Origin of the sequence: Persicirhabdus sediminis, from assembly GCF_016595495.1 — a bacterium.
Classification (GTDB): Bacteria; Verrucomicrobiota; Verrucomicrobiia; order Verrucomicrobiales; family Akkermansiaceae; genus Persicirhabdus; species Persicirhabdus sediminis.
In genome coordinates, this window is the sequence record NZ_JAENIM010000047.1 from 17,945 (window position 1) to 75,615 (window position 57,671).

The 57,671-nt window shown below is 49.0% G+C and carries 58 protein-coding genes, 2 tRNA genes and 1 other RNA gene (1 of these 61 cut by a window edge); 13 read left to right on the forward strand and 48 right to left on the reverse strand.

Annotation, left to right across the window (positions count from 1 at the left end; all coding sequences use genetic code 11):
* Positions 1–730: 730 nt before the first annotated feature.
* From JIN82_RS15930 to JIN82_RS15940, 3 genes are all read right to left on the reverse strand, one after another.
* On the reverse strand, positions 731–2,419 hold the full coding sequence (locus JIN82_RS15930) for a hypothetical protein (RefSeq protein ID WP_234042111.1): 1,689 nt from the start codon (positions 2,417–2,419) through the stop codon (positions 731–733).
* 118 nt (positions 2,420–2,537) lie between these two features.
* Positions 2,538–3,308 carry a hypothetical protein gene (locus JIN82_RS15935; RefSeq protein WP_200312669.1) on the reverse strand — a complete coding sequence of 257 codons (771 nt, stop codon included), beginning with the start codon at positions 3,306–3,308 and terminating at the stop codon, positions 2,538–2,540.
* A gap of 71 nt (positions 3,309–3,379) precedes the next feature.
* Entirely contained in the window at positions 3,380–3,919 is a 540-nt protein-coding gene (locus JIN82_RS15940) for a gamma-glutamylcyclotransferase family protein (protein ID WP_234042112.1), read from the reverse strand.
* A 23-nt stretch (positions 3,920–3,942) separates the two neighbouring features.
* Between JIN82_RS15940 and JIN82_RS15945 the strand changes: the two genes are divergently transcribed.
* Together JIN82_RS15945 and JIN82_RS15950 are read left to right on the forward strand one after the other, a co-directional pair.
* The gene (locus JIN82_RS15945; RefSeq protein WP_200312671.1) at positions 3,943–4,095 is read left to right on the forward strand and encodes a hypothetical protein; all 153 of its coding nucleotides are present in this window, start codon (positions 3,943–3,945) and stop codon (positions 4,093–4,095) included.
* Complete coding sequence (locus JIN82_RS15950) at positions 4,082–5,050, forward strand: HNH endonuclease (RefSeq protein WP_200312672.1); 969 nt, start codon at positions 4,082–4,084, stop codon at positions 5,048–5,050. Before JIN82_RS15945 ends, JIN82_RS15950 begins: the two co-directional genes overlap by 14 nt.
* Positions 5,051–5,398: 348 nt before the next feature.
* On the opposite strand, the gene JIN82_RS15955 is transcribed toward JIN82_RS15950, so the two are convergent.
* Positions 5,399–5,475, reverse strand: a tRNA-Met gene (locus JIN82_RS15955).
* 479 nt (positions 5,476–5,954) lie between these two features.
* Between JIN82_RS15955 and JIN82_RS15965 the strand changes: the two genes are divergently transcribed.
* On the forward strand, positions 5,955–9,377 hold the full coding sequence (locus tag JIN82_RS15965) for a DEAD/DEAH box helicase (RefSeq protein WP_200312674.1): 3,423 nt from the start codon (positions 5,955–5,957) through the stop codon (positions 9,375–9,377).
* Between the two features lie 550 nt (positions 9,378–9,927).
* Here JIN82_RS15965 and JIN82_RS15970 read toward each other — a convergent pair.
* Positions 9,928–10,004: transfer RNA gene (locus JIN82_RS15970), tRNA-Met, on the reverse strand.
* A 174-nt stretch (positions 10,005–10,178) separates the two neighbouring features.
* On the opposite strand from JIN82_RS15970, the gene ssrA reads away from it, so the two are divergent.
* The 4 genes from ssrA (at position 10,179) to JIN82_RS15990 (ending at position 13,811) form a co-directional block, all read left to right on the forward strand.
* Positions 10,179–10,538, forward strand: a transfer-messenger RNA (tmRNA) gene (ssrA, locus tag JIN82_RS15975).
* Between the two features lie 656 nt (positions 10,539–11,194).
* Complete coding sequence (locus JIN82_RS15980; protein ID WP_200312675.1) at positions 11,195–11,716, forward strand: DUF3592 domain-containing protein; 522 nt, start codon at positions 11,195–11,197, stop codon at positions 11,714–11,716.
* A gap of 515 nt (positions 11,717–12,231) precedes the next feature.
* On the forward strand, positions 12,232–12,810 hold the full coding sequence (locus tag JIN82_RS15985) for a hypothetical protein (protein WP_200312676.1): 579 nt from the start codon (positions 12,232–12,234) through the stop codon (positions 12,808–12,810).
* A gap of 569 nt (positions 12,811–13,379) precedes the next feature.
* On the forward strand, positions 13,380–13,811 hold the full coding sequence (locus JIN82_RS15990) for a hypothetical protein (RefSeq protein ID WP_200312677.1): 432 nt from the start codon (positions 13,380–13,382) through the stop codon (positions 13,809–13,811).
* Between the two features lie 462 nt (positions 13,812–14,273).
* On the opposite strand, the gene atzF is transcribed toward JIN82_RS15990, so the two are convergent.
* The 36 genes from atzF to cls form a co-directional block, all read right to left on the reverse strand.
* Entirely contained in the window at positions 14,274–16,010 is a 1,737-nt protein-coding gene (atzF, locus tag JIN82_RS15995) for an allophanate hydrolase (RefSeq protein ID WP_200312678.1), read from the reverse strand.
* 3 nt (positions 16,011–16,013) lie between these two features.
* On the reverse strand, positions 16,014–19,574 hold the full coding sequence (gene uca, locus JIN82_RS16000; protein WP_200312679.1) for an urea carboxylase: 3,561 nt from the start codon (positions 19,572–19,574) through the stop codon (positions 16,014–16,016).
* Positions 19,575–19,591: 17 nt separating this feature from the next.
* Positions 19,592–20,221 carry an urea amidolyase associated protein UAAP2 gene (locus JIN82_RS16005; protein WP_200312680.1) on the reverse strand — a complete coding sequence of 210 codons (630 nt, stop codon included), beginning with the start codon at positions 20,219–20,221 and terminating at the stop codon, positions 19,592–19,594.
* Between the two features lie 22 nt (positions 20,222–20,243).
* A complete protein-coding gene (locus tag JIN82_RS16010; RefSeq protein ID WP_200312681.1) occupies positions 20,244–20,966 on the reverse strand; it encodes an urea amidolyase associated protein UAAP1 in 723 nt (240 codons plus the stop codon).
* A 4-nt stretch (positions 20,967–20,970) separates the two neighbouring features.
* Entirely contained in the window at positions 20,971–21,474 is a 504-nt protein-coding gene (gene nikR, locus JIN82_RS16015) for a nickel-responsive transcriptional regulator NikR (RefSeq protein ID WP_200312682.1), read from the reverse strand.
* Positions 21,475–21,501: 27 nt separating this feature from the next.
* On the reverse strand, positions 21,502–22,404 hold the full coding sequence (locus tag JIN82_RS16020) for an ABC transporter ATP-binding protein (protein ID WP_200312683.1): 903 nt from the start codon (positions 22,402–22,404) through the stop codon (positions 21,502–21,504).
* A 2-nt stretch (positions 22,405–22,406) separates the two neighbouring features.
* The gene (locus JIN82_RS16025; protein WP_200312684.1) at positions 22,407–23,828 is read right to left on the reverse strand and encodes an ABC transporter permease; all 1,422 of its coding nucleotides are present in this window, start codon (positions 23,826–23,828) and stop codon (positions 22,407–22,409) included.
* Positions 23,829–23,858: 30 nt separating this feature from the next.
* Positions 23,859–24,833, reverse strand: a complete 975-nt coding sequence (locus JIN82_RS16030; protein ID WP_200312685.1) for an ABC transporter substrate-binding protein — start codon at positions 24,831–24,833, stop codon at positions 23,859–23,861.
* A 312-nt stretch (positions 24,834–25,145) separates the two neighbouring features.
* Positions 25,146–25,571, reverse strand: coding sequence for an NYN domain-containing protein (locus JIN82_RS16035; RefSeq protein ID WP_200312686.1), 426 nt, complete (start codon positions 25,569–25,571; stop codon positions 25,146–25,148).
* 159 nt (positions 25,572–25,730) lie between these two features.
* Positions 25,731–26,036: a hypothetical protein gene (locus JIN82_RS16040; protein ID WP_200312687.1), complete on the reverse strand. Its 306-nt coding sequence runs from the start codon at positions 26,034–26,036 to the stop codon at positions 25,731–25,733.
* Positions 26,037–26,105: 69 nt separating this feature from the next.
* The gene (locus JIN82_RS16045; protein ID WP_200312688.1) at positions 26,106–27,650 is read right to left on the reverse strand and encodes a pyridoxal-phosphate dependent enzyme; all 1,545 of its coding nucleotides are present in this window, start codon (positions 27,648–27,650) and stop codon (positions 26,106–26,108) included.
* Positions 27,651–27,759: 109 nt separating this feature from the next.
* Positions 27,760–29,295 (reverse strand): preprotein translocase subunit SecY, encoded by a 1,536-nt coding sequence (secY, locus tag JIN82_RS16050; RefSeq protein WP_200312689.1) that lies wholly within the window; start codon positions 29,293–29,295, stop codon positions 27,760–27,762.
* A gap of 205 nt (positions 29,296–29,500) precedes the next feature.
* On the reverse strand, positions 29,501–29,941 hold the full coding sequence (rplO, locus tag JIN82_RS16055) for a 50S ribosomal protein L15 (RefSeq protein WP_200312690.1): 441 nt from the start codon (positions 29,939–29,941) through the stop codon (positions 29,501–29,503).
* 32 nt (positions 29,942–29,973) lie between these two features.
* Positions 29,974–30,681 carry a 30S ribosomal protein S5 gene (gene rpsE, locus JIN82_RS16060; RefSeq protein ID WP_200312691.1) on the reverse strand — a complete coding sequence of 236 codons (708 nt, stop codon included), beginning with the start codon at positions 30,679–30,681 and terminating at the stop codon, positions 29,974–29,976.
* Positions 30,682–30,692: 11 nt separating this feature from the next.
* Complete coding sequence (gene rplR, locus JIN82_RS16065; protein ID WP_234042113.1) at positions 30,693–31,049, reverse strand: 50S ribosomal protein L18; 357 nt, start codon at positions 31,047–31,049, stop codon at positions 30,693–30,695.
* Between the two features lie 28 nt (positions 31,050–31,077).
* A complete protein-coding gene (gene rplF, locus JIN82_RS16070; protein ID WP_200312692.1) occupies positions 31,078–31,617 on the reverse strand; it encodes a 50S ribosomal protein L6 in 540 nt (179 codons plus the stop codon).
* Between the two features lie 23 nt (positions 31,618–31,640).
* Positions 31,641–32,042 carry a 30S ribosomal protein S8 gene (rpsH, locus tag JIN82_RS16075; protein ID WP_200312693.1) on the reverse strand — a complete coding sequence of 134 codons (402 nt, stop codon included), beginning with the start codon at positions 32,040–32,042 and terminating at the stop codon, positions 31,641–31,643.
* A gap of 31 nt (positions 32,043–32,073) precedes the next feature.
* Positions 32,074–32,646 (reverse strand): 50S ribosomal protein L5, encoded by a 573-nt coding sequence (gene rplE / locus JIN82_RS16080; RefSeq protein WP_200312694.1) that lies wholly within the window; start codon positions 32,644–32,646, stop codon positions 32,074–32,076.
* Positions 32,647–32,745: 99 nt separating this feature from the next.
* The gene (gene rplX, locus JIN82_RS16085) at positions 32,746–32,976 is read right to left on the reverse strand and encodes a 50S ribosomal protein L24 (RefSeq protein WP_200312695.1); all 231 of its coding nucleotides are present in this window, start codon (positions 32,974–32,976) and stop codon (positions 32,746–32,748) included.
* A gap of 35 nt (positions 32,977–33,011) precedes the next feature.
* On the reverse strand, positions 33,012–33,377 hold the full coding sequence (rplN, locus tag JIN82_RS16090) for a 50S ribosomal protein L14 (RefSeq protein ID WP_200312696.1): 366 nt from the start codon (positions 33,375–33,377) through the stop codon (positions 33,012–33,014).
* Positions 33,378–33,398: 21 nt separating this feature from the next.
* A complete protein-coding gene (gene rpsQ / locus JIN82_RS16095; RefSeq protein WP_200312697.1) occupies positions 33,399–33,659 on the reverse strand; it encodes a 30S ribosomal protein S17 in 261 nt (86 codons plus the stop codon).
* Positions 33,660–33,690: 31 nt separating this feature from the next.
* Positions 33,691–33,891 (reverse strand): 50S ribosomal protein L29, encoded by a 201-nt coding sequence (rpmC, locus tag JIN82_RS16100; protein ID WP_200312698.1) that lies wholly within the window; start codon positions 33,889–33,891, stop codon positions 33,691–33,693.
* 43 nt (positions 33,892–33,934) lie between these two features.
* Positions 33,935–34,354 (reverse strand): 50S ribosomal protein L16, encoded by a 420-nt coding sequence (gene rplP / locus JIN82_RS16105; RefSeq protein ID WP_200312699.1) that lies wholly within the window; start codon positions 34,352–34,354, stop codon positions 33,935–33,937.
* Positions 34,355–34,397: 43 nt separating this feature from the next.
* Complete coding sequence (gene rpsC / locus JIN82_RS16110; protein WP_200312700.1) at positions 34,398–35,099, reverse strand: 30S ribosomal protein S3; 702 nt, start codon at positions 35,097–35,099, stop codon at positions 34,398–34,400.
* A gap of 21 nt (positions 35,100–35,120) precedes the next feature.
* Positions 35,121–35,522, reverse strand: a complete 402-nt coding sequence (gene rplV, locus JIN82_RS16115; RefSeq protein ID WP_200312882.1) for a 50S ribosomal protein L22 — start codon at positions 35,520–35,522, stop codon at positions 35,121–35,123.
* Between the two features lie 25 nt (positions 35,523–35,547).
* Positions 35,548–36,288: a hypothetical protein gene (locus tag JIN82_RS16120; RefSeq protein WP_234042114.1), complete on the reverse strand. Its 741-nt coding sequence runs from the start codon at positions 36,286–36,288 to the stop codon at positions 35,548–35,550.
* A gap of 25 nt (positions 36,289–36,313) precedes the next feature.
* Positions 36,314–36,583 (reverse strand): 30S ribosomal protein S19, encoded by a 270-nt coding sequence (gene rpsS / locus JIN82_RS16125; RefSeq protein ID WP_200312702.1) that lies wholly within the window; start codon positions 36,581–36,583, stop codon positions 36,314–36,316.
* 32 nt (positions 36,584–36,615) lie between these two features.
* Positions 36,616–37,452: a 50S ribosomal protein L2 gene (gene rplB, locus JIN82_RS16130; RefSeq protein ID WP_200312703.1), complete on the reverse strand. Its 837-nt coding sequence runs from the start codon at positions 37,450–37,452 to the stop codon at positions 36,616–36,618.
* A 105-nt stretch (positions 37,453–37,557) separates the two neighbouring features.
* Positions 37,558–37,842: a 50S ribosomal protein L23 gene (gene rplW / locus JIN82_RS16135; RefSeq protein ID WP_200312704.1), complete on the reverse strand. Its 285-nt coding sequence runs from the start codon at positions 37,840–37,842 to the stop codon at positions 37,558–37,560.
* A 20-nt stretch (positions 37,843–37,862) separates the two neighbouring features.
* A complete protein-coding gene (rplD, locus tag JIN82_RS16140; RefSeq protein WP_200312705.1) occupies positions 37,863–38,468 on the reverse strand; it encodes a 50S ribosomal protein L4 in 606 nt (201 codons plus the stop codon).
* A gap of 20 nt (positions 38,469–38,488) precedes the next feature.
* Entirely contained in the window at positions 38,489–39,145 is a 657-nt protein-coding gene (gene rplC, locus JIN82_RS16145; protein ID WP_200312706.1) for a 50S ribosomal protein L3, read from the reverse strand.
* Between the two features lie 20 nt (positions 39,146–39,165).
* Positions 39,166–39,474, reverse strand: coding sequence for a 30S ribosomal protein S10 (rpsJ, locus tag JIN82_RS16150; RefSeq protein ID WP_200312707.1), 309 nt, complete (start codon positions 39,472–39,474; stop codon positions 39,166–39,168).
* Between the two features lie 33 nt (positions 39,475–39,507).
* On the reverse strand, positions 39,508–41,652 hold the full coding sequence (fusA, locus tag JIN82_RS16155) for an elongation factor G (RefSeq protein WP_200312708.1): 2,145 nt from the start codon (positions 41,650–41,652) through the stop codon (positions 39,508–39,510).
* A 41-nt stretch (positions 41,653–41,693) separates the two neighbouring features.
* A complete protein-coding gene (rpsG, locus tag JIN82_RS16160) occupies positions 41,694–42,167 on the reverse strand; it encodes a 30S ribosomal protein S7 (protein ID WP_200312709.1) in 474 nt (157 codons plus the stop codon).
* A 38-nt stretch (positions 42,168–42,205) separates the two neighbouring features.
* The gene (gene rpsL, locus JIN82_RS16165; RefSeq protein ID WP_200312710.1) at positions 42,206–42,583 is read right to left on the reverse strand and encodes a 30S ribosomal protein S12; all 378 of its coding nucleotides are present in this window, start codon (positions 42,581–42,583) and stop codon (positions 42,206–42,208) included.
* Positions 42,584–42,842: 259 nt separating this feature from the next.
* Positions 42,843–44,303 carry a cardiolipin synthase gene (gene cls, locus JIN82_RS16170; RefSeq protein ID WP_200312711.1) on the reverse strand — a complete coding sequence of 487 codons (1,461 nt, stop codon included), beginning with the start codon at positions 44,301–44,303 and terminating at the stop codon, positions 42,843–42,845.
* Between the two features lie 343 nt (positions 44,304–44,646).
* On the opposite strand from cls, the gene JIN82_RS16175 reads away from it, so the two are divergent.
* Positions 44,647–45,870, forward strand: a complete 1,224-nt coding sequence (locus JIN82_RS16175) for a M29 family metallopeptidase (protein WP_200312883.1) — start codon at positions 44,647–44,649, stop codon at positions 45,868–45,870.
* Between the two features lie 148 nt (positions 45,871–46,018).
* The gene (locus JIN82_RS16180; RefSeq protein WP_200312712.1) at positions 46,019–46,771 is read left to right on the forward strand and encodes a putative 4-mercaptohistidine N1-methyltransferase; all 753 of its coding nucleotides are present in this window, start codon (positions 46,019–46,021) and stop codon (positions 46,769–46,771) included.
* Positions 46,772–46,837: 66 nt separating this feature from the next.
* Here JIN82_RS16180 and JIN82_RS16185 read toward each other — a convergent pair whose 3' ends face one another.
* From JIN82_RS16185 to lpxB, 7 genes are all read right to left on the reverse strand, one after another.
* A complete protein-coding gene (locus tag JIN82_RS16185; protein WP_200312713.1) occupies positions 46,838–48,016 on the reverse strand; it encodes a PEP-CTERM sorting domain-containing protein in 1,179 nt (392 codons plus the stop codon).
* Positions 48,017–48,205: 189 nt separating this feature from the next.
* Positions 48,206–48,559 (reverse strand): RidA family protein, encoded by a 354-nt coding sequence (locus JIN82_RS16190; RefSeq protein ID WP_200312714.1) that lies wholly within the window; start codon positions 48,557–48,559, stop codon positions 48,206–48,208.
* Between the two features lie 44 nt (positions 48,560–48,603).
* Positions 48,604–49,401, reverse strand: coding sequence for a hypothetical protein (locus JIN82_RS16195; protein ID WP_200312715.1), 798 nt, complete (start codon positions 49,399–49,401; stop codon positions 48,604–48,606).
* Between the two features lie 111 nt (positions 49,402–49,512).
* Positions 49,513–50,532 carry a Gfo/Idh/MocA family protein gene (locus JIN82_RS16200; RefSeq protein ID WP_234042115.1) on the reverse strand — a complete coding sequence of 340 codons (1,020 nt, stop codon included), beginning with the start codon at positions 50,530–50,532 and terminating at the stop codon, positions 49,513–49,515.
* A gap of 115 nt (positions 50,533–50,647) precedes the next feature.
* A complete protein-coding gene (locus tag JIN82_RS16205) occupies positions 50,648–53,215 on the reverse strand; it encodes a mechanosensitive ion channel family protein (RefSeq protein WP_234042116.1) in 2,568 nt (855 codons plus the stop codon).
* A 141-nt stretch (positions 53,216–53,356) separates the two neighbouring features.
* Positions 53,357–54,217, reverse strand: a complete 861-nt coding sequence (locus JIN82_RS16210) for a hypothetical protein (RefSeq protein ID WP_200312718.1) — start codon at positions 54,215–54,217, stop codon at positions 53,357–53,359.
* A 15-nt stretch (positions 54,218–54,232) separates the two neighbouring features.
* Positions 54,233–55,360, reverse strand: coding sequence for a lipid-A-disaccharide synthase (lpxB, locus tag JIN82_RS16215; protein WP_200312719.1), 1,128 nt, complete (start codon positions 55,358–55,360; stop codon positions 54,233–54,235).
* A gap of 137 nt (positions 55,361–55,497) precedes the next feature.
* Here lpxB and JIN82_RS16220 point away from each other — a divergent pair, with 137 nt between their 5' ends.
* From JIN82_RS16220 to JIN82_RS16235, 4 genes are all read left to right on the forward strand, one after another.
* Complete coding sequence (locus JIN82_RS16220; protein ID WP_200312720.1) at positions 55,498–55,962, forward strand: c-type cytochrome; 465 nt, start codon at positions 55,498–55,500, stop codon at positions 55,960–55,962.
* Between the two features lie 44 nt (positions 55,963–56,006).
* The gene (locus JIN82_RS17630) at positions 56,007–56,870 is read left to right on the forward strand and encodes a tetratricopeptide repeat protein (protein WP_200312721.1); all 864 of its coding nucleotides are present in this window, start codon (positions 56,007–56,009) and stop codon (positions 56,868–56,870) included.
* A gap of 74 nt (positions 56,871–56,944) precedes the next feature.
* Entirely contained in the window at positions 56,945–57,520 is a 576-nt protein-coding gene (locus JIN82_RS16230) for a hypothetical protein (RefSeq protein WP_200312722.1), read from the forward strand.
* Positions 57,517–57,671 carry the beginning of a cytochrome c biogenesis ResB family protein gene (locus tag JIN82_RS16235; RefSeq protein WP_200312723.1) on the forward strand. The gene runs 994 nt beyond the window's last position, so 155 of the gene's 1,149 nt are visible here — the first part of the coding sequence; it begins with the start codon at positions 57,517–57,519; its stop codon lies off the right edge, out of view. The genes JIN82_RS16230 and JIN82_RS16235 overlap by 4 nt, the downstream gene beginning before the upstream one ends.

The following is a 57,671-nucleotide window of genomic DNA, read 5'->3' on the forward strand; positions in this document are numbered from 1 at the left end:
CAAATAAGATTCCCCGCAGGGGAAATGGATTCCCAGCTGGCTGAAAACACCCCAGAAAAACCCACTTTCCATTCACCCAAAATCCACGCAAACCCTTATAGCTACAATAAAGAGCCTAAACATTAGCTACAAAATGCCGTGCATTATTTGCAGGCCAGCCAGACGAATCATAGTCCGATAAAAGTATCAGTATCATTTACACAATTGGTTCAGAACATGGTTTCCACCTGCTAGCCCGGAGGGCTTATGGATTTTAACCGCGGGTCAGCGAGCCCAGCGAGCGCAACCCGTGGATAGCCCGTAACAAATAAGATTCCCCGCAGGGGAAATGGATTCCCAGCTGGCTGAAAACGCCCCAGAAAAACCCACATTCAGTTCCCCCAAAATCCGCCCAAACCCTCATAGCTACAATAAAGAGCCTAAACATCAGCCACAAAATGCCGTGCATTATTTGTAGGCCATGAACCCCACACAGAAAATGCCGAAGGCATAAAACAGCCCAGCCTATGGTAAGGCAGCACCGAAGGTGCAACGCAACCATAGGTTTCATCCACACACATCCATCGCTCTGAAAGAGCGACACAGCCCGGCACGCTACAACTCAGTTAGAAAAATCCGCATGGCCAGCCTGAAAACTGAAAACTGAAAACTGAAAACTGAAAACTGAAAACTGAAAACTGAAAACTGAAAACTGAAAACTGAAAACTGAAAACTGAAAACTAACAACTTCTCACCTCCTCCCCCAAACCTTCAAAAACTCCAAGGGCTTCTTCAAATTCACATAATACCCCGCGGGGTCCCCCATCAGATAATAATCTCGATACCAAACATCTGGCGTATCTAGCGGCTCCCCCCAATGGTCCCCCTCAGCTAACCAATCCAACTGGCGTAGCTGACCACTCATCCACGACTCCGCCTCAGGCGAACAAACCACCCGCGTCACCGCCTGCACATGGCCCGCTACATCCGCCGTCAGCTGGCCAAATAATGTAAGCTCCTCACTCTGTAGCCTACACATGCTGGTTTTCACCACTCCAGCATTAGCTAACAAACTCGCCTGCAATCGATCAAACTGGTGCAGCGGCCGACCTGGCTGAGTGGCTAATTTCACCTTACCCGACTGAATCGCCGCGCGCGCGCGAAACGACCGCAACTGGCGCAAGTTGCCAGCTAACTGGAACCCGCCAGTCAATCCATCCACATCACACTGGAAAAAATCTCCCGCGCCACCACCGAGCTGGCTGGCAGCGCTAATAATTTCAGCCAATTCATTAGGAAAATCCCCATCAGTCACCCAGCTAACATCCTGCTGGGGAATCACCGCATTCACCACCACGACACCTCCAGCAAATGGACTCAAGCGAACATTCGCCTGCATCTTCAGCCAAGCGTCAGCGCCACTTTCATAGTCGATTTGTAAATGCCTACCTTTCCAGCTAGCTGGAATTTCTATGCTATCAGCACTCTCTAGCAGCTGAGCTCCGTGCACACTTATCTCTGAAAATTTCACCCGCACGTCCTGCTCACCAGCGCCAAGAACCACGCCTAACGACACACCATCAAGCGCCACTAACTCATCATCGCGCCAACTCAGCTTCCCGCCACCACCACGCACTTTGATCTCACACGGCCAAGACTTTTTCACATCAACCGCTGCTCTCTTTGGTTGCACACGAGCCGGCACCACCACCGCAGGGCCAGTCGTTGCGCCTGAGCTTGCTGCTCCCTGCGCCGTTTTTCCAGCTGGCTCCATCTGTTTTTCCAATCCAGCTACAGCCGTGTGATCTTGCCCAGTTCCCCCACCAGCTGAACCAGCTGGCGTAGCTTCCGCAGCCACGTCATCGCCCTCAGCCAGACTAACACCTCCAGCTAGATCTACCGCAGATGGCGCACTACCAGCAGCTACACTCGTATCTCCGTCACCCGCTGGCCTATCAGAATCAGCTACTTGCCCAGCAGCCAAAGGATCCTCATCTTGTCTTGCGGCTAGCTGGCCAGAAACTGTGGCCACCCGTCGATTTCGCTCCGCCATCTGCTTCACTAACTCTAGCAGCTTCTCAGCATCACCATTCACTTGCGGGTCATCCACCACCACTAACTTCAAGCGTTTCTTACCAGCTAACACCTCAGTCCAATACGGCACGGCCTGCACATTGGCCACCTGCAAATTATACGCGCCAGCCAGCTGCGAGTGCATGCTCAGCTCACTCACCCGCACACCTCGCCACGGATCAACCATCACAGAATCGTAATGCCACACACCACCTAACTTCGCCTGCAATTTCCCACCAACCCACGCTTTACCAGCAGGCACATTCAGCCAAATCAATCCAGCTAGATACACCAGTACCAAGCCAATCAATCCTCCCAGGATCAACCACTTCAGCCAGCGCAGCGCAATTTTCACCCGAGAAGACATCGCCAGCACACTAGCAAATCCACCAGCCACTGGCCAACATTTATGCGCAACAAATAGACCACAAAAAAACCGCGCTGGGAATCACCCCAGAGCGGTTTAGAAATATAGTATCGCCTAACTACTTAGTCAGCGGAAAACGAATCACAATGCTATCGTCGCCTAAAAACTCGCCACCAGAAACCGACTGCTGCAGTCGATAGATCAGGTAGCCATGTTTGCCGTCAGCCTTTTTACCGATGGCAAAGTTCTCCTTGCTCATGATGTAGCCGTCGTCGCCTTCGTACTTCCATTCCTGGCCAGCCCACGCGCCGAGAATGCTTTCTTTGTCAGCATCGATGTCTTTCAGACGAGTCAACACACCGTTAGGTGATTGCAGCTCGTTTTTCTTCGGGAAATAACGCAGCAGCGAAATTGGCATACCGGCACCACTAACACGCACCGCCCATTTGTCTTCACCTTTGTCCTGCACTTCAATGAATACCTTAGCCATCGCCTTGAATTGGCGCTCGCCCCACAGCTTAATATACTGTTCGTAGTCGTCTTTGCTCAGGCCTAACTTCTCATGATACGGAAGCGGGCGCCCCGGAGGGTTAGATGCCGCATACTCGCGGTGCCACTCAGGGTCTTTCACCGCAGCTTCCTGCACCTTAGACATGTATTTATTGATCTCGTTAGGTGGTACCACCACGCCGATGAATGCCTCAACCGACTCACCCACCTTGAAATAATCTAGCAAATAATTATGTCCGTCGTTAGCTGGCACTTCAGCTTTCGCTTCAGTCTTTTCACCTTCCTTAGCAGCTGCCTCTTTTGCTTCATCCTGAGCGCTAGCCACTACGGGAGCCATGCTTAATGCCCCCATCAGCCATAAATGTTTCATTTTCATCATGATCTTAGAAATCTGTTATCTAGCGCAGTCACCCGCGCCTTGCTTGCGCAAAGCTACCCAGCTAGCCGCTATTAGCAAGTCGTTTTCCGCCACATCCCGCTCTCAATATATTCACCAGCAAAGCTAGCCACCGTGTCCTCATCCATCACATAAACCCACGCCAGCTGGTAGCGGTCAGCCACCCGTACCGGCACCAATACCCGCCGGTATAAACAGGGGCCTCCTACCGAATACGCCTCTAAGTCATCCAGACCTGCTAGACTCTCCTGCACATTGGAGAAAGCCATCAACTCGCCGTACACTTCCCCCCAGCCACAATCAAAGGCTGCATTCCACATCCCACGGCTCTCACCTTGGCAAATGTCAGAGTCCAGCCAAGCCGCACTCGCTCGTTGTTGCAGTGCCACGTCAGCTAGCGCATCCGCTGTGCCCACCCCTCGCTCAAATCCTCCTGGGACTAACAAACCCGGATAACCAGCACTCAGCCCGTACAATTTCCCGATCACCGCCGCCTCACTAACACTCTGCAAATAACGACAATAAGGCAGGTGGTTCTCAAAACCACGCTTCAAACTACCATAAACAAAAACCATCAACATGTCCTCCACCATATCACCAAAATCCAGCAAACACCATGCCAGAGGAAATCCTACGCAAAAAATGCCCACCAAATGCAAATCCATCACCAGCCACTACCAGCCAGCTAATTCTCAATTTCATCCTTCCCCTATCAGCAGGCATTAGAAATACTGGACCCAATCCACTTCCAGCCAATGCCTACAGCTAACAAAACGTCAGAAAACGACTACCAGCCGAGCCTATTCGGCAACCATCTGACATCACCACTGCAATACTTCGAAGATCAATTTTACGATCTTCACACGGGCATCGTCGGCAACCACGAGCGCCCGCACAAACCCGTCATGCTGCTAGCTGTCATGGATCTCATCGAGCTGAAAGTCATCACTAACAACCTCATTCCTTTCTCCGACCAGCTGCGCCAGCGATTCACCCATTACTTCGACATCGTTAGAAAAAGCAACGATAGCAACACCCCCATCAATCCCTTTTTCTACATGAGAAAGGAAAATTTCTGGAACCACGTTGCAACGGCGGGAAATCAGGAAATTGTTAAGCTGCTGCCCAAGGCACCGGGCATAGCACAGACCCGCAAGCTCATTGCCGGCGCATCGCTCGACGAGAAGCTATGGCTCTGCCTGCAAGATAACACCAGCCGCGCAGCTCTCAGAGATGTTCTCATCTCACGCTATTTCCCTAGCAAAAGAAACCAGCTGATCAATAATATCTCAGCCCGCCTACCTAACGTCGTCAATGAAGATCCCGTCATCTACGACAGCAAGGGCCGATCCGCTGGTTTCAGAAAAGTCGTGGTGCAGGTATACGAGCATCAATGCGCAGCTTGCGGAGTTCGCATTCGTCTACCTAACGGACAAACTATTGTCGACGCCGCTCACATCATTCCTTTTGCCGAAACCAAAAACGACCATCCTTGTAATGGCATGGCTCTCTGCAAAAACCACCACTGGGCAATGGATCGCCAACTCATCGCCCCCACACCTGATCTCCGCTGGGTGGTCAATCAGGAGTTAGACGACCGCCAAGCTGGTGAAAAAGAGCTCATCGATCTAGCTGGAAAACGTGTCATCGTGCCCAAAGAAAAAGCCTATCACCCAAACGCCGACGCCCTAGCATGGCGACACGAACAACTGCTGCGTGCTTGATAATCATCTACCAAACAATGCTAATAGCCAACTGAGCTGAACTCGAAGCCGCCCCCGTCTAGAGTGCGCGTGCTTTAGCACCGCTTTTAGCCCAGCAACGGATCAATAATCAATCGGCGCCCTATTATTCAACACATCCAGCCAGCTAGAAATTTTGACTGGATAAATGTGCCAGCAAAACCTTCATCCTTTAAGATAGCTCAGCACCTAATCAACGGGCACCAAAGTGCCTAGATTCTCACAGGCTTGCCATTAGCTCATCTACCCAAAGCGGTGCTAAAGCACGCGCGCTCTAGATCCAGCCAGCAAAAAGCGCCACTTTCGAGTGAAAATGACGCTTTTTAAATTTGGTTACGGGAGTAGGATTTGAACCTACGACCTTCAGGTTATGAGCCTGACGAGCTACCTGGCTGCTCCATCCCGCGATTTAGAAATTTTCTTAACCTTTGTTGGAAAGCTTTGCTGCCTTTCGGCGGTGCGGGCGGAACCTAGGACAGAATTCGAAAAACTACAAGAAGTTTCTGCATTAATTTTTAAGTTTTTTATTTTGGCTCATTTCCACCCCAGAAAAACAACACAACTCATTGTAAAACATCACCTTACAAAAACCCACCCACATAATCAACATGGCCCATTTCTCACAAGTCGCTAAGATACTGCGAGCTATGCGGCAGCCAACTAGCCAGTTGGCTGGAAATTTTCACCCTATCTAGTCACCCGAGAGACGTGGCGATTTGCCCAGCCATCTCACCGCGCTGACTCCAGCTGGCTGGATCATGCTCCCTGAGCCATCGTCTGAGCTAGTGGAGAAATGAGAAATCGCGAGGGAAACTTACGCTGCTGGCTTGTCAGCCATGCACATAGCACTTATGGATATCATCGCGTCAGCGCGCACTCAGCTACCATGATCATCACAGGCCTGTACGATACCCCGCTAGAAATGATTCACTACTTTGTTAGTGGTGATTGGCAGCGCTTATTTGAGCCATCACGTCGGCAGCGCGGCCTACAGTATTTTAAGGCAGGTAATATAATCGACGAGCTAGACATTTCAGCCAGTGTTGAGTCGGATTATTGTTTCATCGATACCGTCGTGACAGGTAATAAAAAATACTCGGTATCAATCGAGCTCGAGCACGACCTCGACCCAGATTGTTATTGTGAATGCCCGGACAAAAAAAGCCACTTGTGCAAACATCTAGCCGCTGTGTTTTACAAAATGCAGAACCAATGCCAGCTGTTTCTTGAGCAAAAACGTGAGCTCACTGGCATCATCGACGAGGCACTGGAACCAACTAACCCCGGACCACATCCAGACCAATGGTTAGAGAAACTAGCCACTCTGCACAAAGATCCCAAGCACCACTGGCAGGACAAGCAGCTAGAGGAATTTGCACCACATAACAAACAACGATTGGCCTATGTCTTATGCGAGAACTACCTGGGCGTATTGACGCTGGAAACCCGCAAGGCTAGATTAGATAAAGACGGGCAATTTATCGTTGAGGCAAAATCTATCGAACCACAAATCTCACGCGGCAGACGAGCCAGCTACCTAGCCAAGGTCGACTTGCCTATTTTGCGCATGATAGACGCCTACCGCTCGCTATATGCATCCAGTCTATCAGTAGATGTTTCTGACCCCGTATTCCCGGAGCTCCTGAAAAAATGCATCGCTACTGGCCGCTGTGTGCTCGATGCCGAGAACTCATCATCGCCTCGCATCATCGCTCCCTTGAAATGGGCCGCTGATAGAAAACTCATTCTCAGCTGGAAATCAGACGATGAAGGCAGGGTGAAACCAGCTCTAGAGGTGGTGCCAGAGATTGACATCATGATCCCTAGCGAGCCAAAGCTATACTACGACCATCTAGAACTCGCTGTCGGCGGCATCAGCCAAGAATATAGCAACGAATTCCTCGATGAATGGTTAGAAGGCCCTGCACTAGCTCCGGAGCGAGCGGACAAGCTACGTGAGAAAATCAAAAAATCATCCATTCCAGATGTGGCAGCCATTCCAGCACCACCGCAGCAGGTGGTGATAGAAAATGTTCTCCCTACACCCATCCTGCGGGTGAGCAGGCATGATGCTAGCGCAGCTGGAAGTTTTTTCAAAGACCCCGGACTAACTGACATCCTCATGGCTACCGTAGCCTTTGATTACGCTGGTGTGCCCGTTGCCATGTATCCGCAAATGGATATTCAGGTAGGTGAACTAAACGGCAAAATCACAACGGTACACAGAAACCTCGAACTTGAGGATGCCGCCGCAATTCAGCTAGATGATGCCGGTCTAGCAGCTCTGAAATATTTATTCAGGCCCGAGCACCTATCAGCATCAATGCAGCGGGCCTTCGCCTTCCACTCAAATAATAACGAAAATACCAGCCGCTGGGTGCAGTTCATGGCAACCAGCGCCCGCCAGCTAGAAGCCAAAGGCTGGCTGATAGAAACCTACGGCGAGCTCGGCTACCAGCTGGTAGAAAATGAAGAATACTACGAAGAGCTCAACGAAAGCCAATCTGGCAACCAGTGGTTTGAGTTTGAGCTCGGCGTGGAATACCAAGGGCAGCGGATCAGCCTGATCCCCGCGCTCGCCCATGCGCTGAAGTCAGGCATGGATGAGAGCCTCGATGAAGAAAACCTAGGTGATAGCAAAATCCCCGTACAAGTAGACGAAAAAGGCACCTTCATTCTATTTCCAGCCAAGCGCTTCAAACTCATCCTCGATAAGCTGCGCGACCTTTTCAATCACGTCAATGACGACGATGTGATAGAGATGCCCAAGCTCAGAGCTGCCACACTAGCAGACGAGCTAGATTTAGCCAAAACCAACCAAACCCACCAGGCGCTAGCTGAGCTGGGCAGACAACTAACTAACATCAAAGAAATCCCCAAAGCAAAGGCACCAAAAAACCTTGTCGCCACGCTCAGAGATTACCAGCTGGAAGGGTTTCAGTGGTTGCAGTTTCTCGCCAAATACCAGCTCAATGGCATCCTAGCAGATGACATGGGCTTAGGAAAAACCATCCAAACGCTAGCGCATATCCTCGCGGAGAAAAATGGCCGCCGCAATAACCGACTGCCCAGCTTGATTGTCGCCCCTACGAGCGTGATTCCTAACTGGCAAGCTGAAGCTGCCAAATTTACCCCTAGTCTAAAGGTGCTCATGCTGCACGGCAGCGACCGCTCCGCTAGATTCAAAGACATCGCCAAACACGACATCGTCATCACCAGCTACGCATTGCTGCACCGCGACCAGCAAGTCCACCGCAGACAGCTCTATCATAATGCCGTGCTCGACGAATCGCAGTATATTAAAAACCACAAAACGCAAACCAGCCAGGCGGCCTATCAGATTAATGCCAATCACCGCATTTGTCTATCAGGCACGCCAATGGAAAACCACCTCGGCGAGCTGTGGAGCTGCATGCACTTCCTCATGCCCGGTCTGCTAGAATCAGCGCAACGGTTTCACTCCACCTTCAGAACTCCCATTGAACGCCACAACGACCACACCGCGCTACAAACACTGCACCGCAGAGTGGCACCGCTCATTCTCCGCCGCACCAAAGAAAAAGTCGCCCGTGAGCTGCCAGCCAAAACCATCATCCCGCACTACATCACGCTGAGTAAAACACAGGTGGACCTGTACGAAAGCGTGCGCGCCACCATGGACAAACGCGTGCGCAAGGCCATCAAGGAAAAAGGACTGTCTAAATCTCATATCATCGTGCTAGACGCGCTGCTCAAGCTGCGGCAAATCTGCTGTCACCCGCAGCTGCTGAAAACCACCGAAGCACAGAAGATAGAATCCTCAGCCAAGCTCGACTATCTAAGTCAGCTGTTAGCCACATTGATAGAGGAAGACCGCAGAATTCTCATCTTTTCGCAGTTCACCACCATGCTGGAGAAGATAGAAAACCACCTTGTTAGCGAGCGCATTCCATTTGTCAAAATCACCGGTAGCACACGCGACCGCAAGACACCCGTCGAGCTCTTCCAGTCTGGCCAAATCCCCGTCTTTCTCATTTCTCTCAAAGCTGGCGGCACCGGCCTCAACCTAACCGCCGCGGATACCGTCATCCACTACGACCCGTGGTGGAACCCTGCATCGGAAAATCAAGCCACTGACCGCGCCTACCGCATCGGCCAGACCAAACCCGTATTTGTCCACAAGCTCATCTGCCAAGGGACTATCGAACAACGCATCCAAGTGCTGCAGGAAAAGAAAGCCAAACTCGTCGAGTCATTGCTAGGCAATTCCACCGAAAAACTCCACATCGACCAAGCCGCCCTCAGCGGACTGCTCGCCCCGATAGATTAATTTCCTCAGCTAGAAAACTACACCTAACTCCCATTTAGAGTGCGCGTGCTTTAGCACCGCTTTTTGCTAGTTTCGGGCCGATCTCCCTTCGGCTCCCTCTTAAGCAACACATCCCGCCAGCTGGAATATTTCAGAAGAGCTTTTCACTAGCTGCAATATTTCTAGCTAGAAAATGACTCCGCAAAACCTGCATTCCGACATCTAGCTCGGCATCAATTCAACGGTCACTAAAGTGCCTAAATTCCCATTGGGCGGCAATAATTTCAGCTGACAAAAGCGGTGCTAAAGCACGCGCACTCTAAATCCAGCCAGCTGGCCCCCCTCATCCCAGATGGAAAATTTCACCAAATACCCAGCCAGCAAAAAGCGCCACTTCCGTGTGAAAGTGACGCTTTTTAAATTTGGTTACGGGAGTAGGATTTGATTCTACGATCCCGCGGCCGCGGGATTATGAGCCAGCTGGCCCCCCTCATCCCAGATGGAAAATTTCACCGAAATACCCAGTCAGCAAAAAGCGCCACTTCCGAGTGAAAGTGACGCTTTTAAAATTTGGTTACGGGAGTAGGATTTGAACCTACGACCTTCAGGTTATGAGCCTGACGAGCTACCTGACTGCTCCATCCCGCGATTTAGAAATACTTGAAATCTTTGCTGCCTTTCGGCGTTGCGGGCGGAACCTAGTCCAGTCACACCGTAACTACGAGAAGTTTCTGCATAAAAGGTGAAGTTTTTTATTTGCCCGCTAATATCACTTGATTTTATGCCAAATAGTGGCATCTTTCTGCAGCTTCACAGCAATGTGGGGGCGCCTTGGTTTCGACTGGATGGTAGAAACGATGGTTGCATGTAGAGGTTGATCGGTTGGCCTCTTAAAAAAGCCGTTCAAACAAATTAATTGCAGACTCTAACGAGCTCGCACTTGCTGCTTAATTGACAGCAACGACTCCTTCCCGGACGCCTATTAAGGGAACAGTCGACAACTAAAATAGGCTGGCTGTGTACCGGGTGTCCGGGCTACTCAGTGAGATTCAACAGGGCAATCGGAATAGCAACGCGGCTGGTGAGCTTAGCGATTCCTAAAACCAAAATCTCCAGCTAAACATGTAGACGCTATCATGGGCATCATTTAGGACAGGGGTTCAACTCCCCTCGCCTCCACCATATATCAGGTCCACCGGTTCACCCCGGTGGACCTGACTTATTTTAAGATTAAAGGGTGAAGAGAGAAGGGTGAATTCCCGCTAGCTGAGCTGCAAGTACAGCCTGCGGCCTAAGGTTCTCACGCAGTCGCGGGATGCAGGTCCACTTCGTTGCAGGTTCGGCCTGCGCCCTATGGGTCTCCCGCAGTCGCGGGATGCAGGTTGACTTTTCTAGCCAGTCATTGGGGTGAAAGCGCATCAGAACAAAGCTCGGGGTCGCAACTCCGAGGAGTTACCAACACCTATCGTGTCCTGAAGGGACACTTTTGACGCTGACGACAGAATGGTGAAACCAGCCAGACGAACCGCCAGCTATGTCATTGACCGATTAGAGATTTCTATCAAGCTTCGTTAGCTCACTCAACGAATTCTAAGAACCAATACTGTTATGCAGATAAGAATAAAACTGATAGCGACCCTCATACTATTGACTATGCTTTTGCCTAACTGCCGTGAGAAGGCTGATACCCCCAGTAAGCTAAAAAACCTCTCCCGTATTTTTCAAGTATTCCATCACATACAGCTAATCTCCTGAATTCTTGCAGCCAACAGCGGAAGCTGATTAATTGTTATGTGCACCTATGATCCGTGTAACGGTTCCGCCTACGCCTAAACATCATGCAACAATATCCAGAAGACAACTGTGCATACAAAGTTAGAAAACCACTTTTACCTTTCATCCCTGGACCAATATGCCTATGCATAGGCTTCTATTTCCTTTTTTGGCATTTTGCCGCCGAGACCTATCGCTATCTTAGCTACAGAAATGCAATTGAGATTCCTGTCGCTGAAGTGATTCAGGTAAAGTTAGATCGATCAAGCAGTTCAAAAGGAGGCGCAGCAAGTACCGTCATTGCCTCATTTGATTATGATTTTGAAGGTCACAGATACACAAGTCACACCCCGTCTATCTACCAAGGCGGCGACAACTTTGGATCATTCCAGAAAGACTTATTCACTAAGATCCAATCCTTTGCTAAACAGGGAGGAGAGTTATCATGTTTCGTTAGAACGAGCTCTCCTGATTCGGCTGTAATTAATAGAGATTTCAGACCTAGCAGATTCCTTATCTCACTCTTATTTTGCACTGCATTTCTCGGCCTTGGCGGAGTCCTAACATACAGCTCAGCAAAAGGCTAATTTCATAAGCCAGCCCCTTAGTTAGTAATTTCTTTTGCTATTGAGGCGCCTCATTTCAGAGAATTAACGGCTTCAATTTAAACTTGCCTCTTGAGCTAAGCTGCTTAGCTAGTTTACATTATTCTGACTTTACCGGCAGCTAAATCCGTTAGAAAACACAAGCATCAATTTAATCGATACTTGCAGAAAAATAATCAATTACCAATTTTTGAGTTCACCAGATATTTCGTTGAGGCATGACCTCACCGACTAAGTCCCTGAGCTATTTCAAGCGCAGTCCACTTTTCACCATCCCGCTGCTATCAACGAGCTATCCTGCTCTTCACCTAGTATTTCCAATACTCTGATGGGCTTTCAAGCAGATAAAGCAGGAACTATCGAATACCAAAATGGTGGCAGCACATGCTGATTGGATAGCCTTAAAAGGAACTATTACCTTCATTAGCGCTAGACCTAACTAACCAATCTAGGAAACGGCTAACTATTAGATCAATTCCCCCCTTAGGAAAAAAATCATGAAATATACACACATAGTAAACATCGCCATTTCTATGATACTTGTCGCCTGCAATGCAGGCTCTCTAGAAGTATCAGAATATGATCATGTCACAAAAACGACATCAAAAAAAAGATACTCAAAATACTATGATGACGGTGATTGGGCGCTTAGAAATAAGGTCGGGGTAAGTCTAGTAGTGGACCACAAAAAGAAAGTGATTCCGGGATGGCAAGGCGTGAAGCAATCAATGGGCGCGTTAGGGCCTGAGGATGCTTGGGCAGAGGGGAAGGTTACTTTATATATCTGGAATCGCACAGATACCCCCCAGAGCATTCGATTTGTGACCACTACGATAAAAGATCAAGAGCTAAAATCTAATGGCAATGTAATTACAGTTCCTCCAAATACTAGAATGGGTGGAGCAATTGGCTCAGTAAAAATATTTAACTCGGGCACCGAGTTGCCATCAGAAATCCAGTACATTCTTAATGGACAGACACGAGTATTAAAATTGAATCTAAAGCGCAGAACATACGAGGAGTTGAAACTATATTTCTCACCTAACGGCAAGCCCCCATATCCATGGATTGATTAGGAGAAACTCAACCAGTCGTTGCTAGCGAGCGCTAGCAGCAGCCAAGTCATCCTCTAAGGCACATAATCAGAATACATACATCAATCGTTATTCTGAGTTTTCATCACTATGGTGAACTCTAAGTAAAGGACTGCCCCATCAACACCACTAGCTCGTCAGTTATCTGGCAATGACGGAAATTTAATAGTCTAAATAGACAGACTAATAAATCACCATGATTCCTTCATTAAAGGATTCTATCACTCTTAGGTATATAAACACGACATTCTCTATAACCTTAAAATCCCCCTACTATCTAGGATCTCAGCTAGCCCATAGATATTACCATGAAAACTACCAGCCAAATCAAACTGCAACCTAGCAGAACCTATCAAGGTCATGATTTCAGCCACGGCTAAGCTACCTAAAAATAAGTTGAATCACACACCAGCACACCAAACCAATACTCTAGTTGAATCACACACCAGCACACCAAACCAATACTCTAGTTGAATCACACACCAGTACACCAAACCAATACTCTAGTTGAATCACACACCAGTACACCAAACCAATACTCTTCTACTAAAATGATAAGCATCATCAAACCTTCAGTTGTATCCGCCATTGCCCTTTTCTTAGCCTCTTGTGGCTATAATAGTTCACCTTCAATGAACAGTATTGCGCTGGCTGGATCGCTGTCCTCATATCACCTTCCAGACAAAAATGTTAGTCCCGCAAACAATTCTGATCCAATAGTTCTAAATTGTCTAGAGACAACACGAAGTCTAGCAGCCAAACATGGACTTGTATTTGACGGGAGTCGTGCAGAAAAAGGCATCGCCATTGTTGGAGACGATAACTCAGGGTCAAAACCCTTACTTATAGCTATTCATTTTTTCCAGCGTCAGGATGGGCTTTATGCTTTCGAGCACGTCACGACTTCTTCAGTCGCTGACATGGCTGCAATGAAGCGGCTAGAAAATACTTTTATTAGGGAACTAAAAAGCAAGCTAAGATAAGAGCTGAACCAAACTTGGCACCTATCGCATCCACCAGCTCGTGAAGCAGCGAGCTGCGCGACGCCTTTACTTCGGACTCACCAGCTGATGTAGTTTTACATCGCTGGTGTAGCTATTTGAAGAAGAAGCTACAGTATCGCTGAGCCTCATAATTTCCCACCTTGAGATGCTTGTCTAGTTAGCACTCCGGTCTAATTAGCCGCCAGCTATGTCATTGACTGGCTAGAAATTTCTATCACCCTGCAATGGATTCACTGAAAACTGTCCACTGCTCACTATGGACGCAGAACTAGATGACAATAGTGAATCCTAACAAATAACAGCTAGATGCAGAGCTAGTGAATATATAAAAAGCGTAGATATCGCTCTAAATGGCAACAAATCCGAAACACCTGCCCCCTGTAGAAAAAGCACCGAGCCAGCTGGCTCGGTGCTTTTTTATGTTCATGTAACCATCGGCTTCTATGCCTGAGAAGCGATAAAATTTCTCCAGCCAGCAAACTCTGTAATATCTTCAGCCCCCAGTGAAGCGCGCGCTTCTGCAATGAAACCACAAACACAGGAGCCATCTACCAGCTCGACTTTACCAATTCCTAATGGTTGAGGAATCTGACTAACAAAATCACCAAAGGCCTCAACAGAAAGGCGCCAAACTTCCACCTCTAATGCAGCGCCCCCATCCGCAACATGCACCATGGCTGGACGCTGAGGCAATCCACCACTAGCTGGGATCAGGTACATTTTATAGCTCGGCGCACTTTGCGTTTTCTTTATCAAACTGGCCCCTCTCTCCTCTAGCTGGTGATTAAGCGTCATGCCTGATAGATGGGCACCACATACAACTAACTCCACTTCATCCCAACCTATATCAGCGACAGGCTCATCACTATAGCCAGCTAACATTTCATAACGAGATCCAAGCTCTAGCAAGGCCCGATCGCAGCCAGCTGGCCCAAACATAGTAATCCCCCAAGGTAGCTTTTGCTTATACCTGCCAGCCGGTAGAGCCAGTGCAGCAAAATCCAACAGGTTCATAAAATTAGTATAGCTTCCGAGAATTGAATTCAGTTTCACTGGTTCAGCCTCAACTTCAGCCACGGTGAAATTCCTTGGTGTAGTGGGTAAAATCACCACCTGCACACTCTCAAAAACCTGATCAGCTAGACGCTTACACTCAGCCAAACGATACTGAGCCTTGAATGCATCAACTGCTAGAGGCGTTGAGCCACCCTCAATGATAGAACGTGTTACCGGCCAGATCTCATCTGGCTGATCTTTAAGAAAGTCTTCAATTGCAGCGTAGCGCTCGCTCACCCACGGTCCCTCATATAGCAGCTTAGCTGCAGCCATAAAGGGCTCCATATCGACTTCCTCACGAATACCTCCAAGGGCCTCTAGCCTCTGAGCAGCCTGCTCAAAAAGCACACTACATTCATCCCAACCATGGTAATTCAGCTGGCCTAACATAGGCACTGCAAATCGAAATCTCTCAGCAAACCTAGACCACTTCGGCGGCATAGAACGGCTCCATGCCTCCTCTCTATCAATGCCAGCTGTCAGCCGCAAAACCAAATCGGCGTCGGCACAATGGTGAGCAAAGACAGACACACAATCTAAGGATTTACAGGCATCGACCACGCCTCTAGTAGATAGGTAGCCACGTGTCGGCTTTAACCCCACCAGCTCGTTGAAAGCAGCTGGAACGCGACCAGAGCCCGCGGTGTCTGTACCTAGGGAAAAAGCCGCTAGATTTTTAGCGACTCCAACAGCCGACCCACAGCTCGACCCTCCTGGTAAATAATCCACATCAAAGGCATTCTTTGGCGTTGGGTAAGGCGTACGTACTCCAACTAATCCAGTGGCAAATTGATCAAGGTTAGTTTTACCCAAACAAATCGCGCCAGCCGCTCGCAAACGGGCGACAACAGTAGCATCAGCTATAGCTTCGTAGGCATAAGCTGGACATGCAGCTGTAGTTGGCATGCCAGCAACATCAATATTGTCCTTCACCAAGTAAGGAACTCCATAGAGCGGCTGATCATTTATATCAGTCAGGTTATTTATCTGAGATTGAATCTCATCCCAGCTAGCTTTGTGAATGAATACCCCTTCAACGTCTAGCTGCCAGCATTCATAGATCACTTCTTCGACTTGCGCCCCCTTACGATACCTATCCCTATAATCGCTTATTGTCTTCATGGCCTAAATTGTATCACATGTTCTAACCAACATCAGAGGATCACCAGCTTTGACGGAGGCCCCTGGCTTCACTAACAACCTTACTACTTCGCCACAGTACTCACTCTGCACACTCATCTCCATTTTCATAGCTTCCAAAATGATCACCGTCTGATCGACACTAACTTTGCTCTCTGGCGCGACCTCAATTTTCCAGACACTGCCAGCCATAGGCGCTTCTATCAAATCATGACCATCAGGCACATCAATATCGTCGGCGGCCACCTCTAACTCTTTTATGCTGACAATATCGAGTCCAGCATCATCCCACCGCTGGCGTTCGTCCGCAAATGCCTTGCGCTGGCTTAGCTGAAACTCTTCTATCGACTCAGCCTCGCGACTTAAGAAATCTAAGTATTCACCTAACTTCAATGTAGACTCTTCGATCTTAGGCTCAAATTGCCCCGTTAGCATGTCACGCCTCAGCTCATCAAGATCTTCGTGCGCAACCTCATACCATTTGATTCGGTCAAAAAATCTCAACAGCCACGGCTTATCTTCTTTGAAGACAGCCGTCTGATGATACTTGTTCCAGACGGGTACAGTACGTCCAACAAACTGATAGCCACCAGGTCCTTCCATGCCATAGATACACATGTAGGCGCCACCAATTCCCACAGCATTCTCAGGCGTCCACGTTCTTGCAGGGTTGTATTTTGTAGTTACCAATCGGTGTCTCGGATCTAAGGGTGTCGCTACTGGGGCACCCAAATAAACATCCCCCAAGCCCATCACCAAATACTCAGCATCATACACAATGCGCTTCACATCATCGATAGAATCCAAGCCATTGATACGGCGAATAAACTCAATATTGCTAGGGCACCATGGCGCGTCAGGGTTAACCATCTTGTACCTATCAATGGCTAACTGAGTGCTAGGGTCGTCCCAAGACAACGGTAAATGAACAGCTCGTGATCTAACCTCAGCGTGGCGAGGATCAGGCAATGACTGCATGCCAGCTAATAGGTGCTGCACGACGATTCCCTCGGTAACTTCAGCGGGTGCGTAGTGCACTTGCAATGAACGGATGCCCGGAGTCACATCCACTACTCCCTCTAATGGATTTTCCTCTAGCCACTCATATAGCAAATGCCCTAAGAAGCGCAACCTCAGGTCTAGCTCCATGTCGCCCAGTTCTAGCAAAACATTGCGGTCACCACTACGCCTAACTACAGCGCGTGTACCATCCACTAACTTGTCCGCTAAAATTGGGTTTTCTCTGAGCATTCCAGCTGGAGAAATCGGCTCAGCAGGATCATTCACCAGCCTCAAGCGCTCGGCCTCGGCAAGACTAACTGCAACAAACTGGATTTTATCACCTGGCCGCAGCTGGCCCATTTTCCATAGATCAGCTTGAATTATCGTCACCGGACAGACAAACCCGCCTAAGCTAGGACCATCAGGCCCCAAAATCACAGGCATATCACCCGTGAAGTCGATCGCCCCAATTCCATAGGCGTTATCGTGAATATTAGACGGGTGTAATCCCGCTTCTCCTCCATCTTTTCTCGCCCATGCAGGCTTAGGCCCTATCAATCTAACGCCAGTTCTCGCTGAATTGTGATGAACCTCCCATTTTGCGTCAAAAAATGTCTGCATATCCGCCTCAGTAAAAAACTCTGGCGCTCCATGAGGTCCGTACAATACTGCTATTTCCCACTCGTTCTGGTAGATGATTGGCTCTTCAGTCGCGACGATTTCTGTAACCGTAGCCTCTGCTATCTCCAGCACATCTCCACTAACTAATGCTCGGCCACCGTGGCCACCAAATTGTCCGAGGGTAAAAGTAGACTTACTGCCCAAATAATCAGGAACATCAATCCCTCCTGCAATAGCTAAGTATGCTCGGCAGCCAGTAGTAGCCGCCTTGCCAATCGCTAAAACCTGCCCCTTTCTAACCTCCATACGCTGCCAGCTAGCCACAGGTTCACCATCTATGGTTGCATCCATTTCAGCTCCAGTGATCGCGCAGACCGTATCGTAGCCAAATCTCAAACTCGGCCCAGCCATAGTCATTTCCAGCGCCGCATCGCCCTCTTGATTACCAACAAGTCGGTTGGCGCAACGAAACGCGCACTCGTCCATTGGACCTGATGGAGGCACACCAACATTCCAAAAACCTAACCTCGCAGGCAAATCCTGAACCGTTGTCATGGTGCCCCCCTTGAGCACTTCGATGATTCGGTCATCGTATTGCAAACTATCTAACCAATGTGTATGAACTCCTCCAGCTTGAAAGTCTTCGTCAGAAATGATTTGTTTGAGATAGGCTAGGTTCGTCCTGATTCCAGCAATTTTAGATTCTATCAGAGCATTCTCCATCTTATCCAATGCCTGATGACGATCTTCTCCGAAAGTCTGAATCTTAACTAACAATGGGTCATAAAACGAACTAACTTCAGAACCAGATTCAATCCATCCATCACAGCGAACATCTTCCGGCAAACTAACGTAAGTGATCAAACCCGCGCTAGGTAAAAAATCTTTCGCTGGATCTTCCGCGTAAACGCGTACCTCAATGGCCGCACCAGACGCTTCAACTTTATCAATATGTTCGATTGGGTTTCCACCTGTCCCTAGCAGAACCATCCACTCTACGATATCAACGCCGGTCACTAATTCTGTAACCCCATGCTCAACCTGTAGCCGCGTATTGACCTCGAGAAAATAAAACTCCTCGTTAGCCATATCATAGAGAAATTCTACAGTACCAGCGGAACGATAGCTCACGCTCTCCGCTAGGCAAACAGCACTATCTAATAGGGCCTGCCGTGTTTGCTCAGAGATTAGCGGAGCTGGTGTTTCCTCAACCACTTTTTGATGTCTCCTCTGCACCGAGCAATCACGCTCTCCTAGAGCAACAACCTTACCTTTGCCGTCACCAAAAACCTGCACTTCGATGTGGCGAGCTTTCTCAACATAACGCTCAAGAAACACTCCCGCGTCATTAAAGTTAGACTGAGCCAAGCGAATCACAGACTCAAAGCCTTCCTCTAACTCTGATAGGGAACGGCACAGCTGCATACCAATACCGCCGCCTCCTGCTGTGCTCTTTAACATCAGCGGAAAACCTATACGCAGGGCTTCTTCACGCGCATGCTGTAAGTCATTGATCAAATCAGTCCCTGGGCACAGAGGCACTCCAGCTGCTACAGCTAACTCTCTAGCCGTATGCTTAAGTCCAAACGATTTTAAAGTATCAACGGTGGGCCCTAACCACACGCAGCCGAGTTTGTTGCACAGCTCTACAAATCCCGCATTTTCGCTAAGTAAACCATAACCAGGATGAACCGCCTCGGCCTTACTCTCTGTGATCACCTTTTCTAACTGGACCAAATCAAGATAGGTATCCTTGACCCCTTCACCTTCGAGTAAATAGCTTTCATCGGCATCTAGCACGTATCTGGAATTTCTATCAGCAGATGAATAAACCACCACTACCTTGATGCCCATTGAGCGCAGCGTCAAACTAATCCGAGCTGCAATCTCACCGCGGTTAGCAATTAATACTTTAGCAAACATAAGTCACAAAATTAAGGTTACCAGATAGCCACCTCTACTGGTGTTGGATTCCAGCCATTACATGGGTTATTCAGCTGCGGACAGTTAGAAATAAGTACTTCAACATCCATCTTAGCGACTAACTCGACGTAACGACCCGGCGCAGAAATTCCATCATCAAAACGCAAGCCACCAGCTGGCGTCACGGGTACATTCATGAAAAAGTTAATGTTACAAGTGATGTCGCTCTTTCCTCTGCCCATTTCTTGCACGCCACGGATAAAGCTATCTCGGCACGCGTGCATCGGTTCTTTATTGAGAGCATAGCGCATCGTATTACTCTCGCGCGAACAAGCTCCGCCAAGCGTATCGTGACGGCCACAAGTATCAGCCACGATTTCTAGCATCTCGTTTCCTCGCGTCGACATCAGCTTACTCCCTGTCGTTAGATAGACTTTCCCCTGCGCTTGTATCGTATCACTCGCGCTATATCTCTCGTCCTCATCATCAGCTACATAAAATAAAGTATCCGCTGCTTGGTTTCCCTCTAGGTCAACAATGCGGATCGTCTGACCAGCGGCCACCCGCTTCCACCAATAATCACCCGCTCCAATCACATGCCTGTATTGAGCGTCCTCCACCATCAAATCACTTTTTACCGTCTTCATGTCGTCTCCTATCTCTAACTATCTAAAATCTTAACAAATGATACTCCTCTGTATTTTCAAAGGCCCTAGCGTTCTCTGGGTGCGAGAGCCTGCAGTGATCATCACCTCCTGCGGCATCCGCCTCATACACCTCTAGCAGAACGGGCTTCTCCGTGTAATGCGGAGCTGAAGAAAGTGGATGCTGGCACAAATTGAGCACCACAAGACAATCCATTTCCATTCTCAGATCAATATAACTCCCCGCCTCGGAGTTCCCCTCCACGTAGGATAGCTCGCCATCTTCGCCGCTCACTACTTTACTGAATAAATTCAAGTTAGGTACTAGGTCTTTCTCGCCTAGTCCCCACTTCGCTAGCTCTATCATGAAGCAATCATGCCCATTTCTATGGAAATCATTTTTTGCATTTTGATAGCTGCACTCACCATACTTGTACTCTACCAGTTTAGCATTAGATGCGCCACAAACGGTGTCATGCCAGCCGCATGTGTCAGCAATCACTGAAGATAACAAGCGCCCCATATCTGAGTGCAAACAATTGCCCTTGCTTAGATAAAAAACCTGCTGCCCCTTCAGGGTGTCCGGCATGTTGTAGCGCTCGTGTCTCTCCAGGGCATTGTACAATAACATACCAACATTGGCGCCACCTTCTAGATCAGTTAAGCGCAGGACCTTTCCACGGCTGATGATTTTCGACCACATCCCCGCTCCTGTTAACTTCTTACTGTATATCATCTCTTGCTTCATCTTCTTAATTGTTAGTCTCTTTCGTTTGAGGATATTGAATGGGTGGCATAAGAGTTGATGAAAGAGTCATTGAGCCACTCATTACCCCTTTGGTAGTAATCAAATCATCTGCTATTTTTCTAAGTTTGTTAGCTCGGCCTTGCACCAATACAACCTCCATAGTTCGTTCATCCTCTAGGTGCACATGGAGTGAACTAATAACCTCTTCCAAGTAACCATATTGTATATCAGCCAGTCTTTTTTTGATGCCACGTTTAGAATGTGCATAAACTAAAGTGATGGCCCCGGTCATGATATTGGAACCTTCTTCACATGCGTAGCGGTCTAACTCACGCATCAGAAGTTCACTCACCCCTTGTGAACGACTTTCAAAGCCTCGCTGATCAATCAACGAGTCAAAGCGCCGAATCAAGCTGCGGGGAACTGACAGGCTAATTCGTTCCATCGGCTCACTTGCCGTGGTTGAAGCCGTCATCATAACAGGCTCGGAATAATACTTTTCCTTCATTTTGTAATAACTGGATGGCAAATAATTTTAATAAACATCATCACCTACCGCTGTCATACGCGGGATAACAACACGCTTCTGTTCACTAGCAGGTTTGTAGATGAGCTCTTCCAGGCGTTGCTTAACAGACAAGAATTCAGGAGAGATGAATTGTTCAGGTCCCCTTGGGTGCGGCACAGGTACTTCTATCACCTCTTGTACACAGCTAGGATTCGCTCCTAGAACCAGTACCCTATCAGATAAATAAATTGCCTCATCGAGGTCGTGAGTAATAAACAAAACTGTGACGTCAACATTCTTCCAGATTTCCAACAGGTAAGCCTGCATTTGAGCTCGCGTCTGGGCATCTAGGGCTCCAAATGGCTCATCCATCAGAAGGATTCTTGGCTGATTTGCTAGAGCGCGGGCAATAGCTACACGCTGTTTCATCCCTCCGGACAATTCATGAGGATAGGCATTAGCGAAGCGAGTGAGTCCAACAATATCCAGCCACTGCATAGCCTCGCTCTCGGCCGAAGTGCCTGATTCACCACGCATTTTCATGCCAAACATAACGTTCTTCTTCACCGTCAGCCAAGGGAACAAAGTATATCCTTGAAAGACCATACCGCGGTCGGGGCCTGGGCCATCAATTTGCTTACCATCCAACAAAACTTGCCCACTCGTGACCGATTCCAATCCAGCCAATATGCGGATCAATGTCGACTTACCACAACCCGACTGTCCAATTACGCTGATAAATTCGCGACGATGAACATTAAAGCTAATGTTATCGAGTGCGTGCACGTCACCTTTAGGCGTTGAGAAAACCCGGCTGGCCGATTTGACTTCTAGCACTTTTGGTCGCTGCTTGAGCTGATCAAAGCGGTTCTTCACCAGCTCGCTTTGCTCTGTGTAACTAGGAAGATGTATTCCTGAGGACGTATTCATAATTAGATAGCTTTGGTATTAATTTCAGGTTCAAGACGCCCCTCAGTCAGCCACGCTACAAACCTAGCAGGTAGCCGCACAATTTGTGCAATCGGGCCGGATTTTTCATCCACAATCCATGGGAAGAAAACCACCCTTACACCTGATAGGATTTGATCGACAAAGAAACCAGTCAGGCCAATAAGGAAAATAATTGGATAAACGTGGTCGAACTGGAAACGACGGCCCTGAGTATCAATAATTTCCGTGAGTCCACTTTTCATGCCGATAAGCTCCGCAATGACTAACCATGTCCACGCCCAGCCCAACAGAATCCGAAGATCGTTATACAAGCTTGGTAGAATAGCTGGAATCACGACATCCTTAATCACCTGAAGCCTGCTCGCTCCCAGAGTTTGGGCGGCGTCCAACAGCGAACGGTCTACTGTCCTAGTTGTGTTCGCCACCATGAGGATCAGATGCGGAAGTGTGCCTATAACAACCAAGGCAACCTTAGGCGCCTGCGCGAGACCAAACACTGCAATGAGCACGGTACTGAATGCCGGTGCGGGCATGTAGCGGAAGAAATCGACAAATGGTTCTATCAGCTTGGATAAAAAAGTGAATGTTCCAGCTAGCAAAGCGATAGGTACGCCAATGAGTGCCGCCAGTAGAAATCCTGAAAAGACCACCGAAATAGATGAACGATAACGGCTAGCAACTTGTAGATCCCCGAGTTCAGATTGGTTTGTAAAATCAGCCCATGCGCTGTTAAAAACCTCATCTGGAGCAGGGATGTAAACTGGTCTAGCAACTTTCAATCTACCCTGAGGAACCAGCTGAAACATGGGCTCAGATAGAAACTTGTTGGCGTCGTAGTTATCTGCCACTTGATTGAGTAGCTGATAGTTGGTTTTGATCAACTGGAGGTTTTCGTCACTGAGCGTCCCGTCAGCAACTTGCAACTCTCCGCTGTCCAGCTGCCCCCATAAGCGAAACATTGTCGCATACATTTCGCGGTAGTAATCTTTAGAGCTCAGCTGATCTTTAATGCGAACATTGAACCAGCCATTTTCTTCGGCAACAGGGACAAATGAGCGAAGAATCTTTTTGTTATAACTACGCGCACTGCGTTCACTCATGCCGAAGTCCTTAGCCGAACTTTCACGCATTTCCGCTAGAGCAGCGTTATCGTCTCTAATCGCTTGCTGATAATCGTGAAAATAATCATCAGAAACAACATCGCCAGCTAGATAAGTGGCCGGAAAGGCCTGCGTATCTGATGGTGCCGATACAATTGTTAGTCTATAATCACGCTCCCATAAAAACGGGGCATAAGAGACCACGCACCATAAGACGAGAGGAATCAAAAATGAACACATCACAAGGACGCGAGCACTCATATCGCCGAGCGGTGCAGCTACTTTAAACCAATTCCTCATCATCTTATGAGCTAATGTGACTATAATGACTGCCTACTTGGCTAACTCCGCAGTTAGGCTGGCGTCGAAATATTTACTGATATCTTGAGCTGACTCATAAACCTTATACTTCACGTTGAAGTCATCAGATATTTTGCTAGATCCGTAAACAGAAGATAGCCCTTCGCCAGGCTGATAGGCAGCTAGCGCCTGCTCGAGCGAGAGGATGAATGTACCATCGAGAAGCGGTTCATAAGCATCAGGTTTCATGCCGACACGCTGAGCTAAGATATCTAATGATTCTTCGTGGTTCTCTTCATCTTTAAGGTATTCGACGATCTGATACCAAACCTTGACGACTTTTAGCCACTCAGCTCTGTTCTTTTGCAAACTTTCAGGGCTGACAAACAGGCCATCATAAATGATGCCTGGTGCGTTGGCTGAGGAAAACAGCACTTTAGAACCAGCTACTTCCTTTAGCGCTGTTCCTGAGTTAGGCTGCCAAGCACAGATAGCAGCTACTTTTCCGCTCTTCAATACCTGAGGAGTTTCATCTGTTGGAGTATTAACAATCTCGATATCAGACTCGCTCATGCCATGCGCCTCGAGGGCCTTTAGGGTGAGCAGATGTGGGACAAAGCCCTCTTCAAGAGCAACTTTTTTCCCCTTCAAGTCCTTAACGTCTTTGATGTCTTTAGTTCCAACCAGAATATCGTTACCGTTAGAATAATCATTAAGAACAATAGCCACGGATGGTTTAGCGGTTGCTCCTGTCACTAGGGCGTCGCCGTTAGTCATGCACACCGCATCTAACTGCCCAGCACCATAAGCTTCCATTGAGGCGACGTAATCCATCCATACAAAATCCACCTCAACACCCGCTTCTTTGAACCAGCCTTTTTGAACACCAATTTCCCAAGCCACCCAGCCTGGCCAATCACTGTAGCCTACTTTGAGGGGTTCAGCGTGCAAAGTTGTCGTCATAGCCACTGCGGCTATGCCCATTACCATTGTCTTGATCTTTTTCATCTGCTCAGCATGTTAATTTTGATTAGGCGCGAGTAATACTTTTTGACAAAAAGCTCACACGCTAACCCATGCTGAGCAGGCGGCATGCCAGCGGGCCAAACCATGCATGACAGTCATTCATGCTGGAAATGCCTCAAATTCATCTTACAGATCTGGCTGGAAAATGGCGTTACAAATAGGTATCACTTAGCCATTCAAAACAGCTCGCTTGCAGCAGGTCTAACTAGCTAACTAATCCCTACCCACGCAGAGTAGTCAGCCAGAATACTAACTAGGCTAACGAAAAAGAGCTCGGAAGTTAGAAACGCAATGCTAAATCCCCCACTCGCGGCGGAAGTTGCCTAGTTGGCGGTCGATGTCTTCTAGCAATGATCTGGCGCTCATGCAGTGGCCACCGAAGGCAGCTACGGTATCGAGTTCCATTCTATCATTGCTGGCCACGGTGATGTCGAATTTGGCGGCTTTCTGAGCGACAATTCGCTCGATAACAGAATCAGCGGTTTGGCCATTTTTAGAATAGAGCACCAAGATCTCGCTATTGGTGCCGCCAGCTTGGCCACGTTTGGTTTGTTTACCATCGTAGACTAAGACGACGTTGGCACCGGTGATGTCTTGGTAATGATTGAGGTCGTCGATGAGCTGCTGGCGCGCAGCTGGTTGATCACGATCATGTAATGTACGCAGCTCATCTGACGCAAATATGACACTGTGCCCATCGACGATAATTACCCGCTGCATGCGGATAAGCTGGCGTAAAACCAGTCAGCTGGCAACCGTTGGCTAAGGATAATTTCCAACACCCAGCTGGAGCCTATACTCGTAAAATAAAAAGCCCCGCTCGAATGAACGAGCGGGGCTGGGTGATTTTTTACTAACTACCAGATTTATCTGAGCAGACTAGTCTTCCTTAGTTTCGGTAGATTTTTTAGCGGCTTTCTTGGCTACCTTTTTAGTCGCTTTCTTAGCGGCTTTTTTGGCTGTCTTTTTAGCGGCAGCTTTTTTAGCTGTTTTCTTGGCAGCCTTTTTAGCTGGCGCTTTTTTTGGTGGTTCAGCTTTGGCTGGAGCGTCCTCTTTCACAGGAGCATCAGCCTTAGATGTGGAGATCTTTTTCGCTCCGATCAGAGCGTTGGTTAGTTGCTTTTTCCGTTTGATGTATTGCTTACGACGACGACGCTTAGTGGCAGTTCTATGTGGTTTTCCCATATTATTTGAATTTAACTGCCTAAGGATGACAAACCAACACCCGTTCATGCAAGCGTAAAGTACACGCCGTCATACATTGCGTCCGGTGAGACGGTAAAATGTCTCATCACTGACGGCTCTAGCTGAACGGATAGACTCACCTTCTAGCTGGCTGAGCAAATGTTCACAACTCGCTCTGTCAGCATCACTAGCGAACTCCATGCCCACTAGAGCGCGACCAACGCGTTCACCTGAATAGGCGTAGTTGAAATAACACAAACTAGCCAGCTGGCTAACTTTGCTCATAAACTCAAGAAATGCGCCAGCGCGCTCGGGAAATTCGATATTCACAAATAAGACACGCTCAAACAATTCCGGGCTGTAGTTGATGATGCGGTATCCCACATCTTCAGCTAGCGAGACATCTTGTGAGGTAATGCCATTGGCTGATAGGTGCTGGTCTAGCTGATGATATTGATCTTCGCTACCTATCAGACCTAGAACTGGAAATTGCATATCACCTGCAACGCGACCGTATTGCACATCAACAATGCTGATACCCTCTGGTAAGCTAGCTAGGAAATTGACTAAAGTTCCGCGACCTTCAGGAATATGTACACGCATGAAGCGACGCTTGCGCGAACCAATGCCCGCCTTACGCGCGATCATGCTCAGCTGGGCAAAATCCATGTTAGCTCCACAGATGACGGTGAGCACACGCTCGCCGGCTTGAATGTGACCCGCCGCGCGATCTTGCAGGATACCTGCGAGTCCCATTGCCCCACTCGGCTCTGGGATGACTCTGAGATTTTCCCACATCATGCGGATGGCATGGCAGACTTCGTCGTTGGTTACGGTGACAATATCATCAAGCAGCTGAGAACACATTTGATGGGTATTGCTTCCCACCTTTCGCACCGCGGTGCCATCGCAGAAAACATCGACGTAATCTAAGGCAACTGGCTGGCCAGCGGCGATGGCGGATTTCATGGATGCTTGGTCAACACCTTCAACACCGATGACTTTCACCTGTGGCCAGAATTTTTTCAGCCAGCAAGCGACTGAGGATGCGAGCCCACCACCACCAACGGCTAGGTAAACTCTATCAAACGCGCCCTGGCCGCTCATGACAATCTCATCAGCTAGGGTGCCTTGGCCACCCATGGTAGCTGGATCATTATACGGGTGAATGTAGGTAGCTTGGTGCTCATCACAGTAAGCTAGCGCGGCGAGGCCAGCGTCGTCGTAGGTATCACCCACTAGCTGGATTTCTACCATCTCACCACCGTGACGCAGCACTTCACTTTGCTTCACCTCAGGCGTTGAGCGCGGCATGAATATCGTTGCCTTACAGCCGAGTGACTTAGCAGCTAGGGCGACTCCTTGTGCGTGGTTGCCAGCTGACGCGGCGACGATACCACTGGCGCGTTGCGCATCAGTAAGTGCCGCCATGGCATTGTAGGCACCACGCCATTTGTAGGCTTTGATTGGGCCAAGATCTTCGCGTTTCACCCAAATCTCAAAATCATCATTGAATGCGGGTAAGCGCTGCAGAGGCGTCGGTTGGCCAACGGCGTAAACACGCTCGCGCGCCATGAGTATTTCGCTGAAAAGTTGATCGAGTGTAACTGTCATGATGGATGAGTTGGTAGAATTTAACACGCTAGCAGCTGCTAGCTAGAAACAAAAAAAAGCCTCACACGATTGGATCGCGTGAGGCTAGAAATTGAGAAGCAATTTTCAATTAGTTAGCGAACCAAGATGCTGCACCGAGCACGAGGATAACTGCCATGAAAATAATGAGGTAGAGCGTCACATTGCTGCTCGCTGTAGCACCATTTTGCTGAAGTTTGTCGTAGCGACCTTTGAGCTTACCTTTTCTGAGGAAGCCGTCGTAGTTACGCTGCAAGAGGTGAGTTTCCACCTGACGCATCATGTCGAGCAATACACCCACAAGGATGAGCAGTGATGTACCACCGAAGAAACTGGTGACCATAAGGTCGAGTTTCTTGCTCATGAAGATCAATGGCATGAGAGAAACAAACCAAGGAAGGACAAAGATGATAGACAGGAAGATAGAACCCGCGAATGTGAGGCGAGTCATAGTGAAGTCGAGGAAGTCAGCAGTTGGCTTACCTGGACGCACACCTGGCACATAGCCACCGCTACGCTTGAGGTTTTCAGAAATCTCACTTGGCTGGAACATAGTGGCCACCCAGAAGTATGAGAAGAAGAAGATCATCACACCTGAGATAACGTAGAACCAAACGTTGTCCTGACGGAACAGCTCTTGTGATTTGATCAGCCAGTCCCAATCCTTGAACATTTCAAGGTTGTGCAGCTGAGAGAAAAGGAATGGTGGCAGTGAAAGAATCGCTGTGGCGAAGATGATTGGCATCACACCTGCGTAGTTCACTTTTAGCGGTAGGTACTGAACTTGGTCAGATCCGTACTGTTTGCGGCCAACAACACGCTTGGCGTATTTGATGGCGATGCGGCGCTGGGCCTGAGTGATGGCAATAACCGCGGCGATAACACCGATGAGGAAAGCTACCAAGAATACCAGGAAGGCTGCAGCTGGAGCACCAGCGTCACCCACTACGAGTGTCTGCCATGCGATACCAAGAGCACCAGGAAGAGCAGAGATGATGTTTACTGAGATGATGATGGAAATACCATTACCAAGTCCACGTTCAGTGATCTGGTCACCCAGCCACATTAGCAAGAGTGTACCTGTGACAATAGTCACCACTGTAGTGAAGATGAATACCCAGCCGTAGTTCGGCACAAGTTCGCCATGTGTAGCGGCTACTTGCTCGATGCCTTGAAGTCCCGGAATGTTACCTGGGTTGTTCAAGCTGATCGCCAGCAGGTAACCTTGTACCAAAGCGATGACGATTGTAGCAAAGCGAGTATATTGCGTGATTTTCTGACGTCCGCCGTCTTCACGTGATAGCTTGGCAAGTTTAGGGACAACAGCCGTCATCAGCTGCATCATAATCGATGCTGAGATGTATGGCATAATGCCCAGAGCGAAAACGCCCATCTGAGTGAGACCACCACCTGAAAAGATAGTGAGCATTGTACCGATGCTAGCGCTGCCGCTATCATCGCCACCCATAGCCTGCTTCTGCTTGAGGAATTCATCAATGACTGAAGAGTCAACACCCGGCAAGGTGACATGAACGCCAAGGCGAACAAGAACGATCATCGCCAGCGTGAAAAGAATACGCTCGCGCAGTTCAGGTACTTTCCAAGTACTCGCAAATGCGGAAATCATAGTGTGATTTTTGTTTGTAGTAGATTAATGGCCTACCAGAGGCCAAAAGAGAAAATTGCGGGGGTCTTTATACGCAACAAGAGGAAGCGATCAAGCGCTTCCTCTTTGTAATCGCAAATTTTTCAGCTAAGTCACTGAAAGAGATGATCTTTAACTTAATAAAAAGTAAAAAGTGAGAGCCGATTGCTCGGCTCTCACTAGTAAATTAGGCGATTGTGCCGCCAGCCTTTTCAATTTTCTCTTTAGCAGAAGCACTGAGTGCGTCTACTGAAACAGTGAGCTTTTTGCTGAGCTCGCCAGTTCCGAGAACCTTGATGGCATCGAAGCTACCTTTGATGAGGTTCGCTGCACGAAGTGTTTCTTCGTTGACGGTAGCACCGTCTTCAAAACGAGTCTCGAGGTCGCCTACGTTGACGATTACGATCGTATCCTGGAAACGTGTGTTGTTGAATCCGCGCTTAGGAAGACGACGATGCAGAGGCATCTGACCACCTTCGAAACCTGGACGAACACCACCACCAGAACGTGATTTCTGACCTTTATGACCACGGCCAGAAGTCTTACCAAGACCGGAGCTTTCACCGCGACCAAGGATCTTAATTCTGTGCTTAGCACCAGGACGTGGTTGAAGATTATGTAGATTCATAATAGTAATTTTTAGCTAGGTTATGAGTCCGATTAGATGGACTTCTCTTTCTTCTTCTTGCCACGACCACCAAGAACTTGGTCTGCAGTACGCAGAGAACCGAGTGCCTTGAGAGTAGCTTTCACTACGTTAGCGTGGTTGTTTGAGCCGAGGCTCTTACCCAGCACGTCAGTGATACCAACTGCTTCACAAACAGCACGCACACCACCACCAGCAATAATACCGGTACCTGGAGATGCAGGCTTGAGAAGAACTACACCACCACCGTACTCAGCCTGAACTTCGTGTGGGATAGTGCCGTTGACGATTTCAACACGCTGAAGCTGACGCTTCGCATCTTCACTTGACTTGCGGATACAGTCAGCAACTTCGTTTGCTTTACCAAATCCAACACCAACGCGGCCTTCTTTAGTACCAGAGACCATCAGTGCGGAGAAGCTGAAGCGACGTCCACCTTTTACGACTTTAGCACAGCGGTTAATGAAAACCACTTTTTCGGTAAGTTCCTTACCGTCTTCTGTCATTGGCTTTGGAGGCGCTTGACGAGGAGGACGAGGACCACGGCCACCGCGGCCTTGTGGACCACCACGGCCTGGGCCACCAGGGCCACCTGGACCGCCACGGCCTGGACCACCTGGGCCACCACGACCTGGGCCGTTACCTGGGCCACGGCGATCATTTGAGTCTTGAGGCTTAGCTGCGCCTGCAGGAGCTGTCTTATTTGTTTCGTTATCAGCCATGATATTAAGAATTAGAATTGAAGACCAGCTTCGCGTGCGGCATCAGCAAGTGCTTTGATTTTTCCGTGATAGAGGTGACCACCGCGGTCAAAAACTACCTGTTCGATATTCTTCTCTTTAGCGCGTTCAGCGATAAGAGAACCTACTTTTGCAGCTACTTCACAGTTTGAAGCGGCTTTCTCGATTGATTTGTCGAGGCTGTTGGCTGCTGCCAGAGTCACACCAGCTTCATCGTCGATGAGCTGAGTGTAAACGTGCTGGTTTGAGTAATTAACAGCAAGACGTGGACGCTCAGCAGTACCGGATAGCTTCTTACGAATGCGACGGTGAATTTTCTGACGAGCTGATTTACGGTTGAGAGTGCTCATAATTTTAAATATTTTATAATTTCAGTGATTACTTAACGCTCTTACCTGCCTTACGACGTACGTACTCACCAACGTAACGCACACCCTTACCTTTATATGGCTCAGGTGGGTAGTAACCACGGATTTCCGCGGCCATTTGGCCTACAAGCTGCTTGTCGATACCTTCAACTTTAACGTTGGTGTTCTTATCGACAGATACAGTGATACCCTCTGGAATTGGGTGAAGAATTGGGTGTGACTTACCAAGGCTGAGGTCAAGTGCTTTGCCTTTAACAGCAGCACGAAAACCAACACCGATGATTTCAAGCTCTTTAACAAAGCCTTTAGATACACCTTCAACCATGTTGCTTACAAGGCTACGGGCGGTGCCGTGAAGTGCCTTGTGTACGCGGTGGTCGCTAGGACGCTCGAGGATAACTTCGTTACCTTCAACCTTGAGTGAAATGCACTCAGGAAGTGTGTAAGAAAGCTTACCTTTAGGTCCGTCAACAGAAACGTTACCTGCGTCGTCTACCTTAACAGATACTTTCTCTGGAAGTGAGATGGATTTATTTCCAATACGTGACATTATATGTTCCTCCTATGAATTGATTACCAAACTTTAGCGATGATTTCACCACCAAGGTTTTGCTTCTTAGCCTGACCACCTGAAAGTACACCCTTAGATGTAGACAGGATGGTGATACCTAAGCCATTAAGGACACGCGGAATTTCACCCGCACCAACGTATTGACGAAGACCTGGCTTAGAAATGCGCTTAAGGTCTGTAAGAACTGGCTTACCTTCGTCTGAGTACTTAACTTTGCACTCGAGGACTTTGCTGACGCCTTCACCTTTAACTTCAAAGTTCCAGATGTAGCCTTCGTTTTTAAGGATTTCAGCGATGTGCTCTTTCACATTTGAGTGAGGAGCTGAGAATGACTCGTTACCGGCACGCGATGCGTTTTTGAAGCGGGTAAGGAAGTCTGAAATTGGGTCACTAAGAACTGCCATAATAATTGGTTTCTATAGATAGTGGTTAATATTAAACGGCAGCTTCTTCGCCGGCTTTCTTGATTTCACGGAATGGCATTCCCAGAGCTTTGAGAAGTGCACGACCTGCGTCATCGTTATTAGCTGATGTCACAAAAATCAGGTCGAATCCGAGCTGGCGCTTGATTTGGTCAAGCTCGATCTCAGGGAAGATTGATTGATCGTTGATACCAAGGGCATAGTTGCCACGGCCATCAAAGCTCTTTGGTGTAATACCGCGGAAATCGCGAATATTTGGAGCAGTGACGTTGATGAAACGATCGAGGAATTCCCACATGTGGTTGCCACGAAGAGTCACGCGTGCGCCAACGGCTTCACCTGCGCGAACTTTGAAGTTAGCAACACTCTTACGAGCGTAGGAGATACTTGGCTTCTGACCAGTGATCTTTGAGATCTCTGCGACAGCATCTTCGACAGCTTGCTTGCGGTCGTTGTGTTTGCCAATGTGAGTAGTTACAACAATCTTGTCGAGAGTTGGAACCTGATGCGGGTTGCTGCAACCTAGCTCTTCAGTGAGAGCAGGTACAACCTTATCCTTGTAGTAGGTTTGTAATGTAGGTGTCATATTGCGGGTCAGCTCGGATTTAGCGGCTTAAGCGCTTCGTTGAGATGCCAACGGGCCGGATGCACTAATGCACATCCGGCTTCTTGGCGAGACTTTTATTTAGGCTTTTTTCACGTTGGAGAGATGAACTGGTCCATCTACCTCAGCGATTCCGCCTTCTGGATTTTGCTCTGACTTCTTCAGAGTCTTCTTGATAACGCGGGCTCCAGCTACAACGCATGTACCTTTAACGGCATTGATGCTTGTCACCTGGCCTTTAGCGCCCTTGGCTCCACCAGCAATAACTTCTACTGTGTCACCAACGTTGACGTGTGTTTTAATACGGCTCATGTTGTTTGGCTCGGTTGTGAGTTTGTTATCTGAAATTAGATAACCTCTGGTGCGAGAGAAACGATCTTCATGAACTGCTTCTCGCGGAGTTCACGAGCAACTGGTCCGAAGATACGAGTGCCTTTTGGGTTACCGTCTTTATCGATGACAACAACAGCGTTGCTATCAAAGCGAAGCACGGAACCGTCTGGGCGACGGATAGGAGCTGCAGTGCGAACGACTACGCATTTCACAACAGTTCCCTTTTTAATGCTAGCAGTAGGAGTAGCTTCACGAACGTGAGCTGTGATGATGTCACCCACGTGAGCTTGCTTGGTACGCTTGCCGATCACACCAATCATCTTGGCTGAACGGGCACCTGTGTTGTCCGCAATCTGGACACTTGATTCCATTTGGAGCATAACGAGATAGTAGGTAAGATGTTAGTGTGAAAGTACTTCAGCAATCTTCCAGCGCTTAAGCTTGGAGATTGGACGAGTTTCAGTAATGCGAACTTTATCACCCACTGCAGCTTCACCAGCTTCGTCGTGAGCGTAGAATTTCTTAGAACGCTTAATGATCTTCTTGAAACGAGGGTGTGGCACGCGTGCTACGTACTCAACCACTGCGGTCTTGTCCATGGATGTGGAAACCACAACTCCAACACGGGACTTACGCAGACCGGCTTCTTCTTTGTTACTCATAGTAAATTTTATCTTGGTGTAACGTTAACGATTATCCGTTGCTCTTCTGGCTAATAGCAGTTTGCACACGGGCGATCTCGCGGCGCACTGAACGGCGACGAGCGGTATTTTCAAGCTGGCCAGTAGCCTGCTGCAAGCGCAGGTTGAGAGCTTCTTGTTTCAGATCGCGAAGGCGATTGTTGAGCTCCTTATCGGTGAGCTCAGCGATTTCTTTAAACTTAACTTGGGACATTGCTTTCTCCTGTAATTATATTGTTTAACTCTATGCTACTGGATTAAGCATGTGAGTTACGTACGATGAAGCGAGTGCGGATACCGAGCTTATTAGAAGCAAGGCGAAGCGCCTCACGGGCATCTGACTCAGGTACACCTGCGATTTCGAAAAGCATGGTACCAGGGCGAACCACAGCCACCCAAGCTTCAACAGCACCCTTACCTTTACCCATACGAGTTTCTGGTGGACGACCGGTGATTGACTTGTGTGGGAAAATGCGGATCCAAACTTTACCTTTACGCTTGAGGTAACGGTTAACTGAGATACGGCAAGCTTCAATTTGGCGGTTAGTGATCCATCCGCGGCCGAGGCTCTGCAGACCGAAATCACCGAAGCTAACCTCTGTTCCGCGCTGTGCATTACCTGCACGGCTACCGCGCTGGGTCTTGCGGAACTTAACTCTTTTTGGCATCAATGGCATAATATTATCCTCCTAGTAAATGATTGTTATTCCTGTGGGCTAATTAACCCTGACGACGATTGTTGTCACGACGCTGGCGGCGTGGACGGTCTCCACCGCGACCACCTTGTGGTCTTGGTGCTTCTTCCTTCTTATTGATCCAGCACTTAATACCGATGATTCCGTAAACAGTGTTGGCTTCAGCAAATCCATACTCGATTGGAGCACGAAGTGTCTGAAGAGGCACTTTACCGAGTGCATACCACTCAGCACGTGCGATGTCAGCACCACCGAGGCGGCCTGCACAGCGAAGACGGATGCCATCAGCACCGAAGTCCATTGCAGTCTGCATTGAACGCTTCATCGCGCGGCGGAAAGCAACACGACGCTCAAGTTGAATAGCCACCTGCTCAGCGACGAGCTGTGCATCAAGCTCAGGCTTGCGGATTTCAACGATGTCGATTTTGACTTGGCTCTCGCTGCAGAACTTAGCGATGTCAGCAGTCATTTTCTCGATTTCGGATCCTTTACGACCGATAACGAGGCCTGGACGAGAAGTGTGAAGAGTTACGCGAACGCTGTTCCATGCGCGCTCGATGACCACCTTAGAAACAGCAGCAGCTTGCATGCGTCCCTTGATGTACCCACGAATCTTAAGATCTTCGTGCAGCTTAGTAGTGTAATCCTTGCCAGTGGCGTACCACTTGGAGCGCCAGTTTTTATTAACGGCGAGGCGGAATGAGATCGGATTGACTTTACGGCCCATGATATCTGATTTTTAAATAATTTACTCGGCGCTAGCTGCTGCGTTGCGCTTCTTAGGTTTTGATGACTTCTTCTTTGGCTCTGCAATCTCAACTTCGTCGGTAAGGACGATGCGGATATGACAGCTACGCTTACGGATAGCGCCTGCGCTACCACGAGCACGTGGCTTGAAGCGCTTAAGAATTGGTCCGTCACCAATTACTGCTTCTTTAACAACGAGATCGTCAGCGAAGAGCTCGAAGTTGTTTTCTGCGTTTGCAACAGCGCTCTTGAGAGTTTTGTTGATTAGAATCGCTGCCTTACGAGGAGTATAAGTCAAAGTCTCGATTGCGGCAGAAACTGGCATTCCCTGAATAGCGCGTGCAACATCGCGGGCTTTGAGTGGCGAGATGCGAGCGTATTTATGTGTAGCATTTACTTCCATCGGAGTAGAATTGGATGTTGTTGATTTAGCGTTGGACGGTGATGACAGATGCATGGTCGCCCTGCCGGATCGTGTCTTGTGAGTTTTCGATATTTGTCGGTAATGCGCCACAAATGTCTCTTCTGACTTCTGTGACGATCGCCTCGCCTAGTTTTCGATTAGCCCGCCTGATTTCTACAAGCATGCCAATTCGAAATCCCCTTTCACTTCCGGCATTGAGAACCAACAAACCAGTTTCAGAGTCGATACTGATGACTGTTGATTGCTGCAAATTACCCGGTGCGAACTTGGGGCGCGGCTTTTGCCTTATTTCGAGCGCGGCGTCAAGCCCTCTGATTACAGATTCCAATCGAACTCTATCGTCGGGGTCTGCGGTGACGGCTTTTTTAGTGTATTGCAGTACTGCGGTGCGGAGCTCCTCAGCGGCTGCGGTGACCTCAGATAGCTGCTTTTGTAAGGCGTTTTGGTTCTTTACTGCATCGAGAAGGCGATCAGACCCTCCGTCTAAAGCATTGATCCCCAGCGCCTCAAGCATCAGCTTGATATCTGAGAGTTGTTTCTGAGATTCCTCACTTTCTTTATTAGCACTTGCTAATGATTCGGCGAGGAGGTGGTTTCGGCGCTCCAGCTGGGCAACTTGTTGTTGCAGCTTGAGCAATTCTTGATTTTTTTTCGAGTGAGCTGATGATTGCGCGATACACGGTGTGGAAATCATCACAACGAGTGTAATGATGACTGCCAAGATACCATGCATCGCGCAGTTCATAAAGTAGCTTACTCTTAGCTACGGCTTATCGTTTACCGATACCGCCGTGTGCCTTGAAGATGCGAGTCGGGGCAAATTCACCCAGTTTGTGACCCACCATGTTCTCGTTGACAAATACAGGAACAAATCCTTTGCCATTGTGAACGTCGAAGGTGTGACCAACGAAGTCTGGTGTGATCATGGACTTGCGGCTCCATGTTTTGATTGGCTTGCGGTTGCCGGCTGCTTCAGCTTTGTCAATTTTGATCAAAAGCTTTTGGTCGACGAATGCGCCTTTTTTCAGTGAGCGAGACATAATCTATATATTTCTAGTTTAGAGTTAGTGGACTACTTCTTGCGTCCCTGAACGATAACCTTGCTGCTGGCCTTGAACTTCTTACGAGTTTTCTGACCTTTAGTGTGTCCCCAAGGTGACTTAAGGTGCTGGCGACCACCACCTGACTTGGATTTACCTTCACCACCACCGTTCGGGTGATCGACTGGGTTCATACACATACCACGTACAGTTGGGCGGATGCCGAGCCAACGTGAACGACCTGCTTTAGCAGAAACGACGTTCATGTGATCGCGGTTACCAACCTGACCGATGGTGCAGTAGCAGTTTCCGTTGAACTTGCGAATTTCGCCAGAAGGCATCTTCACGAGTGCAGTACCGTCTTCTTCACGGTTGGAAAGGATCGCTTGCTGACCAGCTGAACGAGCCACTTTACCACCCATGCCTGGCACGAGTTCGATGTTGTGGATCGCTGTACCCAGAGGTACGTTCTTAAGCTGAGTTGCATTACCTGGCTTAGGCTCAACGCTCTCGCCAGACTTAACTGTAGCACCTACTACCAAGCCAACTGGGGCGAGGATGTAGCTCTTAACGCCGTCTGCGTACTCAATAAGGGCAATGCGACATGTACGGTTTGGATCGTACTCAATAGCAACGACTGTAGCTTCGATGTCGTGCTTACGACGTTTGAAGTCTACCAGACGGTACTTGCGCTTGTGACCACCACCTTTGTGGCGACAAGTGATGCGGCCTTGGTTGTTACGGCCACCTGATTTTTTAAGAGGAGCGGTGAGGCTCTTCTCTGGTGTTGATTTGGTGATCTCCTCAAATGTGTTCCAAACCTTGTAGCGGTTTGATGGAGTCACTGGCTTAAAATGTTTCAAAGGCATAGCTCGCTATTCTGTTCGAATTTATCGTTTTGCAGCGTGACCTTGCGGCCTTACTTGCGTAGATGAAATTGGGTTAAATTTGGGCTGGCGGACCAGCCCGGGTAATTAGATGAGGTCGATTGACTCGCCCTCCTTAAGGCGTACGATTGCTTTCTTCCAGTTGGCGGTACGACCAGCGTCAGCGCGACGATTGCGCTTCTTCTTACCTGCATAGTTGCAAGTGCGTACGCTTTCAACTTTCTTACCGAAGAGCTCTTCGATAGCGCGCTTGATTTCAAGCTTGTTGGCGTTGCAGTCTACTTGGAATACGTATTCATTGTTGAGCTCCTGAAGCAGGGTAGCCTTTTCAGTAATACGTACGGTGTCGATAACCTGATAAAGATCTTTCATGTTATTTCCTTTCTGTTCGCTTAGGCAGTACGCTTAGCAAGAGTTTCGAATGATGATTCAACGAGAATCACTGCATTTGCGTGCAGAAGTTGCTCGATGTTAACTTCAGCAGCTGTCATGAGCAGAACACTCTGAACGTTACGTCCAGCAAGGTATGTTTGCTCGTCGAAGCTCTCAGCAACTACGATCACCTTCTTGGCGTCTGTAAGTGCTTTGATTGCTGCTACGAATGATTTGGTTTTGCCGTCTGCTACTGAGAAATCTGCTACAGAAACTGCTTTGTCTGCACCGATGATTTCGCCGAGCACCTTACGGAGAGCCAGCTTGCGGATTTGCTTAGGCACGCGCTTAGCATAGCTGCGAGGCTTAGGGCCAAAGATAGTACCACCACCACGCCATACTGGGTTCTTCACAGAACCTGCACGTGCACGGCCAGTACCTTTCTGGCGCCAAAGTTTCTTGTTTGAGCCAGATACCTCACCACGTGTTTTGGTGTTTGCAGTACCGCTACGGCGGTTTGCGCGGTAGGCTACGATCAGGTCGTGTACCGCCTGATCGCCCTTGTGACCTTCGATCACTTGGATGTTTGCTGCCTTAGCAGCTTCGATTGAGAATGTATTAGCCATTTTCTTGGATAATTAATGGATTACTTAGCTGCTGGAGCAGCCTTCTTCACGGCTGGGCGAATGACAACGTATTGTCCCTTACGGCCTGGTACGGCACCAGATACGAGAACAACACCATCTTCAGGGCGAACCTGAACGATTTTGAGGTTCTGAACAGTGCGGCTGTACACACCGTGGCGACCTGGCATCTTCTTGTTTTTCCAGATACGACCTGGCCATGTACCAGCACCAACACCACCTGGGCGACGGTGCATCATGTGACCGTGTGAGTCAGGCTGACCGCTGAAGTTGTAACGCTTAACAACACCTTGGAAACCTTTACCCTTGGAGATGCCTGAGACATCAACATACTGGCCGTCTTGGAACAGCGCAGCACCTGGGTGTGCTTCTTCTGTGTTTGGCAGGTCTGCATCACTCTCGAAGCGGAATTCCTTCACGTGCTTCTTAGGTGCAACAGATGCTTTGGCGAAACGACCACGGTCAGGCAGGTTGAGGCGTTGCTCTTTCTGATCGTCGAAACCGACTTGAACAGCAGAGTACCCATCAGTCTCCTGGGTCTTAACTTGAAGAAACTCGTTACCTGCAACTTCAACAACAGTCACAGGAATACTCGAACCAGCTTCCTGGTCGAAAACGCGAGTCATACCGATTTTTTTTCCTAATAGTCCTAAAGACATGTGCGTAGATGGTTTAAAATTCAGATACGGATAGCGATGTCTACACCAGCTGGGAGATTGAGCTTCTTCAGCTCATCAACGGTGCGTGCGGTTGGGTCTACGATGTCGAGCATGCGCTTATGTGTGCGGATCTCAAACTGCTCAGCAGACTTTTTGTTTTGGTTTACGGAACGGTTCACGCTGAACTTCTCGATACGAGTAGGAAGCGGAATAGGACCGGCAACTTTGGCACCTGTACGCTTGGCAGTCTCAACGATCTCCTGAGCGGATTTGTCGATAGCGCGGTGGTCATAGGCGCGTAGGCGGATTCTGATTTTGGTCTTGGACATGGCAAAGATTAGTTTTTGTTTACCAGAAGTGGGTTAATAGTATTCTGAGATGATCTCATCGACGATGAGCTGTGGAACCTGCTCAAACTGGGATGGCTCCATGGAATAGGAGGCACGCCCACTGGACAGGGTGCGAACGGCTGTGGAATAGCCGAACATTTCTTTTAGCGGCACAAACGCACGGAGAACGGCGAACATTGCTTTGCTCTCGATTTCCTGAATCTGCCCGCGGCGGCGATTAAGATCACCCATAATGTCACCTTGGTACTCTTCTGGCGTGGTTACTTCCACTGCCATTACAGGTTCAAGGAGAATCGGGCCGGCTTTCTCGAAGCCGTCTCTCATCGCGAAAATTGCAGCCATTTTAAACGCATTCTCGTTGGAGTCGACTTCGTGGTAAGAACCATGGACGATCTCAACGTGAACATCGACGACTGGGTAGTTGGCAATCACCCCGTTTGTCATCGCTTCGTTGATACCTGAATACACCGGATTGATGTATTCTTTAGGGATGGCTCCGCCTACGATTTTATTCTCGATAGTCAGGCCTTTCCCTTTCTCATTAGGAGAAACTTTTACTTCTACGTGACCATATTGGCCACGGCCACCGCTCTGCTTTTTGAGCAACCCTTTGCCGTCAGCGGCTTGGGTGATAGTTTCGCGGTAGGCGATTTGTGGTTTACCCACGTTACACTCGACTTTGAACTCGCGCTTCATGCGGTCAACGATGATTTCGAGGTGCAACTCACCCATGCCGGAGATCAATGTCTGACCAGTGTCAGCATCTGTCTTCACAACGAAGGTTGGGTCTTCTTCAGAAAGTCTAGTGAGTGCCAGTGCCATCTTTTCCTGGTCAGCCTTAGTTCTAGGCTCCACTGCCAATGCGATCACTGGCTCTGGGAATGATGGTGGCTCGAGGAGAATGTCAAACTTCTCTTCACACAGGGTGTCACCAGTGGTGACGTTTTTCACACCGACAAAAGCTGCGATATCGCCGGAGTAAACAGTTTCCACGTCTTCGTGTTTATCAGCCTGCACCTGAATAATGCGGCCGATACGCTCGCGCTTGCGAGTACGTGGGTTAAATACGGTATCACCCTTGGAGATGCTACCTGAGTAAACGCGGAAGAATACCAACTTGCCGACGTATTTGTCAGCCCACAGTTTGAACGCCAGTGAGCAGAACTTGCTATTGTCGTCGGTTTTAGCAACTACAACGGCTTCTTCGTCGTCCGCTTCCTGTCCTTCAGCTGAAGGAACTTCCAGCGGGCTAGGAAGATAGTCGACTACGGCATCAACGAGGAACTGAATGCCTTTATTCTTAAAGGCTGATCCTCCTGCGATTGGTACTACCAAGTTATTGATAGTAGCGCGGCGAAGCGCCTGCTTGATGTCAGCTGAAGTAATTTCCTCTTCCATGAGGAATTTTTCAGCCAGCTCATCATCACAGTCACAGAGAGCAGTAACGATCTCTTCACGTGCTTCAGCTGCGATTAGTGCTTGCTCTTCATCGAGCTCGCGAACCTCAAATGTTGAACCCAATTGATCACTATCTGTGTAGATGACTGCCTTCTCGTTAACCACATCGATTTGACCGATGAGATCTTCTTCAGCTCCAATTGGGATCAAGATACGAACTGCACTGACGCCAAACTTCTCACGAACATCTTTCACAACGTTCTCGAAGTTCGCACCAGTGCGATCCATCTTATTGACAAAAACGATGCGCGGCACGTCATACTTGCTGGCCTGACGCCACACCGTTTCAGTTTGAGGTTGTACACCGGCCACCCCACAGAAGACTACGATTGCTCCGTCGAGCACACGCAGTGAGCGCTCAACTTCAGCTGTGAAGTCTACGTGTCCCGGTGTATCAATGATATTAATGCGCTCCTTCTGATTAGGAAAGAGCTTGCATACGCCATCTACTGGTTTCTGCACCCACTCACATGTTACAGCAGCTGAGGTGATAGTGATACCACGCTCACGCTCTTGCTCCATGTGGTCGGTAGTTGTTGCCCCGTCGTGCACTTCACCAATCCTGTGAATCATACCTGTGTAAAACAAGATACGCTCCGTAAGCGTGGTCTTACCGGCATCAATATGAGCCGCAATCCCGATATTACGGGTGCGCTCAAGCGGATAAGGACGCTTTGGATGATTTGGTGAAGTAGACATGAATTTACAGTTTGTAGATTCCCAACGAGGCGACAGCAGGATTACCAGCGGAAGTGAGCAAATGCACGGTTAGCCTGAGCCATCTTGTGCATATCGTCGCGCTTACGCACGGCGTTACCTTGGTTATTAGCAGCATCCTTGATCTCGTTTGCGAGAGCGAGGTGCATTGGAGTACCCTTCTTCTTACGAGCGAAGAGAACCAACCAGCGCATTGCCAGTGAAACAGAACGATCAGGGTCTACCTCGAGAGGCACCTGGTAAGTAGCACCACCAACGCGACGGCTTTTCACCTCAACGCGTGGCTTAGCATTCTCGATAGCACGAGTGATCACCTCAAGAGGGTCAATTGTATCTGTGCCTTCGTTTGCTTTATCGATAGCTGCATAAACGATGCGCTCTGAAAGAGAACGCTTACCGTCACGCATCACCTTAGAGATGAGTTTGCCTACGAGTTGTGAATCGTAGCGCGGATCACTCATGTCCGGCTTATTGTAGATTTTTTTGCGACGTGCCATGACTTTATATTATGGTCAAATAGTTAAAAATTGGGCGATTACTTAGCCTTCGGACGCTTCGCACCATACTTAGAGCGAGCTTGCTTACGACCATCGACACCGAGAGTATCGAGAGCACCACGTACAACGTGATAACGAACACCTGGCAAATCCTTCACACGACCACCACGTACCAATACGATACTGTGCTCCTGAAGATTGTGGCCTTCACCACCAATGTAGGCGATCACTTCCTGACCGTTAGTGAGACGTACCTTAGCTACCTTACGAAGCGCTGAGTTTGGCTTCTTAGGAGTACGAGTCATCACCTGAAGACATACACCGCGGCGCTGCGGGCAGTTTGAAAGAGCCGGTGACTTCGACTTTTGCACCGGAGTTTTGCGTCCTTTACGAACGAGCTGATTAATTGTCGGCATAAGATTCCTGCGTTTTTTGAAGTTTTTACAGGAGCGCACCGAAGATAAAGCGAGATTACTCGCATTTAGCCTCTTTTCCGGAGCTACTCCCGATAATTCTTATAGTTTAGCAGCCTATGACGCGGATTTTCCGCCTATCGCTGGCTGCGGGTGGGCGCGCAATATACAAATGAACCCCGCTCTGGCAAGACCTTTTTCACGTTTTTTTGCCATTTCTTTTAATTTTCTCATTTCCCACTGAGCAAATGGATTCTGCACACTAGAGTAATGGGCTGAATAATCTGGCTAAACTGTCCAAGGATCGGCGAAGTCCATGACGTTGTGTCCATTCTGCCAAATAGAGTTCACGCGCTTGGCCTAGATAAATGTTCTGCTGGGCAATGAGGCGGTCGACCTCATCACCTGCGTAAAAGATCACATTGATCTCAGAATTTATTTCGAATGACCTGATATCAAAGTTACTTGAACCAAAAAAGCCTAAGTAGCCATCCACACTCATGCTTTTAGTATGTAATAACTCGCGCACACCATCTTGCTCGCGCCCATGCAGGTGAATTTTCACGCCGCTTTCTAAGATTTCAGCATAATAACTGCGCGCAGCAGCTTGCGGCAAAATCTGATCCCCCTCTTCTGGCACGATCAACATCACCTCGACACCGCGCTGCACCGCCACGGACATGGCATCCAGCAGTGATTGATCCGGTATTAAATAGGGCGTCGTAATAACCACCCTTTTGCGTGCATGATACAGAGCGGTAATAATCAGCTGGTGGTAATTCTGGTTTGGATACAAAGCCGCACTTGGCATGATCTGTACCAAGCCATTTCCTGCGGGCACTGGATCTCGGAAATAACGCTCACCTTGCAGCAGCTCGCCAGTCTCTTCGTGCCAGTCGGTCACAAACACCGCCTGCAGCTCCAGCACCACAGGCCCCTGCATGCGCGACATCATATCTACCCACAACAAATCTGCCCTGCCATAGCTCGGCTCGGTGATATTCTGTGAACCAGTAAAGCCAACCTGTGAATCAATCACCACCACCTTGCGGTGGTTGCGCATATCTACGCGGCCAGAAAATCGATCGCGCAAACCCACTGGCATCGCCGCCACCACTTGCACGCCAGCGTCACGCAATCTGCCAGCTTCACGTTTGAGCATTTGCTTTGATCCAGCAGCATCCACAATCAGGCGACATTCCACCCCACGCTCAGCTGCCTTTATTAATGCCTCACTCACCCGCGTGCCCACCGCATCCACTGCATAGATATAGAATAGTAAGTGGACGTGGTCACGAGCTCGGTCAATTTCCTCAACCAAATGGTCAATGAAACCGTCCGAGCTATTATAGAAGTCTACTTTATTACCTGACAGCGCAGGCAGCTGACCCAGCCGCTGCACAAAGGCTGTCGCGTCAGCCAGTCGATCATCCTGCTCCGGCAAAACCACTTCATCCTGGCTAGCTAGCCAAGTTTCCATTTCTTTATAATACGGTAACATCCGCCGATGCCGCTCCATCCTCCACTGCCGTGGTTTTTTCGAGCCAATCATCAAAAACAGCAACAAGCCTAGCCATGGCACTAAATAGATCACCAGTAGCCAAGACATCGCCGCCTGCGGACTACGCCTGCGCGGCACCGTCAAGAGCATGACCACCCGGATCACCCACTCGCCAATCAGATACAATAGCTTCCAGTCAATCCAGTCAGTTAACTCTTTCACACAGCTGTTCTAAACCTTTCGCTGATAGACCTCAAGAGCAGTAAATAAAAAAACGGCAGCTCCTCTCAGCCCTAGCGTATCTATAATACTATAATAGTGATCCCCTGATCATCTCCGGCGGCGCAGCAGAAAGGCAAAACCCACCACTCCCAGCAAACTTAATGAGCCAGCTCAGGCACTACAGTAATACTAACTAGCGGCACGACCAACTGACTCCTCATGCAATTTCACAATCACCACAGCCTCCACAAACAAAAACATACATTTCCTCGTGGAAGATTTTCAGAAATGCTCTAGCGTAGGAACAATTAGGTACCAGCTAGATCTAGCAAACATGAATCCAATGAACACAACAACTGAGACACCCGACACGCTGAGTGATTCTTATTTGAATACAGAAATCATCCTCAATCCCGAAACACGTCAGTTTCCTCCATATTCTACCGAGCGCCTGCTTCGCCAGGTCTTTGATCCCACAGAAGGATGCCGTGTCTGCATCCTCACAGATTTTCAAGAGCCACAAAAATGGATCACTAACTTTGCCTTTCTAGAGTCAGAGGAATTCCCCGTCCAACACCGCGCTCACCAGCACTTCTATCAAGCATTCAAAGATGGCGTGATGGATCAGCTAGGCATGACTGGCGGCGAAATGTTCGCCTACAACTCAACCAATGGATCCAACCTCGACCTCAAAGATGAATGCTGGGATACACAAGGGAACCAACTCTCGCTAGATAGCGACATCTACCCTAACTACGACATCATCCTCTGCATCAGTGACTGGAGCGCCACCGCCCCACTCACTGCAAAATGCAAAGAATTTGGCTTCCGCGGCGCCACCATGCACGGCATGAACGACATTATCCTTAGCTCTGGGCTCGCGGTTGACTACGATAAAGTATCACGCGACGCCGAGCGCATCCGCAAAGTGATGACTAAGGCCGACCACATCGAAATCGACTTCACTCTCGAAGACGGCACCGTCCTAACTGCCGACCTCCAGCTAGAACAACAAGAAGCACAAAAATCCCACGGTCTCTGCCGCGGCAAAACTCCTGACGTGGCAAACCTACCAGCTGGCGAGGTCTACTTTGTACCCACTGATGCCAATGGCCAATTCCCGATGAAATACGCAGACGGCACACTCGGCATCCTCGATGTCAAAGACCGCAGCATTTACCAGTCCACTCTGATAGAGGGAAATCAAAGCACCATCGACGAACACAACGCCCGCCTCAAAGCCGACCCAATGACCGGCACCCTTGGCGAACTCGGCTTTGGTACCCAAGTGCTCCCCGTCTCCATGTCTGACATCCAAGATGAAAAAGTGCTCGGCACCTGCCACCTAGCAACTGGCCGCGACGACCATCTCGGTGGCGACATCGTGCCCGACATGTTTGTCACTCACGAAAATAGCACTCACGACGACATCCTCTTTGCGCCGCACAAGACGCCTAACTTCGACATCAGCCAAGTGCGCATGTTCCACGGCGAGAAAATGGAAATCCTAATCGAACACTTCCGCCCCTCAGCACTGCTCACCGCAGCCGTGCGCGGCGAACTCTAAAACATTCCCATCAACCCTCTCCCGCCCTAGCAGGAGAGGGTTTTTATTTTCTGCACAATGCCTAGCTGGAAAATCCTAACTGCCTCCCAGTTTCATCGTCAGCTACTAAAAACTCAAAACCAACCCACTGAAAACGATCCCTTCTCCCATGACCCCAGCTCTAACGTCCCCAGGCAGCCAGCTCTACGAAGAGCAAAAAATGCTCGCTGACTACCTCGCCTTTCACTACGCGCCAGCCAGCCGCTACATGCCGTGGTCTAGCCAGCTAGAACCATTTCTTAATTTCCCACATCGCACCGCTCAGCTCGCTGAACAATTCTGCCCGTCACCTGAGCGCACACTCGACCTAGGCTGCTCAGTAGGCCGCGCCACCTTCGAACTCTCCAACTTCAGCCAGCACGTCACCGGCATCGACTTCTCACACGCATTCATCCACGCCGCACAGCAGATCCAGCAGCTCGGCAAACTCAGCTACAACGAATCACTCAGCCCGCATTCCAGCTCAGAAGAAATCGCCCACATGCCAGCTGGCGCAAATCCAGAACGTATCACCTTCAGCCAAGGAGATGCGTTAGACCTGCCCACTAACATTGGCAAGTTCGACCTCATCCACGCCAGCAACCTACTCTGCCGACTACCTAAACCAGCTGAATTTCTCCAATCACTCAGCCAACTAACAAATACCAATGGCACCGTCCTGCTGGCCACACCATTCAGCTGGCTAGAAAACTATACCCCTAGAGAAAATTGGCCCAGCTACGACTCGTGGCAATGGCTGCAGGACCAGCTGAAACCTAACTTTCAACTCGTCCACCAAGCCGACGAACCATTCATGATCCGCCAGCACCAACGTAAATACCAATGGGTTGTGTCCAAAATCAGCATCTGGCAAAAACGCTAATACCCAGCCAACAAAAAAGGCAACCAAGTGAAACTTGATTGCCTAATTCTAACTGGGATATTTCATCTACGCAGTTTTACGGCGTCTGAAGATATAGGCCATGCCAAACAAGCCCACTAGGCTTATTGAGCTCGGCTCAGGAACCGCAACCACGGTAATTGTACCATCCACATCCAGCTTGTTATCCCAAGCCAAATCATCCGCTAGATCGGGCAAAATCACAGAATCAAAAGCTCCTGAGAAGGTGCCATTAAACAGATTAAAGCTATCATCTTCCTGTAATGCTTCTGACCCACCCAGTAGTGAAACCGTCAAGCTCCCTCCGAATTCAATATTTCCGAGAGTCAAATCTAGCATGTCTTGCGTAAGAACTCCACCTGCATCTCGGTGGATATCAAACATGTTATTTCCTTGTAAGAAGAACGTACCGGTCTTACCTCCATCTGTGGAAAGGTCACCAGTGAACGAGCCAATGCCGCTAGAACCGTCAGCACCGGGAGCGAAAGTCACCGCCATATAGGCAAACCTGTCATCATTAGCTGCCGTTGAAGAATCGCCAAAGGAACCGTTGCCACTAAATACGTTAGGTGCAGCAGTACTAAAATCCTTAGCTGTGTTAAATTCAAAAAGCTGGCCCCGCATGATATGTGTCCCACCCTCAAATTCATTTACATTAGTTGAGTTATTCAGCTTCATCGAGAGTAAGTTATTATAATCAATGGTCGTACCTGAGGTGAACCCTGCACTATGGTAGATAAGAGAACCTCCATTTGCATCAATAGTAATATTGCCAGACAAATTACCTGTATTTTCCAGCTGGATATTCGAGTCAGTCGTCAAATTTACTCCTGCTCCAGTCAGCGTAAGTGCAGATCTAATTTTAACTACCGCTGCTTGGTTAGACATAGTCAAAGAATTAGCTGAAGCCCCGCCTGTGTTTACGATCCTGCTAATCTTCTGGTCAATCACGGCATCACTACCATCAATCCATGCAGATGGGGCGGCTACTCCTGTAGCGTCGGCAGTCCATATGTCAGTGGCCCAATCGAGATCTGACGGAGCGGTTCCAAAACCTGGATCAGTGCCATTAAAGTCAGGAAAAAGGTCTACAGCGTGGCAAGCTGTAGTCGCTGCTAGTATAGTTGTTAGGATTATGGGTATTCGGTTTTTCATAGTGTGTTTAGAGGTAATAGTTTCAGATATTTTAGCGTATGACCCTGCGACAAAATCACAAAATAATTTCACTAATGAACCTTACTCTACCCACCCAAGCTATTGCCTAGCAAACAAAAACATCAATAAATTCGTCCTAAACTCCTAAACACCAATATAGACCAAGACAAATAGGTAGTTAGAAAATATATCTGACACCCAAATTTAGCAAGAGTACCCGTCAATTCTAACGAGCACTCAAACTATAATAGTTAGCCTAAACTAAGCCTTCACTGCCGCGATTACGGAAACCTCAACGAGCAGTTCAGGGCGAGCCATGCGAGCTTCTACACAGGCGCGAGCTGGCGCATGACCTTCGGGCACCCAAGCATCCCACACCTCATTCATTGCCGCGAAATCTTTCATATCGCGCACATAAACGGTAGCCGAGAGCATGTGCTCACGATCAGAACCCGCTCGCTCTAGCAACTCATCCACCTTATCTAGCATCGTCTGCGTTTGCTCCTCTATCCCCTTGCTAGCATCCTTGCAAACTTGGCCACACAAATAGACGGTCCCATTGTGAATCACCACTCGGCTCATGCGCTGCTTTACTTCTTGTCTAGTAATATCCATGGCCACGCCATAACAGGCCTGTCAGCGAACACAAGCAACAAGCTCTACCTCACCTTACAGCCATAGCTAGTTACTACCTGTTTTGGCGTGATGATATCCAAAACACCGTAACGACTGCTACAGCGCAACGAAAACCCAGAATAATGTAACGCAGCCACAACCAAGGTACTGCAGCTATACTCAGATTTCACATCAGAGGCGTTTTTCGGTCGCCTATTGCCGTTCCACAATCCCAAAGCGCCAGAATAGTCGTAGCTCTTAGATGGCGAACTGGCGGACAGACAAACCTGCTCAGTAAACTCGTCCAATCTAGCTAGATCAAGACTGCCTGAAGGAGCTCTAAAAACCATCCAGTTAGAGTCTCGCAATTTCGACAGATGGGTCGATGCTGTGACAGCCTGCTTCATAGCCACCTGTAATAATCGCAAATCTCCTGAGTGATGCTTTCCCCCCTTTGATGCACAAGTCACCAAAGCTAAATGGCCGTATTTGAACATGGCGTATGGCACCTTCTGCACACCGCCAGCTAATACGCTTCGCTGTGCCTCACTCGATTCCATGTAAAAAGCAATCACATCGCCCGGTTGAAGCAGCTCTACCAGCTCTGTGAAATAATCAGCGCTCAGGACCTTATCGTAGTGATAGACTGCCTGCAGACGCTGGTATTGAGCTCCATCAGCTAGCGGTGCACACGGCGCTCCCTCCATCAGGCTGAATGGAAAAAAACCAGCATGGGGCCCAGCACTAGCTGGCGTTGCTAATTCCTTCAACCCCACACCCACTAACAACAAACAGCAATACATTCTCAACTTTTCGCTCACCGAGCTTCGTTTCGTAGTCATCACCAACAAGCTAACTCGAATCTAATTCAGCCAAAATTGATAACCCTATGTCTATCATCAGCTAAATCAATGTTAAGCTGGCGCACTTGGTGAATACTACATAGAGCTCAATCAACTAAGCTCTGCTCGCCAATTTTCCAAAGCACGCGCATTGCCTAACGAGTCAGCTAGATCCATGCCCGGAGCGAGAAAACCTTCGCCTCGCACCAGCTGACCAAATGCCTCAATCTCATAACTCAGTAGTTGTCTATCATCAGGGCTTTTCCAGCTGGTTGACATTTCTGGCCGGTCGTAGATTTCCGTCACCACCTCGCCAGCGCAGTGCCACGGGTTAGAGACGCGAATGCGCCCCTTCGTACCAGTAATTAGCAATTCATTATCCGCTCGCATTCTCACCGCACAGGTGCATTTTGCCACGACTTGATTAGAAAATTTCAAACAAGCTGTGGTCCACATATCCGTGCCTAACCCAGGGTCAATAAATCCCACTGCCTTGAGCTCGATAGGATCGGCAAATGCCCGACCCATGCTCGCTCCAGCTAATAATCGAGCCATAGAAATCGGATAACCACCCACGTCCAAGATCCCGCCACCGCCAAGCTCTTTGGCTTGCAAGCGAGAGTTCGGCAGCACCCCAGAATCAAAACAAAAATTTCCCTCAATCATGCGCAGTTCGCCAACCACCCGGTCCTCGATCATTTTCACTAACTGAGCCGTCTGCGGGTGGTAGCGGTACATAAATGCCTCGCGCAATATGCAGCCGTGATCTTCAGCTAGCTGGATCGCCTCTTCGGTCTCAGCCACATTCATTGTTAGCGGCTTTTCACACAGCACATGCTTACCCCTAACGACAGCTTCACGGATCCACTGCAGGTGCAGCGGGTGAATGGTGGCTACATAAACAGCCTCGACAGCCGGATCATCTAGCAGCTGAATATAGTCGTCGTAAACGATACAGCTGCCAGCTGGAAAATACTCATCTGCAAATGACTGCGCCTTTGCCAAATCACGGCTAGCCACAGCCGCCACCTCAGCGCCGGGCGCATCCGCTACCGCCGCAGCAAACTCACGCGCAATCATGCCCGTCGCCAATATCCCCCACGCTAACTTTCCAACTGACCGATCTTCCATCCAACTAGCTAAGCAAATCTCCGCCATTTGCAAACCTCTAAAACTACCACAGCCAGACTAATAGCATTCCAACGCCTGTCAGCTCAGCAGCCTAATGAGCTACTAGCTAGAAATGCTATTTCCCCTCTCGGCTGCTGAACGAGAGGTCGACATCCGACGAGCGGATGTGCAGATCGCGCTGCGGGAATGGGATTTCAATTTCAGCGTCGCACAAGGCTTTGTTAATAGAAGTCGTTAGTTCATCCAACACAGCATTGCGCAGGATGATATTTTGGATAAATACACGTAGCTCGAAATCTAATGAACTATCACCATGGTTTCTAAACAATGCCTGTGGCCCTGGGTTCTCCAATACTTCGGGATGACTGTTTCCTATCTCCAACAATAGATTTTTAACCACCGCAGGATCGGTTCCATAAGCCACACCAATAGGGATAATGATGCGGGTATGGTGATCATTGAGCGACCAGTTAGTCACTTTCTGAGTAATCAGATCTTTGTTGGGAATGACATTTTCCAGCCGGTCCCAATCAGTAATGGTTGTGGCTCGGATGTTAATCTGCGAGACCGTACCGCTGGTATCACCGATGGTGATGATGTCCCCCACTCGCACTGGGCGCTCTACTAGCAGGATAATGCCAGCAACGAAGTTAGTGACAATTTCCTGTAAACCAAAGCCAAGGCCCACACCAAGCGCGGCAACCAGCCAGCCCACTTTACTCAAATCCACCTGCAGCAGCGACAGGATGTAAAAAATCAGTCCAGCTATCAGCAGGTAGCGAGTGATAGATACCACCGTATATCGCATGCCAGCGTCGAGGTTGAAGCGCGGAAATACAAAGAGCTCGAAGGCAGCCGGCAATGAACGCAGGACAGCAAAAGACATCACTAACAAGATCATCGAAACGAGCACATTTGCCACGGTCAAATTCTCAAATGACCCCAGATGAATCTGCCCGAGAGCATAATACAGCCGGCCGTCAGTATTCCACACCATCTCAGCTAACACCACGGCGACGATCAGGAAGATCGCATTGATCAATGTGCGTGTTCTTTGCACCGTATCCTTCAGATACTGCGGCTGATTTTCGATGTAAATATTCACCGCCGCATCATCATAGTTGAGCTCAGCAGTCTCACGGATAGATTCGTCCCACGCCACCGCATGTTTTGCAGCCAGCTTGTTAGCTGCTGATTGGATCGGCTTGTAGAGCGTATACATGATGAAGCCCAAAAAGACCGTTGTCACTATGGCGTGGAATAAGATGTCACCGGCAAATTGATAGCCTAGCAGGCCAACTACCAAGGTGACGATTAACAAAGAAACCGCTAGTCCAACAATGACACTCCAGTTTTTCCAAACAAAACTCTGCGCCCCTTGAGTCGATTTCACATACTGCGCCAGCTGGCGGTTCCTGCGGCAATAAATCAATAAGAGAACAACTAAGCTCAGACGATACGACGCATCCGCTAGAAATGGCACCGCCTTCCAGCTGGTAGGCGCTATGGCAAAGGTATTAGGCAATACCATTAGCAGCGCATAGAGCAGGCTGGCATCAAAAACCAAAGCTCTAAACCAGCCCGCGACTTCAGGATTCAAACCCAATACTTGGACAGCAAATCGCTGACGACCACAAATTGCACTAACAGGAAGAACTAAGAATAATAGCAATGCCAGCTGGTAAAAGAATAAGGACAGCTGCTCGCGCAGCTCTTCACTCAGGCTAGAATTGAGAACGAGAAAACATACCAAAATGAGGATGCAGCCAGGTAGAACGGCTCTAGTCAAATTGATCACCCCCACGCTAAGCCGATACTTTCTACCAGCGGCTTGATGTCTAATCAATGACCGCTTCAGTGTGCGACTAGCCCAGAATGCAAAACTAATGGCCAGCGCTACCAATACTAACATTACGCAGTTTTTCGCGGTAAAATAAACCCTAGCAGACTCCGCTATTTCACTGCCATTGCTACTGTAATACAACCTAGCAGAAGCCAGCTCATCAGCCGCTTCCCTGAGTGTTTGCAGCGAAAGCCCCTCTGAGCTGCGGAACCAAAAGATTCGCGGCAGAACAAATGCCTGCAGTTCAGCGTTAAGTGTAGAAATCTCGGAACCCAGTCTGAGAAGTTCCGACTCGCTCTCGATCACAAGCTCGGTTGATTGGCTCAGCGCGACGAGTGCATCCCTCTCTCTAGCTAAGGCATTACTTAAATCATAACGGTTGGCCACATCTAGCTGGACTAGCTTTTCGCTCTCGAGCTTATTTTCCAGCTGCCTATCTTTCAGCTCGAATGCCAAGGCTCGGTATGCTTGCACACTGGCTTGGATTCCAGCCACGGTAAATGGTCTATCGCCATCGTCTACCAGTTGTGTCTTGTGATAGACATCTTGCAGAAGTTCCCCCGCGCGCTCGGAAGAGTTGTGCTCGGTAGCAATTTTCCGCAATGATTGGTCAAAATTCTTCAACTCATCGCGCAGCGCTTCCGCTTGCCCATGCCAACTTTGCTGCTGTACCAGACTTCGTTTTTGCGCCTCTAGCTGACTCTCTAACTTCTTTGTCGACTGTGCGATTTTATGTAACTGGCGCTCGCCGCGATTTCCTTCAGCGTACAGATCCGCCGACATCATGAGAAAACAAATTATGCCCAACAGGCTTCTTATGGTGATCGCTAATAGCTTCATTACCTTGCGTTTGGTTTTATCTGAACATTGGCTAGCAGAAGCCCATCATGACAAACATGATGAACCATGGAGTGATAGCTAGCCAGCTAGAAATAAATTAGATCTGACATTAGCCCAGCTTGGGCGAGTAGAGAACCACCACTATCTGGCGGCTTTGAGCAGCATTGCCTTGAGCTGCTTCATCACTAACAAGCAATCGTGATAACGAGCTGGCTCGTGAGCACCCCAGCCATTTTCCACAAACACAGCATGGCTCAGGGTAACAACTGGCGCTTCCCCAGCCACGTCTGGACGCTGGCCATTGTTGATGAGGAAGTCCGCCCATTGTTGGTCACGTTCATTCGCTGAACTTGCTGACCACTTAGAAATATCTTCAGGCATTTGTGCCATGGTTGTCAGCTGGACAATGCCTATCAGCTTCTCGTCATTAGCGATGATGTCTTTTCTAACCCAATCAGCTAGCTGATCGTCTGCACAGGCGGCAAAACCAATACGTATGGTATGCTCAGGCATCTGCCCACTCAGCTGGCGAGCGAGCGCCACTAAGCTAGCGACTACGGATGAATCACCTAACTTACCATCACCCTGCAAGCTAGCAGCCACGACAACGACTTGCTTTTTATCCACGCGGCCTTCCACATTCACCCATGTGCCTTTCCAGATCAGGCCCCCTTGGGTAAAGCCATCGTCTTCGTGGATTACATAGCCCACATTGTTGGGGCCGAGTTCACCTTGCACCATAGCGCTGGCGGAACGCATGCCTTTCTGAGTTTGTTCGCCGGTGAGCTTGCGCTCGCCGACCATAGAGTGAAGTTTATTGACCCTATCAGCAAACGACTCTTGGGTCATTTCTACATTTTGATAGAGTTCTTGAGCTTCATCATCTTGGCGCTCCCAGTAGAAATAAAGGTACATGGCAACAACGATGCCAATGATGATTCCCAAGGGGAAAATCATCAACAGAGACTTCACCAATATTGGTTTCTTTTCCTGGCTACTCATAGGGCAAAAAGTGGGTTAGACCAATAGCTTGGCAATCTCAGATGCCGCGCGGTCATGAGCTCCATACTCGCCCAGCTTGCTAGCTGCCAGCAATAAATTTTCTTGCACCTCGTTGCGGTACTTCGGCTGAGCCATCATCAATCCAAGCTCGGTGGCCACATTACACGGGTCAGCTTCACATTGGATGAATTCTTTCACTACCGCTTTTCCAGCCAGAATATTAGCCAGTCCGATAAACTCTATCTTCACTAAGACCTTCGCCATCAGATAGGTTGGCCAAGCAATTTTATAAACCAAACAATAGGGCATCCCTAAAGCAGCTGCTTCCAGCGTGGCCGTTCCACTAGCAATCACACCACAGCTAGCGCGCTGCATCAACGAGTGGCTGCCGCCTAGTTTTAGCTCCACCTGCATTTCGTGAGGAAGTTTGGCCTCTTCTATCACCTGTTGCATTTTCACACGCAGTTTTTCAGACGCGGCTGCGGATTCGAATTTCAACCCAGGCTTCGCCGCATGCATGCGCCGTGCAGCTTCTACCATCAGCGGGAATAGTCTAGCAACTTCGCGTTCGCGGCTGCCTGGCAGCAAAGCTACTAGGTTGTCCGCACGCTGGCAGTCTTCACGTTTTTCTTCCAGCTCATCGACTAATGGGTGGCCGGTGAAAACCGTCTTCAGCCCAGCCTTTTCAAAAATCTCTTTTTCAAATGGGAAGATGCATAACATCAGGTCTAGCACCTCCGCCATTTTAGGAATGCGCTTTTTATTCCACGCCCAGACTTGCGGGCTGATGTAGTAGACAATCTTGATGCCCGGAACTTGCTCACGGACTTTGTTAGCCAGTCGCAGATTAAAACCTGGGTAATCGATCAAAACCAAAACATCCGGCTGCACGCGTTTGATCTCAGCGAGCATTTGGTAGAACTTGTCTTTGAAATACGAATAGTGCTTGAGAACCTCCCAGATCCCCATCACCGCGGCGTCTTCCACCCAGTCTTGAGTTTCAGAACATTCTAGCTGAGCCATCTGCGGGCCACCAGCGCCATAGAACTTTACTCTGTCGATTTGCGACTCGAGCGCACGCATCAACCAAGCTCCGTGGGTATCCCCACTCACCTCTCCTGCTACTATGTATACGCTGCTCATTTCCAAAAACGCTAGTCTCCTCTACGCCATCTAGCCACCATTATTTCCAAGATTTTTGACAATCGTTTTAGAAATCGCCTGATCCCCTTGATTTCTGGCCATATCTTGCTACAAGGTGGATAACAACTACTCGAACTATGAAAAAATCACTCCTTTCAATCGCCACTCTCACAGTAGCCCTATTTGCACCAGCTCATGCTGACGAAAAAGCTGACCTCATGGCCGCTGGTAAAGCAGCCTACGGGACCTGCCAAGCATGCCACGGCGCTGACGGCAAAGGCCTCAAGATTGGCGACAAGCTGATGGCACCTCCTATCGCCGGCTCACCATTTGTAAATGGCAAGCCAGACGTGCTCGCTCTCATCGTGCTCAAAGGTGTGAAAAAAGAAGATGCAGATTACCTGGGCATCATGGCTCCACTCGAAGCCGCTCTCGCTGATGACAAAAAATTAGCCGGTGTACTGACATATGTTCGCAACTCATTCGGCAACGAATCCGCCATCGTCACGGCAGAAGAAGCGGCAAAATATCGCGCTCAGTGGGCGGCTACTTCTTCCGCTCAATCACGCGCAAAGCTTGAAGAACTCAATAACGCTGAGTAACTCACAGCTGCTCAAAAGCACAAATTCTAATTACAAAGTCCACGGTGAAAATTCCCGTGGGCTTTTTTGTAATCCGTGCTACCTTGCCGCGGCCAGCCCCCCAGCTCGCATCTAACCTGCAAAACATCACATCTCACCGCGTACTACTGCACATGAGGCTCGCTCTCTATACAATTATCATCATCGGCACCATCCTTCTCAGTTTTGACCTTAAACAGGTTATGGATCTGTCCCACAAAGAAACTGAAGCCGCTCTGGAACGTGAACAAAAACGTGCCGAACAAGCTGCTGCAGCGCAAGCTGACGCTCATTCTGGTGGCATGCCAGATGACGCCAACCACGCTAATGTTTCTCCAGACACACCAGCACCGCAGGCATCCATGCAAGAGCGCATTCAAATGGCTCTAGACAATGCGGCTAAGGCGATCGCTGACAGCCCAGAAGATCCTGCTAACTACTCAGCGCGCGCCATGCTCTACATGACTATTGGCGATAACGAAAAAGCCCTAGGCGACCTAGATAAAGCACTCGAGTTAGACAGCCGCGACCTGCGTCTGCTCAACCAGCGCGCCTATCTGAAACGCAACTTGCAGCAGTTTGACTCCGCTATTGAAGACCTCAACAGCGCGCTCGAAGTCAAACCTGACGACATCGATACCAAGCTGCATCGCGGACTCGCCTACATGGATGCTAAAAAATTCGACCTCGCCATTGCCGACTTCACCGTCAGCTTAGAAGCCGACCCATCACTCAACCTAGCTCGCCGACCACTCGCTCAGGCACTCTACGAAAGTGGTAAAAAAGCCGAAGCGATCAGCCTGCTAGAAGCCTACCTTGAAGCACTCAAAGACGAACAACTCAGACCCGAAGCTGAAACCACTCTCGCCGAGTGGAAAGCTGCTGAGTAATAGATCTATCGCTCGTAATTTCTCCAGCTGGAAATGCTAGCGAACTACCCTAACTAACCTGATTAGAAATTTCCATGTACCGCACACTCGCACTGCTCACGACTTCACTGGCACTCGTTGCCTGTAAAAAGAAAGGCGAAATCGTAGAATATACGGTTCCCAAATCGCCAGCACCAGGTGAAATGCCTGCCATGCCTGCTGGAATGGCTCCAACTTCTGGTGGCTCAGGCCACGCTCACGGATCTGGATTCCACTGGGAACTGCCAGCTAACTGGTCAGAGAAAGCTGGCTCAGCCATGCGCCTAGCTACCATCGTTATCCCAACAGTTGGAGAAGACAGCGTAGAAGCGTCCATCAGCGTATTTGGTGGCAACCTCGCCGCTAACATCAACCGCTGGCGCCAACAAGCCGGACTCGAGCCACTCGAGGACCAAGCGCTCGCCGCTAGCATGCAGCCTGTAGAAACTCGCGTCGGACCAGGTTTCATCACTCCTATCTACAACGACCAAGCTCCCGCTAACGGCATTCTCGGAGCCATCATCCCGCTGCCAGACGAAAAAGCTATATTCATCAAAGCCACTGGTCCTAACGACCAGCTGAAATCAATCCAGTCAGACTTCATCCTCTTTACCGAATCTATCTGCAAATGAGCCAATCATCCGCATCTAAGTTTTCTATCAAGTCGCTGGCATCAGCGGGCATTTTCTATTACGCCACACTCTGGCTAATCGTGCTCGTCGTCATCGGCACCATCGCCCAGAAGTATTCAGGCCTGCAGTTCTGCCTAGATAAATACTTCTC

Coding starts and splice junctions, on each gene's coding strand:
- JIN82_RS15930 (WP_234042111.1), bottom strand. CDS start 2,419: ATGTCTTCTCGGGTGAAAATTGCGCTGCGCTGGCTGAAGTGGTTGATC.
- JIN82_RS15935 (WP_200312669.1), bottom strand. CDS start 3,308: ATGATGAAAATGAAACATTTATGGCTGATGGGGGCATTAAGCATGGCT.
- JIN82_RS15940 (WP_234042112.1), bottom strand. CDS start 3,919: ATGGTGGAGGACATGTTGATGGTTTTTGTTTATGGTAGTTTGAAGCGT.
- JIN82_RS15945 (WP_200312671.1), top strand. CDS start 3,943: ATGCCAGAGGAAATCCTACGCAAAAAATGCCCACCAAATGCAAATCCA.
- JIN82_RS15950 (WP_200312672.1), top strand. CDS start 4,082: ATGCCTACAGCTAACAAAACGTCAGAAAACGACTACCAGCCGAGCCTA.
- JIN82_RS15965 (WP_200312674.1), top strand. CDS start 5,955: ATGATCATCACAGGCCTGTACGATACCCCGCTAGAAATGATTCACTAC.
- JIN82_RS15980 (WP_200312675.1), top strand. CDS start 11,195: ATGCAACAATATCCAGAAGACAACTGTGCATACAAAGTTAGAAAACCA.
- JIN82_RS15985 (WP_200312676.1), top strand. CDS start 12,232: ATGAAATATACACACATAGTAAACATCGCCATTTCTATGATACTTGTC.
- JIN82_RS15990 (WP_200312677.1), top strand. CDS start 13,380: ATGATAAGCATCATCAAACCTTCAGTTGTATCCGCCATTGCCCTTTTC.
- atzF (WP_200312678.1), bottom strand. CDS start 16,010: ATGAAGACAATAAGCGATTATAGGGATAGGTATCGTAAGGGGGCGCAA.
- uca (WP_200312679.1), bottom strand. CDS start 19,574: ATGTTTGCTAAAGTATTAATTGCTAACCGCGGTGAGATTGCAGCTCGG.
- JIN82_RS16005 (WP_200312680.1), bottom strand. CDS start 20,221: ATGAAGACGGTAAAAAGTGATTTGATGGTGGAGGACGCTCAATACAGG.
- JIN82_RS16010 (WP_200312681.1), bottom strand. CDS start 20,966: ATGAAGCAAGAGATGATATACAGTAAGAAGTTAACAGGAGCGGGGATG.
- nikR (WP_200312682.1), bottom strand. CDS start 21,474: ATGAAGGAAAAGTATTATTCCGAGCCTGTTATGATGACGGCTTCAACC.
- JIN82_RS16020 (WP_200312683.1), bottom strand. CDS start 22,404: ATGAATACGTCCTCAGGAATACATCTTCCTAGTTACACAGAGCAAAGC.
- JIN82_RS16025 (WP_200312684.1), bottom strand. CDS start 23,828: ATGATGAGGAATTGGTTTAAAGTAGCTGCACCGCTCGGCGATATGAGT.
- JIN82_RS16030 (WP_200312685.1), bottom strand. CDS start 24,833: ATGAAAAAGATCAAGACAATGGTAATGGGCATAGCCGCAGTGGCTATG.
- JIN82_RS16035 (WP_200312686.1), bottom strand. CDS start 25,571: ATGCAGCGGGTAATTATCGTCGATGGGCACAGTGTCATATTTGCGTCA.
- JIN82_RS16040 (WP_200312687.1), bottom strand. CDS start 26,036: ATGGGAAAACCACATAGAACTGCCACTAAGCGTCGTCGTCGTAAGCAA.
- JIN82_RS16045 (WP_200312688.1), bottom strand. CDS start 27,650: ATGACAGTTACACTCGATCAACTTTTCAGCGAAATACTCATGGCGCGC.
- secY (WP_200312689.1), bottom strand. CDS start 29,295: ATGATTTCCGCATTTGCGAGTACTTGGAAAGTACCTGAACTGCGCGAG.
- rplO (WP_200312690.1), bottom strand. CDS start 29,941: ATGAATCTACATAATCTTCAACCACGTCCTGGTGCTAAGCACAGAATT.
- rpsE (WP_200312691.1), bottom strand. CDS start 30,681: ATGGCTGATAACGAAACAAATAAGACAGCTCCTGCAGGCGCAGCTAAG.
- rplR (WP_234042113.1), bottom strand. CDS start 31,049: ATGAGCACTCTCAACCGTAAATCAGCTCGTCAGAAAATTCACCGTCGC.
- rplF (WP_200312692.1), bottom strand. CDS start 31,617: ATGTCACGTATTGGAAATAAATCCATCTCACTTCCAGAGAAAGTATCT.
- rpsH (WP_200312693.1), bottom strand. CDS start 32,042: ATGGCAGTTCTTAGTGACCCAATTTCAGACTTCCTTACCCGCTTCAAA.
- rplE (WP_200312694.1), bottom strand. CDS start 32,646: ATGACACCTACATTACAAACCTACTACAAGGATAAGGTTGTACCTGCT.
- rplX (WP_200312695.1), bottom strand. CDS start 32,976: ATGAGCCGTATTAAAACACACGTCAACGTTGGTGACACAGTAGAAGTT.
- rplN (WP_200312696.1), bottom strand. CDS start 33,377: ATGCTCCAAATGGAATCAAGTGTCCAGATTGCGGACAACACAGGTGCC.
- rpsQ (WP_200312697.1), bottom strand. CDS start 33,659: ATGAGTAACAAAGAAGAAGCCGGTCTGCGTAAGTCCCGTGTTGGAGTT.
- rpmC (WP_200312698.1), bottom strand. CDS start 33,891: ATGTCCCAAGTTAAGTTTAAAGAAATCGCTGAGCTCACCGATAAGGAG.
- rplP (WP_200312699.1), bottom strand. CDS start 34,354: ATGCCATTGATGCCAAAAAGAGTTAAGTTCCGCAAGACCCAGCGCGGT.
- rpsC (WP_200312700.1), bottom strand. CDS start 35,099: ATGGGCCGTAAAGTCAATCCGATCTCATTCCGCCTCGCCGTTAATAAA.
- rplV (WP_200312882.1), bottom strand. CDS start 35,522: ATGGAAGTAAATGCTACACATAAATACGCTCGCATCTCGCCACTCAAA.
- JIN82_RS16120 (WP_234042114.1), bottom strand. CDS start 36,288: ATGAACTGCGCGATGCATGGTATCTTGGCAGTCATCATTACACTCGTT.
- rpsS (WP_200312702.1), bottom strand. CDS start 36,583: ATGTCTCGCTCACTGAAAAAAGGCGCATTCGTCGACCAAAAGCTTTTG.
- rplB (WP_200312703.1), bottom strand. CDS start 37,452: ATGCCTTTGAAACATTTTAAGCCAGTGACTCCATCAAACCGCTACAAG.
- rplW (WP_200312704.1), bottom strand. CDS start 37,842: ATGAAAGATCTTTATCAGGTTATCGACACCGTACGTATTACTGAAAAG.
- rplD (WP_200312705.1), bottom strand. CDS start 38,468: ATGGCTAATACATTCTCAATCGAAGCTGCTAAGGCAGCAAACATCCAA.
- rplC (WP_200312706.1), bottom strand. CDS start 39,145: ATGTCTTTAGGACTATTAGGAAAAAAAATCGGTATGACTCGCGTTTTC.
- rpsJ (WP_200312707.1), bottom strand. CDS start 39,474: ATGTCCAAGACCAAAATCAGAATCCGCCTACGCGCCTATGACCACCGC.
- fusA (WP_200312708.1), bottom strand. CDS start 41,652: ATGTCTACTTCACCAAATCATCCAAAGCGTCCTTATCCGCTTGAGCGC.
- rpsG (WP_200312709.1), bottom strand. CDS start 42,167: ATGGCACGTCGCAAAAAAATCTACAATAAGCCGGACATGAGTGATCCG.
- rpsL (WP_200312710.1), bottom strand. CDS start 42,583: ATGCCGACAATTAATCAGCTCGTTCGTAAAGGACGCAAAACTCCGGTG.
- JIN82_RS16175 (WP_200312883.1), top strand. CDS start 44,647: ATGAACACAACAACTGAGACACCCGACACGCTGAGTGATTCTTATTTG.
- JIN82_RS16180 (WP_200312712.1), top strand. CDS start 46,019: ATGACCCCAGCTCTAACGTCCCCAGGCAGCCAGCTCTACGAAGAGCAA.
- JIN82_RS16190 (WP_200312714.1), bottom strand. CDS start 48,559: ATGGATATTACTAGACAAGAAGTAAAGCAGCGCATGAGCCGAGTGGTG.
- JIN82_RS16195 (WP_200312715.1), bottom strand. CDS start 49,401: ATGACTACGAAACGAAGCTCGGTGAGCGAAAAGTTGAGAATGTATTGC.
- JIN82_RS16200 (WP_234042115.1), bottom strand. CDS start 50,532: ATGGAAGATCGGTCAGTTGGAAAGTTAGCGTGGGGGATATTGGCGACG.
- JIN82_RS16205 (WP_234042116.1), bottom strand. CDS start 53,215: ATGAAGCTATTAGCGATCACCATAAGAAGCCTGTTGGGCATAATTTGT.
- JIN82_RS16210 (WP_200312718.1), bottom strand. CDS start 54,217: ATGAGTAGCCAGGAAAAGAAACCAATATTGGTGAAGTCTCTGTTGATG.
- lpxB (WP_200312719.1), bottom strand. CDS start 55,360: ATGAGCAGCGTATACATAGTAGCAGGAGAGGTGAGTGGGGATACCCAC.
- JIN82_RS16220 (WP_200312720.1), top strand. CDS start 55,498: ATGAAAAAATCACTCCTTTCAATCGCCACTCTCACAGTAGCCCTATTT.
- JIN82_RS16230 (WP_200312722.1), top strand. CDS start 56,945: ATGTACCGCACACTCGCACTGCTCACGACTTCACTGGCACTCGTTGCC.